The sequence below is a fragment of the Variovorax brevis genome (assembly GCF_030317105.1).
In the GTDB taxonomy this organism is placed as follows: domain Bacteria; phylum Pseudomonadota; class Gammaproteobacteria; order Burkholderiales; family Burkholderiaceae_C; genus Variovorax; species Variovorax brevis.
Map to the genome: position 1 here is coordinate 453,076 of NZ_JASZYG010000003.1, position 57,285 is coordinate 510,360.

The window sequence follows — 57,285 nt, forward strand, 5'->3', positions numbered from 1 at the left end:
ACACTGCCGGTGTTTCTTCAAGGGGATTGTTCAAGGCAATCTTTAGACCCGCCCCGTGCGGGTCTTTTTTTTGGGCGGGACCGGGTGACGTTTCGTACTAAGGTGTGCGTTTTTTCCTTGGCTCAAAAGCCAAAGATAAACACAATGGCTTATATGCAAACACCAACGAAAGCTCCCGAATTTCCGGTGCTTCGCATGTTTGAGTCGGTCCTCCCGATCTGAATACCATGCGCAGCTTTTTTCAAAGCCGTCAGCGCGAGCGGGTTGATCTACAGCCCTCAAGAGCGAGCCGGCCCGCAACCCAAACCACTGACCCGTACGCTCCGCACGACCCGGCTGACGGCATCACCGTCAGCGAACTGACGGAAACAGAAGCACGCGCCGTTTGCGCGCGCGAGGGCATTCCGCTTTTCTGGCCGCTTGGCGAGCACGACAACGGGCACGCAGCCAATGCCCTGCACGCGATCGCCTAGACGTTCATGCCCACAAAGCAAAAACGCCCCGTGAGGGGCGTTTTTACTTGGCTTTTGGCGGAACCGGAGGGATTCGAACCCTCGATGAGGCTCTACACCCCATACTCCCTTAGCAGGGGAGCACCTTCGGCCACTCGGTCACAGTTCCGTAGCCGTCGATTATGCCATGTTAAGCGCTGCCCTGATCGAGATCAAAGGCTTTGTGCAGGGCACGGACAGCCAGCTCCATGTACTTCTCGTCAATGACCACCGAGGTCTTGATTTCGCTGGTGGAGATCATCTGGATGTTGATGCCCTCTTCGCTCAGCACGCGGAACATCTTGCTGGCCACGCCCACATGGCTGCGCATGCCGATGCCCACGATGCTCACCTTGCAGATCTTGGCGTCGCCTTCGACGAAAGCCGCTTCGCCCAGCGTGGGCAGCACCTTGCTCTTGAGCAGGTCGACCGTCTTGGCGTAGTCGTTGCGATGCACCGTGAAGCTGAAGTCGGTCTTGCCGTCCTTGCTCAGGTTCTGGATGATCACGTCGACTTCGATGTTGGCGTCAGCCACGGCACCGAGGATGTGATACGCGATGCCGGGCTTGTCAGGCACGCTCAGCACCGAAATCTTGGCTTCGTCGCGGTTGAATGCGATGCCCGATACAACGGCTTGTTCCATGTTCTCGTCTTCCTCGAAAGTGATCAGCGTGCCGGATGCGGCCTCTTCTTTGATGTCGATGTCCCAAGGCGTGAAGCTGGACAGCACGCGCAGCGGCACCTTGTACTTGCCGGCGAATTCCACCGAGCGGATTTGCAGCACCTTGGAGCCCAGGCTCGCCATTTCGAGCATCTCCTCGAAGCTCACGGTCTTCAGGCGCCGTGCGTCGGGCTCCACGCGCGGGTCGGTGGTGTAGACGCCGTCCACATCGGTGTAGATCAGGCATTCGCTGGCCTTCATCGCAGCCGCCACGGCCACGGCCGAGGTGTCGCTGCCACCGCGGCCGAGCGTCGTGATGTTGCCGCCCTCGTCCACGCCCTGGAAGCCGGTGATGACCACCACCTTGCCAGCGTCGAGGTCGGCACGCACACGCTCGTCGTCAATGCTTTCGATGCGGGCCTTGGTGTAGCTGTTGTCGGTGCGAACCTGCACCTGCCAGCCGGCGTAGCTGACGGAGTCGACGCCTTCGGCCTGCAGCGCGATGGCCAGCAGCGCAGACGATGCCTGCTCGCCCGTCGACGCCAGCATGTCGAGCTCGCGCCCATAGCTGCCATCAGGGCGGCTGGGTGCCAGCTCTTTTGCCAGGCCCAGCAGGCGATTGGTTTCGCCGCTCATCGCACTGGGGACGACCACCATCTGGTGGCCCGCGCGCGCCCACTTGGCAACGCGTTTGGCGACGTTTTTGATGCGCTCGGTCGAGCCCATCGACGTACCGCCGTATTTATGAACGATCAATGCCATGGGTGATGCTCTGGAAATGAAAATGCCGCCAACCGGACCAATGCGATGGGCGGCGCGCCTGCGGCCGGATCAGCGCAAAGGCTTTGGCGAGGGCGCCACATTGTACCAATCGAGAACCGCACCGACACGATCGACAAAACCTGTGCCCACCTTGATGTGCACCCGGTGGCCGCGCGTGCGGCAGGCATCGACCTGGCCCAGCAGTTCGTCGAGCTGTGCTGTGCTGGGCGTGCAGCGGTGCATGCGCAGCAGCCAGTGGCGCAACACATTGGCCTGGCGCCCGCGCGACAGCCCCTGCAGCGCCGTGATGTCCGGTGGTGAACCGACGGTGCGCAAGTCCTGTTCCGCCAATTCAAGCAAAAGTCCCTGCGCCTGAGCGGCGTGGCTCGCACTGCGTGCAAATGTTGAGCGGAACTGCGGAAACACATGCTCGAGCGCAGGCAGGATGCCGGCGCGGATGCGATTGCGCGTGTAGCGCCCGTCGCCGTTGCTCGGATCGTCGATCCACCGCACGCTCTGCAAAGTCAACCAGGAACGGATCTCCGCAGCCGGCAGCGCCAGGAGCGGCCGGTGGTAGTTCAGCCCGTCGCGCCTGGCCATTGAAGGCATGGCCGAGATACCCGAGAGGCCAGCGCCGCGTGAGAGCGCCAGCAACACCGTTTCGACCTGATCGTCGGCATGGTGCGCGAGCGCAATGTCCTTCACCGGCGGTGCCTGGCCCTCCGCACGGGCGAGCGACACGAATGACGCATATCTGGCGCGGCGCGCCGCGTCCTCGGGGCTTTCGCCGCTCGCATGTCGCGCATCGACACGCTTGACGGACAAGGGAACAGAAAGCTCGCCGCAGATCGCCTTGCAGTGCCGCTCGAAATCGTCGGCCGCCGTCTGCAGGCCATGGTGGACGTGAAAGGCCCGCACCTGCCCTGGCCATCGGCGGGCGCACGCCAGCAGGAGCGCAGTCGAATCGGCACCGCCGCTGAACCCTACGGCCAATGGCAACTGGGGTTCGAAGGCCGCGACGGCGTGCTCCACCGGCGTCACGAAGTACCTCCAGGATGGAGGGGACAAGGCAACGGCGAAGCGCATGGACGAGCAGAATGCATAAGCGCATTGTGCGACCTGACGTTACAACTTGTCATTCGCGGTGTTGCACCCATATCCGATGCGAACAGCCGCGCAACTGCTGCGCTCCAATCAGGGAAAGGATCCGGACATGTGGAAATTCGGCAAGCTGTGGCTCGCCATGCGAAAAGAGCTGGCGCTCGCATGGGCCATGTTGCGAGACGCGCGGACGCCCGTCGCATCCAAGCTGGCAATTGTTGCTGCAGGGCTCTACCTGCTCAGCCCGGTGGACTTCGTTTCGGATTTCATCCCGGTCCTCGGCTGGATCGACGACGGCCTGATGGTGATGCTCTTCCTGCGCCTTGCTGCGCACTTGATGCCAGCCGAGCTCCACGAAGCATTGAAAGCGCAGATCGCGCAACGCCGATCGGGCGCCGCGCGCTGAGCATCAGCAGCACTTACTTGCTGTCGGCGCGCGTGTCCGCGAAGCGGCCGTAGCCCTGCAGACGTTCGTAGCGACGGTCCAGCAGTTCGCGCGGCTTGAGGTCGCTCACCTGACGGTATGCATCGCCCAGCGCACGCTTGAGGAAAGCCGCCATCTGGCGGTGATCGCGATGCGCACCGCCCACGGGCTCGTTCACGATCTTGTCGACCAGCCCGAGCGCCTTCAGCCGGTGCGCGGTGATGCCCAATGCATCGGCCGCTTCCTGCGCCTTGTCGCTCGTCTTCCAGAGAATCGACGCGCAGCCTTCGGGGCTGATGACCGAATAAATGGAGTACTGCAGCATCACGACCTGGTCACCGACCGAAATGGCCAATGCGCCGCCGGAGCCACCTTCACCGATGATCGTGACGATGATCGGCACCTCGAGCTGCGCCATCTCGTAGATGTTGCGGCCGATGGCTTCTGACTGGCCACGTTCTTCCGCGTCGATGCCGGGGTATGCGCCTGGCGTGTCGACAAAAGTAAACACCGGCAGCTTGAACTTCTCGGCCGTCTTCATGAGCCGCAATGCCTTGCGATAGCCCTCGGGCTTGCTCATGCCGAAGTTGCGCGCGGTGCGCTCCTTGGTGTCGCGGCCCTTCTGGTGTCCGATGACCATGCATGGCGTGCCGTTGAATCGCGCCAATCCGCCAACGATGGACAGGTCGTCTGAAAAATGGCGGTCGCCATGCAGTTCGACGAAGTCCGTGAAGATCTCGTTCACGTAGTCGAGCGTGTAAGGGCGCTCCGGGTGGCGCGCGATCTTGGTGATGCGCCACGGCGACAAGTCGCTGTAGATGTCCTTGGTGAGTTGCTGGCTCTTCTTGCTCAGCTGATCGATTTCTTCGGAGATGTCGACCGCGGATTCGGTCTGCACATAACGCAATTCTTCGATTTTGGATTCGAGCTCCGAGATGGGTTGCTCAAAGTCGAGGAAGGTTCGTTTCGCCAACGTCTTCTCCTGTTGTTCAGTATGCGACCGGGACCGGTTCGAGCGATCGCCAAATATACCAAGTTGCCACACTGCAAAATGGCGCCCAGGCGACGGCCACTTCGCGCGCATCGCTGCGGCTCACCGGGTCCCCCGAAAAATAGTTCTGACTGATGCCATTGATGAGCCCGGCATCATCCAACGGAAGTACGTTGGGCCGCATAAGGTGAAACATCAGGAACATCTCGGCCGTCCAGCGGCCGATGCCGCGGATGGCCACCAGTTCGGCGATGATCATCTCGTCGGCCATGTCCTTCCACGAGTCGACGTGCACGGTGCGATTGTCGAAATGCAGTGCAAGGTCAACCAGGTATTCAACCTTTCGCGCGGACAGTCCGGCCGCGCGCATGTCGTCCACCTTGAGCTTGAGCACGTTGGCCGGCGTCATGCGGCGCGGCAGCTTGGCAAAGCGGTCCCACACGGACTGCGCCGCCTTCACTGAAATCTGCTGGCCCACGATGCTGCGCGCCAAGGTGGTGAACGCATCGCCCCGCGATTCGAGGCAGGCATCGCCAAACTGGGGAATCAGCCGCTTCATCACACGGTCCTTTTTCGACAGGTGCTTGCAGGCTTCTTCCCAGTAGTCGGGCGTGAACACTTCGACGTCGGCCGGCTTGCTTCTGGCCACCGGCGCTTTCTCTCCTGCGCTCACTGTGCTGCCGCCCAGGTGGTGCCGGAGGCCGAGTCCTTGAGCACGATGCCCTGTGCGAGAAGCTCATTGCGAATGCGGTCCGCCTCGGCAAAGTTCTTCGCTGCCTTGGCTGCCGCGCGTTGCGCGATCAAAGATTGAATGGTCGCCTCGTCCAGCGTGGTGCCCGCCTGCAGGAAGGCCTCGGGCGAGGATTGCAGCAAACCGATCGTGCCACCGAGCGCACGCAGCAAGCCCGCCAATGGTGCAGCCGCCTCATTGGAAGGCGCACGATTGATCTCACCGGCCAACTCGAACAGAACGGCCACCGCCTCCGGCGTGCCGAAGTCTTCGTCCATTGCCGCCTTGAAGCGCGCAGCAAAGGGCTGCGTCCAATCGATGGTGACCTGCGCAGGCTCCACTCGCTGCAACGCGGTGTACAGGCGCTTGAGCGATGCACGCGCATCATTCAGATGCACGTCGCTGTAGTTGAGCGGGCTGCGATAGTGGGCACGCGCCACGAAGAAGCGGATGGTCTCTGCATCGAAGCTCTTGAGCACATCACGAATGAGAAAGAAGTTGCCCAGGCTCTTGGACATCTTCTCGTCGTCGATGTTGATGAAGCCGTTGTGCATCCAGTAGTTGGCATACGGCTTGCCGTTGGCGCCTTCGCTCTGGGCGATTTCGTTTTCGTGATGAGGAAACTGCAAGTCCGCGCCGCCACCGTGAATGTCGAAGCTTTCGCCAAGCAACTCGCAGGCCATGGCCGAGCACTCGATGTGCCAGCCCGGACGTCCGGGACCGAATTCGCTGGCCCACTTGACCTCTTCGGGCTCCGAGTCCTTGGCGCGCTTCCACAGCACGGGGTCGAGCGGGTCGTCCTTGCCGTCGAGCACGGCCACGCGCTCGCCCGCATGCAGTTCATCCAGCGACTTGCCGGACAGTTTCCCGTAGCCCGGAAACTTGCGCACGGCGTAGTTCACGTCGCCATTGGCTGAACGGTAGGCCAGGTCCTTTTTCTCGAGCGTGGCAATCATCGAGAGCATCTGCGGAACGTATTCGGTGGCGCGCGGCTCGTGTGTAGGCCGTTCGATGCCCAACGCGTCGGCGTCTTCGTGCAGCGCGCCGATCATGCGGTCGGTCAGGCTGCGAATGCTTTCACCGTTTTCCACGGCGCGGTTGATGATCTTGTCGTCCACATCGGTGATGTTGCGAACGTAGGTGACCTTGTAGCCGCTCACTTTCAGCCAGCGCTGCACGACGTCGAACGCAATCATCGAGCGCGCGTGGCCAAGATGGCAGTAGTCGTAGACCGTCATGCCGCACACGTACATGCGGACTTCGCCCGCCCGCAGTGGTGTAAATTCCTCCAGGTCACGCGCGAGCGTGTTGTAGATGCGCAAACTCATGGGATTCGAAAAGGCGTCGGTTCGCGACCGTGCAAGTGAGTCATTGCAGGCGAACGACGGCGTTATTTCAGGGAAAGGGGTGGCGTGGCCAAAGGGCGTCGCAAGTGACCCCTCGGCTACAATTCCTCCCAGTATAAACGGCCCCCGCCGTGTGCATTTCGGGTGTTTTCGAGCCCCCTCGAAACCCGCCCCCTATCACGAGGCTTCATGCAGCACGTCGAAAAATTTCGTATACCGACCCGTTTTAACGTTCTCGCGGCCCTCCTTGCTACCCTTGCCTTGTTCTGCACCGCCGCCGTGCGCGCCGACGAATACGCCGATGTCACGCAGATGGCCAAGCAAGGACGCCCGGCCGATGCATTGGCCAAGGCCGACGCCTACATTGCCAAGAAGCCACGCGATCCGCAGATGCGTTTTCTGCGCGGCGTCATCCTGACGGAACAGGGCAAGCAGGCCGACGCCACGGCCGCCTTCGTGCAGTTGACGCAAGAGTTCCCCGAACTGCCCGAGCCCTACAACAACCTCGCCGCCCTCTATGCGGCGCAGAGCCAGTTCGACAAGGCACGCGCCGCGCTCGAAATGGCGATCAAGCTCAACCCGAGCTATGCCACGGCGCACGAAAACCTCGGCGACGTCTATGTTCGCCTGGCCGCGCAGTCCTATGGCAAGGCCCAGCAACTCGACAAGAGCATCACCAGCGTTGCGCCCAAGCTGGTGTTGCTGCGCGAGGTGTTCCTGCCCAAAGCGGCCGTGAAGCCGGCCGCGGCCAGATCGGGCGATACTGCCGCTCCTGCAAAGCCATCCGACGCGGCGCCTGCCGCAGGGTCGGCTGCGGAATCTGCACCTGCGACCACGTCGCCGGTCAAATAATCGTTCCTCTCCGGGCCTGGCCTGCGGGCCGCGGCCATTTCGTTTTGAAAGTGAAGCTCCTTTGAACTCTCATTTCCTTACGCGCCGCCTGGCGCTGGCCGTCTCTTTCAGTGCCTTGCTGGCAACGACGAGCGCGTTGGCCCAGCAGCAGGCGGCACCGCGCGTCAAGCTGTCCACCTCCGCCGGCGACATCGTCGTGGAGCTGGACGCCGACAAGGCTCCCAAGACGGTGCAGAACTTCCTCGAGTACGTGAAGGACAAGCACTATGACGGCACCGTCTTCCATCGCGTCATCAACGGCTTCATGATCCAGGGCGGTGGCTTCACCGCCGACATGAAGCAGAAGTCCACGCGCGACCCGATCCCGCTCGAAGCCGGCAACGGCCTGAAGAACGACGCCTTCACCATTGCCATGGCGCGCACCGGCAACCCGAACTCCGCCACGTCGCAGTTCTTCATCAACGTCGTGGACAACCCCAAGCTCAACGCCCCCAACCCCGATGGCTACGGCTACACGGTGTTTGGCAAAGTCATTGCCGGCAAGGACGTCGTCGACAAAATCCGCGGCGTGCCCACGGGCAACAAGGGCGGCATGCAAGACGTGCCGCTCGAAACCGTCACCATCAAGTCCGCCACCGTCGTGGCGAAGTAAACAGGAGAACCCTCATGAGCAAACCCCAAGTCGAACTGCAGATCCGCAACTACGGCGTCATCACGCTGGAGCTGGACGGCGACAAGGCACCGAAGTCCGTCGAGAACTTCCTGAGCTACGTCAAGAAGGGCCACTACGACGGCACCATCTTCCATCGCGTGATCCCCGGCTTCATGGTGCAAGGCGGCGGCTTCGAAGTCGGCATGACGCAAAAGCCCACCGACGCGCAAATCGAGAACGAAGCCAACAACGGCCTGAAGAACGACAACTACACCGTGGCAATGGCGCGCACCAATGCGCCGCACTCGGCCACCGCGCAGTTCTTCATCAACGTGGCGAACAACGGCTTCCTGAACCACACGGCACCTTCCGCGCAAGGCTGGGGCTACGCGGTGTTCGGCAAGGTCATCAACGGAACCGACGTGGTCGACAAGATCAAGGCTGTGAAGACGGGCCGCAAGGGCTTCCACGACGACGTGCCGCTCGATGACGTGGTGATCGAAAAGGCTGTCGTCATCTCGGAATAACTGGCGACTTCGCCGCAACCCGCGAGCTTCTGCAACGGCCATGAACCACACCGCCTTCCAGGAGCTTGTGGCGCCACCCGAGTGGCGCTCGGTCGACATCATTTCCGACCTGCATCTTCAGCCGGGCGATGCGGCCACGTTCGAGGCATGGCGCGGCTACCTGCAGACCACGCCAGCCGACGCCCTCTTCATTCTTGGCGACCTGTTCGAAGTGTGGGTGGGTGACGATGCCGCCGCCGAGCCCGGCTTCGAGGCGCAATGCGCACAGCTGTTGCGCGAGGCTTCGGCGCGGCATGCGGTGTACTTCATGCACGGCAATCGCGACTTCCTGATCGGCTCGGCATTTGCCGCGCAAGCGGGCTTCACGCTGCTCGACGACCCAACGGTGCTGGCGTTCATGAACGAACGCTGGCTGCTCAGCCACGGCGACGCCCTGTGCCTCGAAGACACGGAGTACCTGCGCTTTCGTGAGCAGGTGCGCTCGCCTGCGTGGCAACAGGCCGTGCTCTCGCAACCGCTGGAGCAGCGCCGCTCGCTCGCGCGATCGGTGCGCGCCAAGAGCGAGGAACGCCAGCGTGACCCCACGGTGATCTGGGCAGACGTGGACACCGGCGCCGCCCGCGATTGGCTCGCCAAAGCCAAATCCCAGACGCTGATTCACGGCCACACGCATCGCCCCGCGCGGCACGATCTCGGCGACGGCATGCAACGCATCGTGTTGAGCGACTGGGACGCCGCTGCGCATCCGCCGCGTGCGCAGTTGCTCTGCATTTCCGCAGCCGGCGCGCAGCGCGTCGACTTGCGCTGAGCGGTCGCCCGATGCTGGGCTGGTTGCGCAAGCTGCGTTCCGTACCACCGATTCCCGAACGGGCGTGGCAGTCTGCGCTGCTGCGCTACCCATTTCTTTTCAGGCGCGCCGAAGGCTCCATGGATCGCCTGCGCGCGCTTGCCGCCGAGTTCTTGCGCGACAAGGAATTTCACGGCGCGCATGGCTTCGTCATCACCGACGAAGTCGCGCTGTGCATTGCGGCGCAGGCCGTGCTGCCGATCTTGCACCTGCCCGGCGGCTTGAACTGGTACGACGATTTCGTCGGTGTCGTCGTGCATCCCGCCGAGGCACTGGCGCGACGCAAGGTGACGGACGAAGTCGGTGTCGTTCATGAATACGACGAAGTCATTGCCGGCGAAGCCATGGACCGTGGCCCGGTCATGCTCAGCTGGCAGGCCGTGCTTGAAAGCGGCGTGACGAGCGAAGCGGGCTACAACGTGGTGATCCACGAGTTCGTCCACAAGATCGACATGCGCGACGGCCGCGCCGACGGTTGTCCGCCGCTGCCCATGAATTTCGCGGGCACGAACAGCGCGCGCGACGGCAAACTGAAATGGCTGACCGTGATGGAAGCGGCCTACGGCGAATTCCGCGAGAAGGCGATCATCGCCGAGCGTTTCGGCGGCGAGGCACCCTGGCTCGACCCGTATGGCGCGACCTCGATCACGGAGTTTTTCGCCGTGGCCTGCGAAACCTACTTCGTCAATCGCGAGCGATTCGCGCAGGAGGCGCCGGCGCTGCTGGCGCTGTTCGACGCCTTCTTTCTTTCAGGCCGGAAGTAAGGCAAGCAAGAGCGAACGCAAGCCTCTCTGGCCTGCGCCCCCGCTGCCCGACTATTGCTTACTTGCGCAGCAGCGCCTTCAATGCCGACTGCAGGCGACGCGCCGATGCCGCATCGTGCGCCGATGCCAACACCTTGCCCACGTCCTGCGCCCACGTCTGCGCTGGTGCGGGATCGCCACGGCGCGTGAGCAGCTTGAGTTGCAGCGCGCGACGTGCGTCCAGTTGCTCGGCAGGCGTCGGAACCTCGGCAGCCATTTCGAGGCGCAGCAGCGACTCCGACGCAGCGTCGGCACCCGCAGGCGCCGCGCCAACCGATTGCGACCACGTGCCGCGAACGGCAGGGCTCACGGCACGGCCGAGTTCCTGCACGCTGGGCAATTCGCCGGCATCGCGATGCTCCCATGCACCGATCAGTTGCGTGAGCGCCTCGCCATGCGCCTGGGCCTGCAGCTTGCGCAAGGCCAGTTGCGCATGTTCCAACGCTTCGCGCTGCGCGCGGAATGCGGCATCGCCGAGACGCGGACCACGGTCCTCGAAGGCAGGACGGTCGCCAAAGCGCCCGCCACGATCATTGCCACGCCCCTCCGGTCGCGGGCCGCGATCGTCCGGACGCGGGCCACGGCTGTCGCGCCGGTCGCCCGGACGTCCGCCACGTCCAGCGGGCATGGGCTCGGCTTTCTTCATGCCTGGCCGATCGTCGCCGCGAACGGCCACCACCGGCTTCTTGGGCGGGGCCTTCGGCGCCGGGGCAGCCTGCGCGTCGGTGCGCGCGGCGGCATCGGCACCGTCTGCGGGTGCTGTCAGATCGGCGGATTCGGCCGGAGCTGCTTCAGCGGGCGCGTCGCCGGCGCCTTCGGCCGGTGCGCTGCTCGGCTCCGCACTTTCTGCGAACTCCGCAGCCGCCTGACCGGGGGCCACGACTTCGGTCGCACCCACGTCGGGTCCGTCGGAGGCTGCCTTGGCGGGCGCGGGCGCCTCGACGGGCGGCTTGTATTCACCACGCATCGCTGCTTCGAGGTTGGCCACGGCGGTGCGAATCTTTTGGGCATCGCCCGTCGCGTTGGCTGCTTCGAGCGCCTTGGAGGCGGTCAGCACATTGCGATCGTGCTCGCTCATGGCGGAGGCGACCTTCTCGCGCTCGGCCGTCTTGCGGTTGAATGCTTCGTCGATGGGCGCACGGAAGGCGTCCCACAGCTTTTGCTCCTGACGGCGATCGAGCGGGACGCTCTGCGCCTCCGACTGCCAGCGCTGCTGCAAGGCCTTGACGGCATCGACGCGCAGGACCGGTGCGCTGCCCAGCTGAACGGCTTCAGCAATCAGCGCCTGGCGACGCTCGGTGCTGGCCTTTTGCGCGGCCTCGAAAGGCGCACGCGCGGCGCCAAAAGCCTCGGACCACTGGCCCTGGAGTTCTGCAAACACTTTTTCGCCCACATGGCCTGCATCGCGCCAGCGGTCGGCAAACTGATGCAGGGCGCGGTTGTGCGCCTTCAGGTCGCTCGCATCGGCGTGCTCGGCCGCCCATGCCTTGACTTCCTCGATGAGCGCCACGCGCTGGGCGCGATGTTCGGCGGCGTCCGCACGAACCTTTTCGAGCCACGCTTCGACCACCTTGTGCGCTTCGTTGCAGGCTTCGTCGAAACGCTTCCACAGGGCATGGTTGGGAACGCCGCCTTGGTCCGCCTTCTTCCATTGTTCGCGCAGGGCGCGCAGGCTTTCCTGCATCTTGCGGCCGCCGAGGGCCTGCCCGTCGGGGCGCTTGAGCAGGGCTTCGGCCTTGGCCACGAGATCTTCGCGGACCTTGTCGGCGCTCCAGCGCTGCCAGCCCTCGAGTTCACCTGCCGCCACCAGTGCGGCATGGACTTGGCCTTCCAGGGGCTGCTCGACCAGGCGGCCGTGTTCCTTCAACACAGCACGCAGGGCCGCGGCGGCGCCGGCGCTGCCCTTGCCATGGCCTTCCGCGGTTTCCTGCTCGAGCTTGGCGAGCGCAGCCTTGACGGCGTCGTTGGCCGCGGCCCGCACGGCCGGATCGACCTTGGGGCCCTTGGGTGCCGCAGCCGGCTTGGCGACGGGCGCACCTGCCGCTTCGACCGGGATTCCACGCGCAGCACGCAACTCGTCTGCCCACACGGGCACGGGCGGCAGCGGCGCGGCGGCATCCGCCGCGGCTGCGACGGCTTGCGCCAAGGCGGCCTTGAACGCGTCGGACACGACCAGCAACTGCGCTTTGGACGCTTCGAGCTGGGGCGCAAAACGGCCATCGAGGCTGGTCCAGTTGGGATCGGCGGCTATGGCGCTGGCCTGCTCCTTCCAGTTTTCAACGTCGGCCGCCAACGATTCGGCTACCGCCTGCGCGTCTTGCCAGCCCTTGGTGGAGAGCACTTCGAAGCGTTGCGCCAGCAACACAGCGGCCTCGCGATGGACCTGCGCGCGATGCTGCAGGTCTTCGATGCCCTTCACACGCTCGGCCAATTGCACCTTCAGCGCAGCCAGCGGCTCGCGCGACAGCGGTGCACCGGCCTTGGCCGCGTCGCGCTGCCATGCAAGTGCGTCCGCGATATTGAGCTTGGGTTGTTCCAGCAGGCCCTGCGCCTTTTGCGCCCATTCGGCGGCGATGGATTCCTGCCCGCGCGTGCGCTTGATCTCGTCGAGTTTTTCGCGCACCAGACGCGCAGCACCCTTGTCGCGACCGCTCAGCTCCTTGAACACGTCGTGCAGCTGCTCGGCGGCGGGGCCGGCTGCCAGCCAGTCGCGCACGCGCTGCGCGCGTTCGCCGGAGGTCGGCGCAGTGAAAGCGCCGCCCGTGAGCGCGTCGAGTGCGTGGATGTCGTGGGGCTTGGAAGTTGATGAGGTCACAGCGCGAAAAATTTTTGTCTTGGTAGAAATGCGAAGGCGCCGGCAATTCCGGCGCAGCCCTCCATTTTGACCCACGCGCCGCCTGCGCTCAACGCGTCTCCAATTTAAGCTCGGCGCCGGGCTTCCACTTCTCGTCCTTGGGCTTGGTTTCCACCGCGCCAAGGAACAGGCGTTCGGCGGGCAATTTCTGCTCCAGCAGATAGTCACGCACGACCACGCCGCGCTCCACGGCCAACTCGCGGATGGTTTCGTCGTTGACCGGAATGTTGGCCATCAGCAGGTTTTCCATCTCCGGCAGCGGCAGGTCCTTGGACAGGCCGACCATGTTGCGTGGCTTGTTGAAGTCGGCGCGCTTGTAGACCGCGGTGATCAGCGCGGGGTACTCGGCGTCCGTGACGGCCTCCACCTCCGAGGCCTCCTTGCCGCCGCGCACGGCGATCCGGCGCTTCTCGGCTCGGGCGAGTTCCCTCAGTTGCTCGCGTTGATACGCGGTTCGCTCCTGCTCCAAGCTGGCGGTGCCCACGACTGTCATGCGCAATGCGGGCCGATCGGTCAGCGCCTTGGCGACCTTGTCGAGGCTCTCCTTGGCGGAAGGCGACAGCGACGAACTCCCCGGATCGAAGACGATCGCGCTCGATTCACCTCCACCTCCGCCGGAGCCACCCGTCAACAGGTTCATCGGCGAGGTCACGGCCTTGACGATGAGGTTCACGATGCCCTTCCACACGAGGGGCCAGACGCTGAACTGTGGATCGTTGATGGAGCCTGACAGCGGCAGGTCGACGTCGATCACGCCATTGCGGTCCGCCAGCAGCGCAATGGCCAGTTTCACCGGCAGGGTGCGCTCGGCTCCGGGCACCTCCTCGCCGAACTGGAGCTGATTGAGCACGAGCTTGTTGGTGGCACTCAGCCGGCCGTCGGGTTCGACCTTGTAGTTGAGATCGACGCTCAGTTTGCCGCGCTCGATCCCGTGCCCGGCGTAGCGGATGGTGTAAGGCGACAAGGGCGCGAGTTCGAGGTCGCGCATCTTGGCCGTGATGTCCAGCTGGAGCGGCTGCACCAGCGGATTGAGCTTGCCCACGATTTCCAGCGCGGCCGTCTGCTGCGCCTTGCCGTTCAGTTCAAGGTCCGCCAGCACCGGCTTGCCATCCACGGGCCTGGAGGAAAACGCGCTCAGCTTGCCGGTCATCTGGCTCAGGTCTGCCGAATAGTTCGGCTTGATGAAACGGTCGGTGAAGTCGATGCGGGCGTTGACCAGCGTGATCGGTCCGAAATTGATGACCGGCTTGGGGCCGGTGTCCACTGGTGGCGCATCCGCCACGGCCGGCGGCGCTGGCGCGGCGGCAGCCTCCGGCGCATTCACCATCAGCTCCGCCGAAGGTGCGGCGCCCTGCGGCTTGGCTACAGGCTGGGCGGACTTGGTGACCGTTCCGCGTCCAAAGAACTTCTTGCGGGTCGTGGCAGCGGGCTTTCCGTCGGGCCCGACCGCAGGCGGTGCAGGCGCAGCGCCCGGCGCGGCCGGCGCAGACAAGTCGATCGGCGTCCTGCTGGCGAGATCCTGCAAATGAAGCTTGCCGTTCTCGTCGATCACCAGGCGGGCAAACAAGTCCGTCAGGGACGTTTCCCGCACGTCGAGGGCCAAGGGGGTCTTGGGGACCAGATTGAGCTTGACGCCACGCAGGCTCAGCGATTTCCAGCTGAGCAATTGGCTGGCACTGCGATCCAGGCTGGAGGCCGTGCCCGGCGCAATCAAGGCGCTGTTCACGCGTACGTCGTCAAAGGCCGTATCGCCGGCAAGACTGGCCTTCAGCCCCGCCGGGTCGCTTGCGTACTGAACAGAGCCCCGGTAGCTCAGGAAGAAGCGGCGCAAGTCGACGTTGGGCGCGTTCGACGCGAAATAGGCTTTGAACGCGTGGACTGGAAGAGACCCGAGTTCGAGCTTTCCTTCCGTCGACAGCGGCTTCAGGACGAACTTGCCGTTGTACGAAAAGCGCCCGGGATCGGCGCGCCGTCCCGATGTGAGCCGGCCGGAGACGTCGATCGGTGATGCCGTCGTGCTGTTGGGCGAGAGCTGCTGCGCCTTCAGGTTGAGCGCCGTGAATTCAACTTCGACGGGAATTTTCTCGTTGGCGCTGTCGGCGTAGGAAACGACACCGTTGTTGATCGCGAGCGTGCCGATCAGCAACTCCCACGGCTTGGTGTTTGCGCCGGGTGGCGGCGTTTCCGCCGCCGCCGGCTTGGGCGCAGCGACCTTGGCGTCTTCGGTGCCGCCGGCCTGCGGCGAGCCGGTTTTCAGCCAGCGCTCGAACATCCAGCGCTTCTCGCTGTCCCGCTCGATGCGGATCTTGGGGTTGGTCGCACTGAAATTGGCGATGGTCAGCTTGTGCTGCGTCATGTCGACCTGCGCGTCCGTCAGTTCGAAGCGGCCGACGCTGGCCAGCGCCGTCTTGCCCTGCGTGAGCGCCAGCCCATCTGCGGCCACGCGGCGGGCGATCAGCTTCAGGTCGGGCTTGTTCCAGGCCACGTCGATCTGGCCGCTGAGCTTGCCGTCGAGCGTCGGCTCCAGGCTCTGCGCGAGGTAGGGCGCGGCGAGCGACAGGGGCAACTGGTCAACCTCCGCCTCCACCTTGGCCACCTTGTCCGTCGCCTCGCCCTTGAACTTGAGCGCGGCGCCAGCCACCGACGTCGAGCCATGGAAGCTCGCGGGCTTCTCCATGGGCCAGGTCACGCCCTCGGCGACTACTTCCAGCTGGCTTACGTCGACCGCCGCGGCGGGACGGACCTTCGCGTCGCGCCAGGCCACCTTGCCGGCATGCAGGCCCACCTTGTCGACCTGGATCTGCCATGTCTTCTTCGCAATGGCGCCCTTGGTCGCCTCGGCCACCGGGCGCGACACTTCAGCGGGCTTTTCGACGTCTCCGCTCGCCGGATCGGTCGGCAGCAGGTTGAGCTTGCCCTGCGCGTCGCGCGCGACCGCCAACTGCGGCGCCGCAAGTTCGACCTCTCCTATATGCACGATGCCCTCCAGCGGGCGGACGTTGGCGAGCGCCACCTTGAGCGAATCGAAGGCCAGCAAGTCCCTGTCCTTCTGGTCAATGACCTTGGCGCCGTGGACCGCGACCGTGCCGCTGATGCGCAAGCCCTCGGACGCGCCCTGCTCGAAATCGACCTTCAGATTGGCGTCCAGCGTGCCCCCGGCCAGCTTGACCGGCTGGCCGGCAGGCGCATAGGCCAGAAAATGAGACAGGTCGAGCCCGGTGAACTGCAAGTTGCCATCGGCCACGCGCTTCTCGGCAAAAGGCGTGGCCTGCGCGCTCGAATCGAACTTGCTGCCGTTCAGCGAAAAAGCCAGCTTGGGCTCGATCTTGACTTCTCGCTGCGACGGGAAATTGCTCAGGAATGGAACGTTCAGCGCCAGTTCGCGCAACTCGTGCTTCGGCCCGATGGCCTGGTCGTCGAAATCGACCGAACCACCGGAGAGGCTGATGTTGTAGATGGCAAAGCGCGCCGGATCGGTCTTGGGTTTTTCGGGCTGGTTCGCAAAGCGCTGCAGGATGTCATCGAAATCGTAGCTGCCATCCTTCCGGCGAACGACCTTCACGCTCGGACGCTCGACCGACACCGCATCCACCACCGGGGCCAGGCGCAGGATCGACTGGAGTTCGCCGTCGGCATAAAGGCGCCCTACTTCGACCTGGGCGTGGCTGCCATCCGCGCTGGCGATGCGCAGGTCGTTCACCGTGAGCTCCAGCGTCCACGGTTTGAAGTCGATCTTGCCGATGGTGACCTGGCGCCCCAGCTTCTCGCTGGCGATCTTCTGGACCTGGCTCTTGAGGATGGGAGGGACCGCCAGCCACGCCACCAACCAGAGGGCCAAAAGGGCGAGCACGGCCACGACTGCGCGTCGCACCCATTTGTTGACTTTCATGGAGGCAGCGTTCATCAGCGGCGAGTGTGCCGTAAATGCCGTCGGCTTCCCACCCATGCGGCCCAGAAATGAGAAAGCCCGGTGGCATGACGCTAAGTCGTGCTACCGGGCTCGATGGCGAGCCCAAGGCTCATGCCATCTTTTCGCTCGGCCGGAAGTGAAATCGTTCCAACCGTGCTGGCAGCAAAGGATTGCCACCGTTGAGGCCTTGACCGCTGAGCCGTTGGATGGAACTCCGGTGGCTACTGGACCTTGGCGAAACACCTGAAATGCTCAGGCACCCCAAGGTTAGGCGTCTTGCGAGCCCTTTGCAAATCGGATTTTCAATGGACCCGGCCGAAGCGATTCAGACCCTTTTTTGGGGCGCATCGAAGCAACCTTTAGCGATAAAGATTAAATTCCTTATGCTTGACCCGATATGTAGCGCCTCCTAGAATGCCCCAAGCCCGAGCCACCTACAAGGTCTCGGGGCCTTCTTGACTCCGCCGCCTTGTGTACTTTTTACTCACAGGCTTAAATCAGAGTGCCGCGCTCCTACCCATTTCAATTGCGCGGACCTGATACGACCAATCAACGTCGCTCTCTTCATCCCGGTCCGTTCAACGTGCTGGCGTGCGTTGAGCGACGCACCGAAAGGAAGACGATGAAACAGGCGCTTGCAGCCACGGGACAGGGTCTGAAGACCATGCTCTCAGACGTGGCCGATGGCTTTTTTGAAATCACGCACAACGGTTTTGCCCTGCTCGGGCTGGCCTTGGTGTTCACGGCGATCACCTTGGTCGCCCGCCCTGACCTCCGCCAAACTGGCGAAGACGAACTGATGGGATGGCTGCAGTCGCGCCGTCCGGCGCCCGAAGTCGCATTTGTGCCTGATCTTGATCTCGAGCCGACCGCCATCGAGCGGACGACTGCCGCCAGCCCTGGCGACCTGCCCAAGCCGCAGGCCGCCGTGGCGTTCTGGCTCAGCAAGAAGTACCGCGTGGCTGCCGAGCCGCTGTCCGTGCTCGTTTCCGAAGCCTATGACATCGGCAAGCGCACCAAGCTCGACCCGACCCTCATCCTGGCCATCATGGCCGTCGAATCCAGCTTCAATCCCTTTGCGCAAAGCCACGTGGGCGCCCAGGGCCTGATGCAGGTCATGACCCGCATCCACGGCGACAAGTACGAAAGCGCGGGCGGCACGCTCACGGCCTTCGATCCCGTGACGAACATGCGCGTTGGCGTGAAGGTCCTGCAGGAATGCATCGCCCGCGCCGGTTCCCTGGAAGGCGGCTTGCGCTACTACGTGGGCGCCGCCAATCTGGCCGACGACGGCGGGTATGCCGGCAAGGTGATGGCCGAGCATGAGCGGCTGCGCCAAGTCGAAGGCGGCCGCTCGGTGCCCCTGACGACGCCGCAGCCTGCCCTGCGCGCCCAGCAACGTGAACCGGCCGCTGCCGCTTCCACGACCGCCGCCGCGCCCGTGGAGCCCAGGTCCGCGCCGGGCGACCGCGTCGCCTACTTGTCGGGTCTTTGATCCGGGGCATGTCACTGGACCGGCGCGCGAGCCGGCCGACCTCGGCTAAACTCGGCCTCGTACGCGACTGGCGATTAGGCGCTTCACCCTAATAAGTAGTGGGTGCATGCGCTGACGTGGGGAATACCACTGGGAAGCGTACCGCCCGGCTCTGTCACAAGAACGGGTGATCAGCCGTTCGCCTGGGCAGCCCTTGTTTGTCGTCAGAAGAACAAGGACCATCGTCTTCAAAGGACTGCCATGTACCAACGCAATATCCTGGTCGAACAGACCGATCCTGAAATCTGGGCTGCCATCCAGGCCGAGCACGCCCGCCAGGAACACCACATCGAGCTGATTGCCAGCGAAAACTACGCTTCGCCGGCCGTGCTGGCCGCGCAGGGCTCACAGCTCACCAACAAGTACGCCGAAGGCTATCCGGGCAAGCGCTATTACGGCGGCTGCGAGCACGTCGACGTGGTGGAGCAGTTGGCCATCGACCGCGTCAAGCAGATCTTCGGCGCGGACGCCGCCAACGTGCAGCCGCACTGCGGCGCCTCGGCCAACGAAGCCGTGATGCTCGCCTTCCTCAAGCCCGGCGACACCATCATGGGCATGAGCCTGGCCGAAGGCGGCCACCTCACGCACGGCATGCCGCTGAACATGAGCGGCAAGTGGTTCAACGTGGTGAGCTACGGCCTCGACAAGAACGAAGCCATCGACTACGACGCCATGGAGCGCAAGGCGCATGAACACATGCCCAAGCTCATCATCGCGGGTGCCTCGGCCTATTCGCTGCGCATCGACTTCGAGCGCTTCGCCAAGGTGGCCAAGGACGTGGGCGCGATCTTCATGGTCGACATCGCCCACTACGCCGGCCTCGTGGCCGCGGGCGTGTACCCCAACCCGGTGCCGCACGCCGACGTCGTCACCTCGACCACCCACAAGAGCCTGCGCGGACCGCGCGGCGGCATCATCCTGATGAAGTCGCAGCATGAAAAAGCCATCAACAGCGCCATCTTCCCCGGCCTGCAGGGCGGCCCGCTGATGCACGTCATCGCGGCCAAGGCCGTGGCCTTCAAGGAAGCGCTGGCGCCGGAGTTCAAGGCCTACCAGCAACAGGTGGTCAAGAACGCGCAGATCGTCGCCGACACGCTGACGGAACGCGGCCTGCGCATCGTCAGCGGCCGCACCGAAAGCCACGTCATGCTGGTGGACCTGCGTGCCAAGGGCATCACCGGCAAGGAAGCCGAGGCGGTCCTTGGCGCGGCGCACATGACGATCAACAAGAATGCGATTCCCAACGATCCGGAAAAGCCGATGGTCACCAGCGGCGTGCGCATCGGCACGCCGGCCCTGACGACGCGCGGCTTCAAGGATGAGGAAGCGCGCGCCACGGCGAACCTGATTGCCGACGTACTCGAGAATCCGCGCGACGCGGGCACCATCGAGACGGTCCGCGCCAAGGTCCACGCGCTGACCAGCCGGTTCCCGGTCTACCGCTGATTCGAGAGGGGTTGCCGCATGAAGTGTCCTTTTTGCGGCCACGTCGACACGCAAGTCGTCGAGACCCGCATTTCCGAGGACGGCGATTTTGTTCGCAGGCGCCGCCAGTGCGGTGGCTGCGAAAAGCGCTTCACCACCTATGAGCGCCCGGAAGTCGCCTTTCCCGCAGTCGTCAAGAAAGACGGCCGCCGCGCCGATTTCGACTCGGGCAAGGTGCGCGCCTCGATGGCGCTGGCGCTGCGCAAGCGTCCGGTGAGCATCGAGCAGATCGACAACGCGCTGCTGCGCATCGAGCAGAAGCTTCTTTCCAGCGGATTGCGCGAAATCGAGTCCACCAAGCTCGGGGAATTCGTCATGCGCGAACTCAAGCGCCTCGACAAGGTGGCGTACGTTCGCTTTGCCTCCGTCTATCGAAGCTTTGAAGACGTCGATGAGTTTCGGCAACTTCTGCGCGACATTTAGTACGCCTATTGGAAGCAATCTGCCTTTATCTGCTGGCAACTGCTTCCAAAATGTCTCATTTGCTTTTTCACTGCCGTTGATCGGATAGGCGCCACCGGCTGTCGGCTGGCGCCCGGGAGGCATGCGCGTCATGCCTAGCATCGCGCGCAGTGGGACAGGGAGAAGATTCAATATGGATGCCGCCGCAGGCGCTGGATGCTTGCGGCTTTGCGCTGCTCGAGGCATTGGTCGCGGTGGCAATCCTGGCCGTGCTGGCGGCGATCGCAATGCCAAGCTTTCGCGAGATCAGCGAAAAGCTCAAGGTGCGATCGACCGTCGATGCACTGACCACCAGCATCTATTTCGCCCGCGCCGAGGCCTTTCGGCGCGGCGGCCATGTGACGCTGGCGAGGGTGGTCAGCAACGAATGCATCGAACCCGAAAAGGGCTCAGGCGAATGGGGTTGCGGATGGATCGTCTTTGCGGATGACGACGACAACCGCGTGCGCGCCGCGTCCGAAGAAATTCTTCAGGCCACCCCGGCGCAATCCGGACTGCGCGTCAGGCAGACCCGCGGCAGTGCTGCATTGAATGGGAGCCCATTGGGTGTCTTCAGTTCGGGTGGCCTGGGCTTCATCGTCAGTTCGAGGACCGTCAAGGGCGTCACGACCGCCATTTGCATCTCGTCGGGCGGGCGCATACGCGCACTGCCCGGTCTCGACGATTGTCCCGATTGAACCCGTCGATGCGCAAACAACGTGGCATCACACTGTTGGAGTCCCTGGTCGCGATCGCAATCCTGGCCGTCGCCGTCCTGGGCGCCCTCGTGGTGCAGCTGCGAACCATGGCGGAGACGCAGACCACGGTCCGTCGCGCACAGGCGATCCGGCTGATCGACGATCTCTCCGAGCGAATGAAATCGAATCCCGACGGCTTCGGGCAACTCGCCGCATTTCACTCGGACTGGACCTCCACTGGCAGTGCAGATGCCGCTTGCGACCAGCAATGGTGCGAACCCAAGGCGCTGGCGCAATGGGACGTCGCCCGATGGAAGGAATCGGTCACGCAGGGATTGCCTTTGGGCCAAGCCACCGTGTTCGACGCAACCGCGCCCGACGCAGAAGGCGTGCGGCGCCAGTTGGCCGTGATGATCGGCTGGCGCGCCAACGAGCGCACGAATGCGGGCCCCGACACGCTGACCGAGGAAGTCAAGCCCTTCGACGTCGAGACCGGGGCGGCCAAGGTGCAATGTCCGGCGGGCCTGATCTGCCATCTGGCATATGTGCAGCCCTGACGCGGATCCCTTCCGGTTGATGGCTTCGCACCGCAACCCTCAACGTGGCGCGACCCTGCTCGAATTGCTGGTCGGCCTGACCATCGGCGCCTTGGTCATCGGCGCGGCCATGGCCTCCATGCTGATTGCGCGCGATGCCGCCACGTCGGTCAGCGACATGAGCCAGCTTCAGCAGCAAGGGGCTCACGCGATGCGAAACATCGGGATTCAGGTGCGGCAGGCCGGCTCGCTGGATCTTCAGTTGGCGACTGCCGGCGGATCGGCAACATCGACAACGGCGTCAACGGCGTCAGCGGCGTCCACGCCGACGGTCGTCGAATTCATCGACGGCTTCGTGGGGCTGGACGGTGGCGCCGCATTCGTCGACGGCGTCGATGGCGCTGGCACCAAGCCCGACTCGTTCAGGGTCGCGAACCTGCCGGCGCCGCTGCTTGCCGCTCAACGCTTCGACTGCCTCGGACAGGAGCCCGGCGAGACAGGAAGGATCGATGCCACGTTCGCAGTCGAAAAGGGCAACCTCCGCTGCAAGTCAAGCACGTCACAGAACCAACCACTGGTCGAGGGCGTGGCAGGGTTCCGCGTGCGATATCGCTTGCAGGACGAAGACAAGGTCCGCGCCATGCGCGCGAGCGAGATCGCAAAGGCGCAGTTCTGGCCGGGCGTGACAGCGGTGGAAGTCTGCCTCGACCTGCAAGGCCACGAGCGCAAGGACAGCGGCACCTACGTGAACTGCGACGGCCAGACAGTCACGCGCGACGGTCGATTGCATGTGGTGCTGCGCAACGTCTTTCACCTGCGCACGCAGTCGGGAGCCTGAGCGGTGAAGAAGACTGGCTTGAAACAACATCAACGCGGCATCGCGCTTTTCACCGTGATGGTCATGGTGCTCCTGACGACGCTGCTGGTCGTTGGCACCTCGCGCACCGCATGGTTCAACGAGATGATTACCGGCACCGATGCGGACCACCAGCGCGCCTTCGAAAATGCGCAAGCGATCCTGCGCGACGCCGAGTTCGACATCCAGGGCACGAAGCCTGATGGCAGTCCCTGCAAGACCGGGGCGGAATTCGAAGGGAGTTGCCGCACGCATGAGGTCGGCGCCCTGGCCGCCGGCAAGCCCTGGTTCCCGCAAGAAGGAAGCGAAGACTTCGAGGAACTCTTCGCGTCGCTCTCCGCCAAGTTGCCCTCTTGCGCGCAAGGCATCTGCGTGGCCACGAAAGTCGCGCCCGAGTTCTGGCAAACGGCCACCGGCGACCAGGGCCTCGACAGGATGAAGCAGGTCGCCGCGCACTACGGCGAGTTCACGGGCGCCGCAAGCTCCGCGTCGGACAACGAACTGCTGAAGTCCAACGCCTGGTACTGGGTCGAAGTGCTGCCCTTCAACGCCGCATCGCGAGCGCGCGGCGGCAAGAGCGATTCGATGGGCCCCGACGCCGCCAACCCCTATGTCTATCGCATCACCGCCATTGCCGAGGGCCGCAAGCCTTCGACGCGCGCCGTGCTGCAAACCGTTTTTGTCTGGAAGAAGGTCGATTCTTGAGTTTTCTTGTTCACGCGAAGCAGACGCCAAAGATCTGCGCCCTTCTTGCGACCTGCATTGCCCCTCTTGCCTCCACCGCGCAACCGGCGGCTACCGGGGCACTCGCCTTCAGTACGGCCCCCGCGGTCGTGGACGGAAAGTGGCCGGCGCCCAATGTGATCGTTTCCATCGACAACGCGATGGGCGATGCGGCGGCGCGGACGCGCTTGCGAGGCCTCCAAGCGGCGCTGCGAGAAGGCTTTGCTGCCGCCAACGCACCGCAGGACAGCATCCGGTTGGCGTGGCAAGCGAGCCGCGGCTGCAGCGCGTTGCCCGGCAGCGGAGCGCTTTGCGCCGGGCACAACGGCATGCGCACGCTGGACGATGCGCACCGGCGCAACTTCATGGCCTTCGTTGATCAACTCGACAGCGAGCTTGGCAACGACGTCGTGAGCACGCGCACAGCGCTGCTCAAGGCTGGCGATTACCTTGCACGCTCGGACCTCGGTCCCAACAGCCCGTGGGCCGCATTGCCCGGCTCGCAACTGACACCCGCCCTCGCCTGCCGCAAGACCTACATGCTGCTCGCGGCGTCCGGCGCCGGCCTCGGCGAGTTGGCAGGCGCGTCCGCCGCCCGATTCAACACTCCGCTGCGTTCGATGACCTTGCCCGATGGAACGCCCTATGACGCCACGAGCGCCGTCACCGCGATCTACCGCGAAGGGGCCGGGAGCAACGCCGGCGCCGAATCTCCCAGCGCTGCCGAACTCGCGTTCCACTACTGGGCCACAGATCTGCAATCCGCACTCAAGAACGAGGTGCAGCCAACCATTGCAAGCCCCTCGCAATACTGGAATCCGCAATACGACCCGGCGCCTTGGCAGCACCTGTCCATCCACGCGATCGGGCCCACCGCCGAAGATCCCGCCTTGGCGCAGATCGCCATCAACAGCCGCGGCAGCTACCACGCCACGTCCAACGCAAGCGAACAGACGCAAGCCGTCAAGTCCATCCTGCAAAGCATCGCCGCGGATCGGCGGGGCAGGACGATTGCCGCCAGTTCGATGGTCGCCAGCGCATCGACAACGCGCAATGACACCTCGGTCTTTGCGGCGCGGTACGACGTTGGATCCTGGAGCGGCGACATCACGTCTTTCACTGTGGCGCGTGGCGCGTCAACGGCGTCTGCGGGCCCATGGGGCGCTGGTGCAACCGGGCAGGCGACCACCACCGCGACCCTGCTCGACGCGATGTCGCCAGACGCTCGCGTGATCGTCACCAGCCAAAGCCAAGGCGCGGAGCTGAAGGGCGTCGGCTGGCGCTGGGACCATTTGACGACCGCGCAGCAGGCTGCGCTCGGCTTCGACGGATCGGGTCATGACGCAAGTGGCGCGAGGCGCCTGCTCTACCTGCGCGGCGATCGTTCCGGAGAAACGGCGCAAGGTGGCAGCTTCCGCGACCGCGCCTCGCGCCAGGGCGACTCCGTCAATTCAAGGCTCTGGTACGCGCCGGGCAAGCCTTCCAGCGGCTATTTCACGGACGGCTACGACAAGTTCCGCGCGGCCAACGCATCGCGTGCCTCGATGCTCTATGTCGGCGCGAACGACGGCATGCTGCACGGCTTCGACGCCGCCACAGGCGCGGAGAAGATCGCCTACGTGCCCCAAGGCGTCTACGCCGGCATGAGCCAGCTGACGAACCCCGCGTACCTCCATCGGTACTTCGTCGACGGCTCGCCCTTCACCGGCGACCTGCTCGACGGCAAGGAGTGGCGCACATGGCTGACAGGCACGCTCGGCGCGGGCGGCAAGGGCTACTTCGTCCTCGATGTCACCGATCCGGGCGCCTTCGCCGAAGCCAACGCCGCGCGCCTCGTCAAGCTCGACACCACCGGCAGCAGCGATCCGGACATCGGCCACATCTTTGGCGAACCCACGCGCGATCAGGCCAATTCGCAGGTCGCGCAGCAGATCACGCGAATGAACAATGGTCGCTGGGCGCTTGTCATGGGCAATGGCTACAACAGCACCAACGGCAATGCGGTGCTGCTGATCCAGTACCTCGATGCCAACAGGGAACTGCAGAAGATCGCCGCTGGTGGGCTCAATGGCAATGGCTTGGCGACACCGCGGCTTGTCGACTTCGATGGCGATCGCATTCCGGACGTCGCCTACGCAGGAGACTTGCGCGGGCAACTCTGGAAGTTTGACCTCGGCTCTGCAAAGAGCAACGAATGGAGCGCCGCCGGAGGCCGGCCGCTCTATGCGGCCACGGATGCAAGCGGCAAGCCGCAGCCCATCACGGCTGCACCGGTCTGGTTCGCACATCCGGACGGCGGCGTCATGGTCGTTTTTGGAACAGGCCGCCTTCTCACCGATGCCGATCGCAGCGACACCTCGGTCCAATCGGTCTACGGCATCTACGACAGCGCACCGACTTCGCGCACCAGCCGGGATGCAGCGCGGGGAAGCGGCAGCAGCGGCGCTCCCGTACCCGCTGGCCGGGGTTCGCTGGTGCAGCAGGCTATCAGCGGATCGGCGGCGGGGTCCGTCGGCGACCAGTCTTTGTGGAGTTCCTCCACCAACACCGTCCCGTATTCCGGCACGGGCGCCAGGAAGGGCTGGTACCTCGACCTGCCTGTGCCGGGTGAGCGCGTCGTCAGCAATCTGGAATGGTTCGAGGGCAAGTTGATCGACGTGCCCAGCATGGTTCCCCTGTCGCAGGATGCGCAAGGCGCATCGGCACATGGCGAATCGTGCGAACCACCGCGGGGCCGGAGCTTCCTGACCACGCTCCACGCCGTGGAGGGCGCACGGCCGAAATCCCGAATTTATGGCGCGTCGGAAAGTAGCTTCAACGCCTCCCGGATCGACTTGGGCGGAAAGCCGGGCGTGCGCCTGCGCAGCTTCGGCAAGGAGCACACCGTCACCTCTACCGGCGCCAGCGAAGCGGATCGCCAGCGGCTTGGCCATGTCCCCAAAACGCCGTCATGGCACCAACTCCAATGAAGGCCGTGTGTGACCGGCGCCCACGGACCCCGTGGGGATTCACGCTGATCGAGATGGTGATCGTGCTGGCCATCGTCAGCATCGTGACCGCCATTGCCCTTCCAACGTTCAATGAATACGTAAGGCGCAGCCATCGCGCCGAAGCCCGGACCGGCCTGCTGCAGGCTGCCCATTGGCTGGAGCGCGCGGCAACTGCCAATGGCATCTACCCGGACGGTGACCTGCCAGACACGCTGGCCAAGGTGCCGGGCGGGCGATACCTCATCGAACGCACCAAGCCGTCCGACGCCAAGGACGCCGCCACGCGCTTTGAACTGACCGCGACGCCGCAGGCCGCTCAATCCAGCGACCGCTGCGGCATCTTCACGCTGACCCAAGCCGGCGAACGTGGCCTTCGCGCCAACACCGCGTCGGTGGCCGATTGCTGGAACCGATGACAGTCAACATGCACGGGCAGCGCAAGATATGCTGCGCGCCATGCCCATGATGCAACTCGCCCTCCAGGCCGCACGCGACGCGCAACGCGCGGTGCCGCCCAACCCGGCCGTCGGCTGCGTGCTCGTCGCGCCGGACGGCACCGTCATCGGCGTCGGCCACACGCAACGCACCGGCGGTCCGCACGCGGAAGTGATGGCGCTGCGCGATGCCGAGGCCCACGGCCGCTCGACCGAAGGCGCCACGGCCTATGTCACGCTGGAACCGTGCTCGCACCACGGGCGCACCGGCCCCTGCTGCGATGCACTGATTGCCGCGCGCATCGGCAAGGTGGTGGCCGCCATCGCGGACCCCAATCCGCTCGTCGCGGGCCAGGGTCTCGAGCGACTTCGCGCTGCGGGCGTGCAGGTTGAGATCGGCGCGGGCGGCGAAGAGTCGCGTGAACTCAACATCGGTTTTTTCAGCCGCATGATTCGCAAGACGCCCTGGGTGCGCATGAAAGTCGCCGCGTCGCTGGACGGCAAGACCGCCCTGGAGAACGGCGTGAGCCAGTGGATCACCGGCGCCGCCGCCCGCGCCGACGGCCAGGCATGGCGCGCCCGCGCCAGCGCCGTGCTGACGGGCGTCGGCACGGTGATGGAAGACGATCCGCGGCTGGACGTGCGCGAAGTCGAAACGCCCCGGCAGCCCCATCTGGTGATTGTGGACAGCCAATTGCAGACGCCGCCGGACGCGCGCCTTTTCGAAGTGCAGGAACGCGAGGTCTGGATCTACGCCGCCTCGCCCAACGCGGAAAAAGCCAGGGCGCTCGAAGCCCGCGGCGTTTCCGTGCGCTATGCGTCCAACCCGCAAGGCAAGGTCGATCTCGCTGCCATGCTGGCCGACCTGGCCGCCCGCGAAGTGAACGAACTGCACGTGGAGGCCGGCCACAAGCTCAACGGCTCGCTGATGCGCGAAGGCCTGGTCGATGAGTTGCTCGTCTACCTCGCCCCCAAGCTCATCGGGGAAGGCCTGGACATCGCCAGCCGCATCCACGGCCCCGGCTCCCTGACCACCCTCGCCGGCGCCTTGCCCCTCGAATTTCGCTCTGTGGAAACGGTCGGCTCCGACCTGAGGATCATCGCCCGAGTCGCCGGCCGGGACGCTTTTTAGCGCTACAGCCCCAAATTCGCCCCGAACAGTACCGGCGCTTCGGATTTGCTCCCTCTCCCCGTGGGGAGAGGGCCGGGGTGAGGGATGTGGGCGATGGATGCGTAGCGGCGGTTTGACCGCTCGCGGCCCTCACCCCAACCCTCTCCCCACGGGGAGAGGGAGACGGGAAACACCGCGGAACCGGCTTTGCCGGGCCGCTGGTGTTGCCCCCGGCAGGGGGTTGGAGGAGCGACACGAAGTGCGCGGAGCCTGGGGGGAGCTCAATACCTGCGAAAATGCGGAAATGTTCACCGGAATCATCACCGGCGTGGGGCGCATCGCCGCCGTCCACGACCTCGGAAGCTCTTCATCGCACGGCAAGCGCCTGCACATCGCGGCGCCAGCCGGTTACCTCGACGATGTCGGACTCGGTGACAGCATCGCCCTCAACGGCGCTTGCATGACGGTGACGACGCTCGACGTCGCCCGCCAGCAGTTCACCATCGACATCTCGGCCGAATCGCTCGACAAGACCGCGGGCCTGGCCGACACCGATACGCAGGTCAACCTCGAAAAGGCCCTGCGCGCGCACGACCGCCTTGGCGGGCACATCGTGTCGGGCCACGTCGACGGCATCGGCACGGTCACCCGCTTCGCCCCCGTCGGCGAAAGCTGGGAGCTGCGCGTACTGGCGCCCCAAGCCCTCGCGCGCTTCCTGGCCTACAAGGGCTCGATCACCATCAACGGCGTGAGCCTCACGGTCAACAGCGTCGAAGACATCGCTGAAGGCAGCGAGATCAGCATCAACCTCATCCCCCACACAGTGGAAAACACATCACTGGGCCAGCTGCGCGAAGGCAGCCCGGTGAACCTCGAAATCGACACGGTCGCACGTTACGTGGAGCGCATGCTGCAAGCCGGCGCGCTCGCCTCTCCCCAGAAAGAACTGAAATCATGAATGCATCCGTGACCCCGATCGCCTCCGGATCGGCCGCAGGAGCGCGCCCCGTCGCCCCCATCTCGCCCGTCGAGGACATCGTTGAAGACCTGCGCGCCGGTCGCATGGTCATCCTCGTGGACGAGGAAGACCGCGAGAACGAAGGCGACATCGTCATTGCGGCCGACCACGTCACCGCCGAATCCATCAATTTCATGGCCCGCCATGCGCGTGGCCTGATCTGCCTGACGCTCTCGCGCGAGATGTGCGAGCGCCTGAACCTGCCGCCGATGGTGGCGCGCAACGGGGCCAAGCATTCGACAGCTTTCACCGTGTCCATTGAAGCGGCTGAAGGCGTGACCACCGGAATTTCGGCAGCCGACCGTGCCCGCACGGTGCAGGCCGCGGTTGCGCCCAACGCCGTCGCGGCCGACCTCGTGCAACCCGGACACATCTTCCCGCTGCAAGCCGTTGACGGCGGCGTGCTCATGCGCGCCGGCCACACCGAAGCCGGCTGCGACCTGGCCGCGATGGCGGGTTGCTCGCCCGCCTCGGTCATCTGCGAAGTCATGAACGAAGACGGCACGATGGCGCGCCTGCCCGACCTGCAACTCTTCGCTGCCGAGCACGGCATCAAGATCGGCACCATTGCCGCGCTCATCGAGCATCGCAGCCACACCGAAACGCTGGTCGAGAAAGTGGGCACCCGCGAAATCCAGACCGCCTGGGGCTGGTTCACCGCCCACGCCTTCCGCGACACGCCCAGCCGCGGCGTGCATCTGGCGCTGGTGCGCGGCCAATGGGGCGCGGACGACACCGTCTCGGTCCGCGTGCACGAACCGCTCTCGGTGTTCGACGCGCTGGAAGTCAACCGCTCGATGCACTCGTGGAGCCTCGATTCCGCCCTCTCGCACATTGCCACCGAAGGCAAGGGCGTCGCGGTATTCCTCAACTGCGGCGAATCTGCCGACGACCTGCTCGCCCAATTCGACGGCACCGCCCGCCCCGCGCAAGCGCCCGAGCGCGGACGCATGGACCTGCGCAGCTACGGCATCGGCGCACAGATCCTGCGCGAATGCGGCGTGCGCAAGATGAACCTCATGGGCGCGCCGCGGCGCATGCCCAGCATGGCGGCGGGCTACGGCCTCGAAATCGCCGGCTACATCACGAAAGACTGAAAAACCATGCAAGGTTCAAACAAGGGAGCGGTCGCGCTCAGCGGCAAGGGACTGCGCATCGGCATCGTGCAGGCGCGCTTCAACGAAGAGATCACCGATGCGCTGGCCGCGGCTTGCCTGGGCGAACTCGAAGCGCTGGGTGTCGCCTCTGCCGACATCCACCACATCAGCGTGCCGGGCGCGCTCGAAGTGCCGCTGGGCCTTCAGGCGCTGGCCGAACGCGGTGGCTTCCATGCGCTCATCGCGCTGGGCTGCATCATCCGCGGTGAGACCTATCACTTCGAACTGGTGGCCAACGAATCGGGCGCGAGCGTGAGCCGCGTCGCGCTCGACTACCGCATTCCCATCGCCAACGCGATCCTCACGACCGAAAACCTCGAACAAGCCATCGCCCGCCAGACCGACAAGGGCCGCGATGCGGCGCGCGTTGCTGTCGAAATGGCACAACTGCTCGCCAGCCTGCAATGACCGAACAAAGCACCAAACCATCGAGCCGTCCGCCACGGCAGCCCAAGGGCGGCCTGACCAGCACCGGCGCGCGAAAGGCTTCTGCCAAATCCGAGCGCAGCCGTGCCCGCGAGTTTGCGTTGCAGGCGCTCTACCAGTTCATCGTGGGCGGCAACGAGGCCGAGGCCATCGACGCCTTCACGCGCGACCTGGCCGGCTTTCACAAGGCCGACTCGGCGCACTACGACGCGCTGCTGCATGGCTCGATCCAGGAAGCCGCCGAACTCGACGCATTGATCGCGCCGCTGCTCGACCGCAAGTGGAACGAGATCTCGCCCATCGAGCACGCCGTGATGTGGATCGGCGTCTATGAATTCCGCCATTGCCCCGACGTGCCATGGCGCGTGGTGCTCAACGAGTGCATCGAACTGACCAAGGAATTCGGCGGCACCGACGGCCACAAGTACGTGAACGCGGTGCTCAACGGCCTGGCGCCCACCCTGCGCACCGCCGAGGTCGAAGCCGACCGCGTGACCGGAAAGGCCCGCAGTTGAGGGCCGCCGCATGAGAATTTCCAGGCGCGCCGAACGCATCGAGCCCTTCTATGTCATGGAGGTGGCCAAGGCCGCTTCCCAACTGGCCCGCGAGGTGGCCCACACCGACCGGCCGATGATCTTCCTGAATATCGGCGAGCCGGACTTCACCGCGCCGCCTCTGGTGCAGGAAGCCGCCGCACGTGCGGTGCGCGCCGGCGCCACGCAGTACACCCACGCCACTGGCCTCGATTCGCTGCGCGAGCGCATCAGCGGCTGGTATGCCGAGCGCTTCGGCGTTGATGTTCCTGCGCGTCGCATCGTTGTGACGGCCGGCGCATCGGCCGCCTTGCAGCTCGCCTGCCTTGCGCTGATCGAAAGCGGCGACGAGATCCTGTTGCCCGACCCGAGCTATCCCTGCAATCGCCATTTCGTGAGCGCGGCGGATGGCAAGGCCGTGCTGGTGCCAACGACGGCGGAAGAACGCTTCCAGCTCAGCGCCGCCAAGGTCGAGGCGGCGTGGACCGACAAGACGCGCGGCGTATTGCTGGCCTCACCGTCGAACCCGACCGGCACCTCGATCGCGCCAGACGAACTGCGCCGCATCCACGAAGTCGTGAAAAGCCGCGGCGGCATCACGCTGATCGACGAGATCTACCTGGGACTTTCCTACGACGATGCCTTTGGCCAGACGGCCTTGGCCATCGACGACCAGGTCATCAGCATCAACAGCTTCAGCAAGTACTTCAACATGACGGGCTGGCGCCTGGGCTGGCTGGTCGTGCCCGAAGCGCTGGTGCCCGTGATCGAGCGCCTCGCGCAGAACCTCTTCATCTGCGCGAGCACGGTGTCGCAACATGCGGCCCTCGCCTGCTTCGAGAAAGTAAGCATTGCCGAGTACGAACGCCGCCGCGGCGAATTCAAGGCGCGGCGCGACTGGTTCATTCCGCAGCTCAACGCCCTCGGCCTCACCGTGCCCGTGGTGCCGGACGGTGCCTTCTATGCATGGGCCGATTGCTCCACCCTGTGCCAGCAGATGGGCATCGAAGGCAGCTGGGACTTCAGTTTCGAGGTGATGAAACGCGCGCATGTGGCCGTCACGCCAGGCCGCGACTTCGGGTCCGCCGAGACCAGCCGCTTCGTGCGCTTTTCGACCGCCAGTTCGATGGCGCATCTCGAGGAATCGATCGCGCGTTTGCGTGCACTCACTGCATGAGCGGGGCGTTGATGAGCTTCGCCTTTCCGATCCGCGTGTACTGGGAGGACACCGACGCCGGCGGCATCGTGTTCTATGCCAACTACCTCAAGTTCATGGAGCGCGCGCGCACCGAATGGCTGCGCTCGCTCGGCATCGCGCAGCAAAAGTTGCGCGAGGAAACGGGCGGCATCTTCGTCGTGAGCGAGACGCAGCTCAAGTACCATCGCCCGGCGCGGCTGGATGACGAACTGCTCGTCACCGCCGATTTGCGCCAGATCGGATCGGCGTCGCTGATAATCGGTCAATGCGTGCTATCAAATTCAGAGCAGGCACCCTCCCCGGATGAAGTGCCGGCCCGGGCCTTGCTTTGCGAAGGCACCATTCGTATCGGCTGGGTCGATGCCGCCACCTTGCGGCCGGCGCGCATCCCGGCCCGTGTAATAGCAACGCTAGAGCGCTATCGCGGAACTCCACGCGCGGGCGCCTCTCAACTGTGAAGCCATGAATCAAGATCTATCGATCGTCTCCCTCATCCTCCACGCCAGCTTCGTGGTGCAGCTTGTCGTGCTGTTGCTGGTGGTGGTGTCGGTCGCGAGTTGGGCGGCCATCATCCGCAAGTACTTTGCGCTCAAGCGCACGCGCGCGCTCAACGACGACTTCGAGCGCGAGTTCTGGTCGGGCACCAGCCTGAACGAGCTCTTTTCATCCGCCGCGCAGAACGCCAAGTTTGCCGGCCCGATGGAGCGCATCTTCGCCAGCGGCATGCGTGAATACCACAAGCTGCGCGAGCGCCAGATCGGCGATGCCGTCACGTTGCTCGACGGCGCCCGCCGCGCGATGCGTGCAAGCTTCCAGCGCGAACTGGATGCAGTGGAATCGAACCTGTCGTTCCTCGCCACCGTCGGCTCCGTGTCGCCCTACGTGGGGCTGTTCGGCACGGTGTGGGGCATCATGCATGCCTTCACGGGGCTGGCCAGCCTCGCGCAGGTCACGCTCTCGACTGTGGCCCCCGGCATCGCCGAGGCGCTGGTCGCCACCGCCATCGGCCTGTTCGCGGCCATCCCGGCTGTGGTCGCGTACAACCGCTTCGCCCGCGAGATCGACAAGATCGCCATTGCGCTGGAGACCTACATCGAAGAGTTCTCCAACATCCTGCAACGCAACCTGTCGGCGCAGCCTTCGGTCGCGGCGAGCGGTCGCTGAAGGGAGCACAGCATGCCCGCCGTTTCCTCCCGCGGTGGTCGCGGCCGCCGTACGATCAACGAGATCAACATGGTCCCGTTCATCGACGTGATGCTGGTGCTGCTGATCATCTTCATGGTCACGGCCCCGCTCATCACGCCGAGCGTGATCAACCTGCCCAGCGTCGACAAGGCCAACAAGCAGCCGGACAAGCCGGTCGAGATCGTCATCAAGAGCGATGATGAGGTGCAGATCAAGAAGGACCCGTCCACGGGCTCTGGCGGCACCTCGGTTCCGTTCTCGCAGATCGGCACGGCCGTGAAGGCGGCGCAGGGCGGCGACGACGCACGGCCTGTCGTCATCAGCGCCGACAAGTCCGTCAAATACGAGACCGTGGTCAAGGCCATGAACCAGCTCAAGCGCAGCGGCGTGGAGCGCGTGGGTCTTTCCGTCACCACCACGGGCGCCAAGTAAACATTCGATGTCACTCGCCGCCGACCGCCCCGAATTCGCACCGCCGCCGCAGCGGGGAACGATTCGCGCGCTCATCCTTGCGCTCATCGCCCACGCCTTGCTCATCGCCGCCCTCACATGGGGCGTGCACTGGCGGCGTGACAGCGAGAACGAGGCGGTCGAAGCCGAGTTGTGGTCGGCCACCGTGCAGCAGGCCGCGCCGCGCGCGGTAACGCCTCCGCCGGCGCCCACACCCGCACCGGCCCCTGTGCCCGTGCCGCCGCCACCTCCCCCGCCACCACCGCCTCCGCAGGCCGTGACGCCGCCTCCGCCGCCCGTGCCCGTGCCGCGCACGCCGGACATCGCGCTCGAACAGCAGAAGAAGCTCAAGGAGCAGCAAGAGCAGCGCGAGCGCGAACTGGATCGCCAGGAGCAGCAGCGCAAGCGTCAGGAAGCCGCCGCTCAGAAGGCCGCGCAGGAGCGCAAGGAACAGGAAGCGCAGAAGCGCGCCGAGGACGAAGCCGAGCGCAAGAAGGCGGAACAGCAGAAGCTCGCGGACCAGAAGAAGGCCGAGCAGCAAAAGCTCGCCGATCAGAAGAAGAAGGAAGAGGCTGCCAAGAAGGAAGCCGATGCGAAGCAGGCCTCCGCAGCGGCCGCGAAGGACCGCGCCGAGGCCATCAAGCGCATGCAGGCGATGGCGGGTACGGGCGGCGAGACGTCGACCGGCACGGCAGCGCGTGCGTCCGGCCCCTCGGGCAACTATGCCGGCCGCATCGCCGCGGCCGTGCGGCCCAACGTGACTTACCCGGACGTGGACACCGTCAGCGGAAACCCCACGGCTGAATTCGACGTGAACCTCGCGCCGGACGGCACCATCGTCGGCGTGAAGCTGCGCAAGTCGAGCGGCATTCCCGGATGGGACGACGCGGCGGAACGCGCATTGCGCAAGACGGAGAAGCTGCCGCGCGACATCGACGGGCGCGTGTTTCCTTCGCTCACCGTGGCGCTGCGGCCGAAAGGCTGACAGGCCAGCGCGCGAGACGGCGCCGAGGCGCCGCCATCGCTTGCGCCGCCGCCCTGCTTCTTACTCGTAGATCACCGCCGCGTTGCCCGCTTCGGCCTGCGCCGTCCAGCTGGCCAGCGCCGCATCGGTCGGGAAGAACTTGGCCGCTTCGCCGAGTTGCAGTTCCACCTGCGCCCCGGCCCGCGCCAGCGAGAGCCGAACACCCAGGCCCTGCCGCAAGTCGCCCTGCTCGCTCGACTCGGTGCGTGGCGGAAACTCGCGCGCCAGGCGGGCGATGTCCGGCGCCTTGCCGTTGACCACCACGCGCAGGAACTTTCCAAAGCGGCAACGCGCCGCCGCAAGATCCCAGATCTGCTGAACCACAAAGCGCGCCTCGAAGCCGCCGCGTCCGGGCTGCAGCCGGCCGCTGACGATGATCAGTTCGTCGTCCTTCAACGTGTTGCGGCTCGAATTGAGCAGTGCCTCGTCCGCCGTCGCCTCGATCGAGCCTGACTTGTCGTCGAGCTTGAAAATGCCGAGCTTGCCGCGGTTGCCGTTGATCACGCGCAGGTCGCTCACGATGCCGGCGAGCACCTGCTGGTCGCGGCTGTCGATCAGGTCGTCGATCTGCCGCTTGCAGAAGCGCCGCACCTCGTGCGCCACTTCGTCGAACAAATGGCCTGAGAGGAAGAAGCCGACGGCGGTCTTCTCGTACGTGAGGCGCTCCTTCACGCCCCAAGGCGTGGCCGGGACCAGCTCGGGCTCCTGCGTGGCCGAGCCGTGCTCGCTGTCGCCGAAGATGTCGACCTGCGCCGCGTTGGCGGACGTCGCATTCGCAAAATCGAAAGCACGGTCCACCGACGCGACCAGCGATGCGCGGTTCATCTGGATCGCGTCGAAGGCGCCCGCCTTGATGAGCGCCTCGACGGTGCGCTTGTTGATGCGCTGGCGGTCCACGCGCACGCAGAAGTCGAACAGGCTCTTGAAAGGGCCGCCCTCTTCGCGCGCTTTCACGATGGCCTCGATGGCGAGTTGGCCCGTGCCCTTGACGGCGCCGAGGCCGTAGCGGATCACCTTGTCCGTGACGGGCTCGAAGCGGTAGTTGCCGCGGTTCACGTCCGGTGGCTCGAAGTCGAGGCCGAAGTTCTTTTTCGCGTCCTCGAACAACACCTTGAGCTTGTCGGTGTCGTCCATTTCCACCGTCATGTTGGCGCAGAAGAACTCGGCGCAATAGTGCACCTTGAGCCAACCGGTGTGATACGCCAGCAGCGAGTAAGCGGCAGCGTGGGACTTGTTGAAGCCGTAGCCTGCGAACTTCTCCATCAAGTCGAAGATCTCGTCGGCCTTTTCCTGCACGATGCCGTGCGTCGCGAGCGCGCCCGCGCGGAACTTCTCGCGGTGCTCGGCCATTTCCTCGAGCTTCTTCTTGCCCATCGCACGGCGCAGCAAGTCGGCGCCGCCGAGCGAGTAGCCGCCCAGGATCTGCGCGGTCTGCATCACCTGTTCCTGGTAGACCATGATACCGTAGGTCTCGGACAGCATCTCGCCCACGGCCGGATGTGGATACTCCACCGGCTCACGTCCGTGCTTGCGCGCGACGAAGCTGGGGATCAGGTCCATCGGGCCCGGACGGTACAAGGCGTTGAGCGCGATGAGGTCTTCAAGACGCGTCGGCCGTGCGTCCTTCAACATGCCCTGCATGCCGCGCGATTCAAACTGGAACACGGCTTCGGTCTTGCCGTCGGAGAACAGGCGATAGGTCGGCGCGTCGTTGAGCGGGATGTTCTCGTACTGGAAGTTCTCCTGCCCCTTGTGGCGCTTCATGATGAACTCGCGCGCGATCTCCAGGATCGTCAGCGTCGCCAAGCCCAGGAAGTCGAACTTCACCAGGCCGATGGCTTCGACGTCGTCTTTGTCGTACTGGCTCACGGCCGAGTCGCTGCCCGGCTGTTGATACAGCGGACAGAAGTCGGTGAGCTTGCCCGGCGCAATCAACACACCCCCGGCGTGCATGCCGATGTTGCGCGTCATGCCTTCGAGCTTTTGCGCCAGCTCGACCAGCATCCTCACTTCTTCCTCACGCTCGATGCGGGCGGCGAGTACCGGCTCCATCTCGATGGCGTAGTTGTTCTTGTCGCCTTCCACCTTCGGGCTCGGCGGATATTGCAGCGTGACCGACATGCCCGGCTTGTTCGGGATCAGCTTGCTGATGCCGTCGCAGAACATGTAGCTCATGTCGAGCACACGGCCCACGTCGCGGATGGCGGCACGCGCGGCCATCGTTCCGAAGGTCGCGATCTGGCTCACGGCATCGCGGCCGTACTTGTCCTTCACGTAGTCGATGACGCGGTCGCGGTTTCCCTGGCAGAAGTCGATGTCGAAGTCAGGCATCGACACGCGCTCCGGGTTCAGGAAGCGCTCGAACAGCAGGTTGTATTGCAGCGGGTCGAGGTCGGTGATCTTGAGCGCGTACGCGACCAGCGAGCCTGCGCCTGAACCCCGGCCCGGACCGACCGGACAGCCGTTGTTCTTCGCCCAGTTGATGAAGTCGCCCACGATCAGGAAGTAGCCGGGGAAGCCCATCTTCAGGATCGTGCCGATCTCGAATTCGAGACGCTCGACGTATCGCGGGCGTTCCTTGTCGCGCAGCGCCACGTCGGGGTACAGGTGCGCGAGGCGCTCCTCCAGCCCCTCGAAGGACGCCACCCGAAAGTATTCGTCCATCGGCATGCCGCCCGGCGTCGGGAAGTTTGGCAACTGCGGCTTGCCAAGCACCAGCGTCAGGTTGCAGCGCTTGGCGATTTCGACCGTATTGGCAATCGCGCTCGGCACGTCGGCAAAGAGCGCCTCCATCTCGGCCGCCGACTTGAAGTACTGCTCGGTCGTGAACTTGCGAACACGGCGCGGGTTGCCGAGGATCTCGCCCTCGGAAATGCACACGCGCGCTTCGTGCGCCTCGTAGTCTTCTTGCGACGCGAACTGCACCGGATGCGTCGCGACCACCGGCAGGTTCAGGCGCGCCGCCAGTTGCACGGCGGCAATCACGTGCGGCTCGTCCTGCGGTCGCCCGGCACGCTGCAGTTCGATGTAGAAGCGGTGCGGGAAGATGCCCGCCAATTGCAATGCAAGTTCCGCCGCCCGTGCGTCGCCGTGCTCGCCGCCCTGCAGCAAGGGCTGGCCCAGCGGACCGGCTTGCGCGCCGGAAAGCAGGATCAGTCCCGCGTTGAGCTCCTGCAGCCATTCCAGCTTGCAGGCGGCTTGCGACTGCCCGCGGCCTACGTTCTGCGTCCATGCGCGCGCCAGCAGTTCGGACAGGTTGAGGTAGCCCTGTGTGTCCTGCACCAGCAGGATCATGCGGGTGAGCGTGGCCGCGTCCTTGCCCAGCCCCTCGACGAAAATTTCAGCGCCCAGGACGGGCTTGACGCCCTTGCCCCGCGCTTCCTTGTAAAACTTGACGGCTCCGAAGAGGTTGTTGAGGTCGGAGATGGCCAACGCGGGTTGCTTGTCGCGGGCCGCGGCCTTGACGACTTCGTCGATCCGGTTGGTGCCGTCGACGACGGAAAATTCGGTGTGCAGGCGCAGGTGAACAAACATCGGGTGATTGTAGAAAGTACGGCGCGGGCCGATTCCGCGGGTCGTTACGGGGATGACCTGAAATGTTCTGGCGCTGTAAATTACGCGCAGCCCGGGCAGCGTCGACTGCCGGGGAACAAATAAATCTTCAGGGAGAAAATTACATGTCGAAATCCATCGGCGACCGGGAAGCACGCCTGGTCAAGCGCTTTCCTGCGCTTCGGGCCGTGCCGGAAGGCCAACGCCATGCATTGGCAATGCGTGCGGCGCGTCAACGTTCGGTCTGGTGGCCTTTGATGGCGATGTTTTTCGTGGTGCTGCCTGCGCTCGCCATGGGGATCATCTTCCTTCAGGCGCATCTGGATCGCACGACGCTCGCCATTGTCGGCGGGCTGATCGGCGGCATCGCCATCGCCACGGTCGTGCAGGTCATCCACTACGTCCACGGCAAAGCCATCCATCGGCTGGTCTCCCAATAGGCCCGCTGCCGCACCTAGAATCGCGCCCCGTGATCGAAATTCTCAACATCGCTGCCTACAAGTTCGTGCCCATCGACGATGGCCACGAACTGCGTGAGCGGTTGCTCACCCGCGCACGCGCACTGGACCTGCGTGGCACGGTGCTGATTGCCACGGAAGGCATCAATCTCTTCATTGCGGGCGCGCCGGAAGCCATCGGCGAGTTCCTGGGCACCCTGCGTGCCGATCCGCGCTTTGCCGACCTGGAAACCAAGGAAAGCTGGTCGCTGACCCAGCCCTTCCGCCGGATGCTCGTGAAACTCAAGCGCGAGATCATCCGCATGGACCATCCGGCCATTCAGCCCGCTTCCGGGCGCGCGCCGGGCGTGGAACCCAAGACCCTCAAGCGCTGGCTCGACCAGGGCCACGACGACGTGGGCAAGCCCATCGTCATGCTCGACACGCGCAATGCCTTCGAAGTGGACTACGGCACCTTCGACGGCGCGATTGACTGGCGCATCGGCAAGTTCACCGAGTTCCCGCAAGCCGTGGCAGCGCATCGCGAAGAGCTGGCCGGCAAGACGGTCGTCAGCTTTTGCACCGGCGGCATCCGCTGCGAAAAAGCGGCGATCCTCATGCACGAAGTCGGCCTGCCCAATGTGCTGCAACTGGAAGGCGGCATCCTCAAGTACTTCGAGGAAGTGGGCGGCGCGCACTACTCGGGCGATTGCTTCGTGTTCGACGGTCGCGAATCGCTGGCGCCCGACCTGAGTGCCCGCCGCAACGGCATCAGCGCACGGGCGAGCGAAGACCCGGACATCTCGATCAAGAACTGAGTTGCTGGAATCGCGAAGCGCGGCCGTCGCTGGAGTTTGCCCAGCGATGCCCCGCTCAAACCGGCGTCGTCGTGACGTCCGGCCCCTTCGCTTCAAAGCCACGCTCGGGCAACGGGATGAATTCCGTTTCGCCCGGCACCTGGCCCATGCGCTGCGCTTTCCAGTCGGCGCCCGCTTCGAGGATGCGCTCGCGCCGGCTCGACACGAAGTTCCACACCATGACGCGCGGACCACCATCGAGCGGGTCGCCGCCGATGACGACGGCACGCACCGGCTTGTCGCCGGTCGCTTGCAACTTCGCGCCTTGTCCGTCGGGGAACAATGCCATCGCAAAGGGCGGCACGGGCGCGCCGTCCATGTCGATCGAGCCTTCCACAACATAGAGCGCAAGCTCCGGCGCCATCGCCGGCAGCGTGAGGCTCGCACCGGCTGGCAGCGCGATGTCGAGGTAGATCGTTGGCGCAAAGGTCTTCACGGGTGAGCGCTTGCCAAACGCCTCGCCAATGAGCACACGCACCCGCGCGCCTTGCTCATCGACCTCGGGAATATCGCTCGCGGCCGTGTGCGAAAAACTCGGCTCGACTTCCTCAAAAGCGACCGGCAAGGCTGCCCACAGTTGCAGGCCGTGGTTGACGTATTCCGCTTCGAGCAGTTGATCGGGCTTGCGCTCCGAATGCACGATTCCTCGGCCCGCCGTCATCCAGTTGATGGCGCCGGGTCGAATCTCCTGCGTCGTGCCGAGGCTGTCGCGATGCATCATCGCGCCCTCGAAAAGATAGGTGACGGTGGCCAGGCCAATGTGGGGATGCGGACGAACGTCGTGCTCGCGACCTGCATGCTCCGTGGCCGGACCGAAATGGTCGAAGAAGACGAAGGGGCCAACGGAGCGTTTGGTGGCGGCCGGCAGCAGCCGTCGCACCATGAAGCCGCCACCGAGATCCTTGTCGTGTGCTTTGAGCAGGTTCATGCGCGAGGCTCCTGGAAGTGATGTTCAGCGTTTGATCATGGCGGCGACGGCGGCAACGCGCTCGCCCAGGGCGCGCGCCGTCTCCAGATCGCCTTTCGACATTTCGGACGAACTCGCATCCGTTGGCGACGTGGCCAGCGCGCCGCCGTAGCCGCCCATGTAGTTGGGCGAATGCCGCGTCGACGCCTTGTCGTTGGCAGGCAGCATGCCCAAGCCCACCCATAGCCCGCCATGCTGCATCGCCAGCGTCCAGAGGTAGTTGATGGTGGAGAGCTTGTCGCCGTTCATGGCCGCGCTGTTGGTGAAGCCTGCAAAGAGCTTGTCCTTCCAGGCCTGCGTGAACCACGGCTTGGAAGACGCGTCCGCGAACTTCTTGAACTGCCAGCTCGGCCCGCCCATGTAGGTCGGCGCACCGAATATCACGGCATCGGCGGCGCCGATGGCTTCCCAGCCGCCAGACGGCAAATTGCCATCGGCATCGATGGCAATGAGATGGGCGCCAGCGCCATCGGCCACCGCCTGCGCCATGCGCTGCGTGTGGCCGTAGCCGGAATGGAAAACAACGACGATGTCAGACATGCGCCGAGTTTCCCATGGGCTGCTTACTTCTTGTCGATGGAGAAGCGACCGGGGCCGAAGGCAGCCAGGGCCAGCAGGCCGCCGACGATGGCGATGTTCTTGGTGAACAGCAGGGTCGTGACCATCTTCGCCGCTTCAGGCGCAGCCCAGAATGCGTGGAAGAAGATCGATGCAGCGAGCGTGAACACGGCCAGGATCAGCGCAGCCAGGCGCGTCTTGTAGCCGAGCAGGAAGGCAATGCCGACGCCCAGTTCCACGACGATCGCGATGACGGCGCCCACGGCCGGCAGGGGCAAGCCCACGGAGGCGATGTAGCCGACCGTGCCGGCAAAGCCCGTCAGCTTGGCGAAGCCCGCCGGGATGAACATGGCAGCGACCAGGATCCGGCCGAGTAGCGCGAGAAAGTCGCGGCCTGGCAGTTCATTGGCGGTGTTGTTGGCAGTAATCGAGTTGGACATGGAATAACTCCTGGGTTGGGAAAAACAAAAAATTTCGGCTTCAAGCCGCGAGGTCGAAAACCAGCACTTCAGCGTCCTTGCCGGCCGCGAGCGCCAATTGCGATTCACCTTCCAGCTTGGCCGCGTCGCCGCCCACGAGCTTTTGCCCGTTGACGTCGAGTTCGCCACGCACGAGGTGCACGTAGGTCTTGCGCTTCGGATCAAGCGAAAGCTCTGCACTTTCCGCGCCGTCGATGAGCCCTGCGTACAGCCGCGCATCGGCGTTCACGCTGACGGAACCATCGGCGCCATCGGGCGAAGCGACCAGGCGCAGGTGGCCGCGCTTCTCGGCTTGCGCAAAACTCTTCTGTTCGTAGCCGGGCGCAACGCCCTTCACCTTCGGCTCGATCCAGATCTGCAGGAAGTGCGTCGTCTCGTCGGCCTTGTGGTTGAACTCGCTGTGCATCACGCCCCGTCCGGCGCTCATGCGCTGCACGTCGCCGGGTGGGATCGATTCGATGTTGCCCATGCTGTCCTTGTGTGCCAGTTCGCCCGACAGCACGTAGCTGATGATTTCCATGTCGCGGTGGCCGTGCGTGCCGAAGCCCGCGCCCGCCGCGACGCGGTCTTCATTGATGACGCGCAGGTTGCCGAATCCCATGTGCGCCGGGTCGTAGTAGCCCGCGAAAGAAAAACTGTGAAAGGAGCGAAGCCAGCCGTGGTCGGCATAGCCGCGTTCTTGTGATCTGCGAATTTGAAGCATCTTTGCACTCCTGCCTCGCCGGCCTTTGGCCTTGGAGGTCTCTCGTATGCCGCGCCGGATGCGCAGCGGATGTGTGGAACTTTAGGCCTGCGCAACCCCCTCGCAATCCGCCAGATTTGAAGGCATCATTCAAATCTTTTGAACAATCGACCTCATGACGACTGCGCGAGACGCCCTCACTCCGGATGCCCTGTCGATGCTGCAGGCGGTTGCAGTGACGGGCAGCTTTGCCGGCGCCGCGCGCTCCCTCAACCTCGTGCCCAGCGCCCTGAGCTACCGGGTGCGGCAGATCGAGGACGCGCTGGACGTGCTGCTGTTTGACCGCAGTGCGCGCCAGGCGCGGCTGACGCAGGCCGGCGCCGAGTTGCTGCGCGAAGGCGCGCGCCTGCTCAACGAAATCGATGCCGTCGCCAATCGCGTCAAGCGCGTGGCCACCGGATGGGAGGCGCAACTCACCATCGCCCTGGACACCGTCATCGCGCGCGACCCGGTGCTGGAGCTCGTGAGCGCCTTCTACGCGCTGAACCCGCCCACACGCCTCAGGCTGCTGGACGAAACGCTGATGGGCACGATCCAGACCCTGACCTCCGGCCACGCCGACCTCGCGATTGGCGCGGTGGTCGATGCCGCGGGCCTGTCGTTCACGGCCTCGGGCATTCGCAGTTGCGCGCTGGGCGAACTGAGGTTCGTCTATTGCGTGGCGCCGCACCATCCGCTGGCGAAGATCGACGTTCCCCTGAGCGACGAGGTGCTGCGTCAACACCGGGCCGTCGCCGCGGCAGACTCGACCCGGACGGGCGAGAGCATGACGGTCAACCTGATCGAAGGGCAGGACGTGCTGACGGTGGCAAGCATGCACGCCAAGCTCGCCGCCCAACTGCACGGGTTGGGCGGCGGCTTTCTGCCCGAGCCGATGGCACGCGCCTACATCGAGGCCGGGCACCTGGTGGCCTGCAGGACCGAACGCCGCGCACCGCTGGGCCAGATGCATTGCGCTTGGCGCGTGCCCGCGGGTGGTCCGGGCCATGCGCTCGAATGGTGGCTCGCGCGCTTCGAACACGAAGGTACGCGACGTGCGCTTCTTGAGAATCATCGGGGAAGATGAGGCTGCCAATCCGGCGCGCGTGCTGTTGAAATACGCTTCCGCCGCCGCGACCCCGAAGCGCAGTTCACCAGCCTGCTAGAGTGTCTCGGCCCGTCACACTCCACAAAAATGATCATGACAAAACCAGGCTCTCCCAAACGCTCCAAACCCAAATTGCCGCGCCACTTCGCCATCGTCGGCGCCGGCATGGCGGGCGTCGCGTGCGCCCGTACGCTGGTGCAGGCAGGTCATCGCGTGACCATGTTCGAGTGGGCCGACTTGCCCGGCGGGCGCATGACCAGCGAGTCGTCTCCCTTCGGCAACTTCGACAGCGGGGCGCAGTACTTCACCGTGCGCGACCAGCGCTTCGTGCAGGCGCTGCAGGCCACGCCCGGCGTGTGCCGGCCGTGGAGCGCGAATGCGGTGCGCGTGCTCGATGCGCACGGACTGGTCGCGGAAGCCGCCTTGCCGACGCACGAAGCGCATTGGGTGGCGCAGCCGGGCATGCGTGCTCTCGTCGCGCATTGGGCCAAGCCGCTGGGCGAATCCCTCATGACCGGCGTGCAGGTGACCGGCATCGAACGCGACGCGCTCGACGCCACGCGCTGGCAGCTGCGCACTCAGGGCGCCGACGAATCGACGCACGTGTATTCGGGCTTCGACGCCGTGCTGCTGGCCACGCCGCCATCGCAGGCGCGGCGCCTGATCGGCAAGCATTCCCCGTCGCTCACCAAGACGCTGGCCCCGGTCAAGGTCGCGCCCTGCTGGACCTTGATGATCGCCTTTCCCAACGCCAACCAGCCCACGATGTCGCATCTGGGTCCGCAGTGGAACGCGGCGCGCAGCACGCACCACCGGGTGGCCTGGCTGGCGCGCGAGTCGTCCAAGCCCGGACGCGAGACCGTGGAACGCTGGACACTGCAGGCCAGCCCCGCGTGGTCGCAGGAACATCTCGCCGACGACGGCGCGCGCGTGCAGGCCAAGCTGCTGCGTGCTTTTTCGGAGATCACGGGCATCCGCGCCGAGCCCGCGCATGCCAGGACCCGCTGCTGGCCCGAAGCGCAAACGACTGTTCCCGCGGGCGTGCCGCACCTGTGGGATGAAAGCGCGCAAATCGGCGCCGCCGGCGACTGGTGCACGGGTCACCGCGTCGAGGAAGCCTTTCTCTCGGGCCTGTCGCTGGCGTTGGCGGTGCACTGAACGCCCACTGAACCCCCTTTTCCGCGTTGAGACCCACCGGCCGATTCGCACCCTCGCCCACCGGCCCGTTGCACGCGGGTTCGCTCGTCGCTGCGCTGGCGAGTTGGCTCGACGTGCGCGCGCGCGGCCCGAACGCGCGCTGGCTGGTGCGCATCGAGGACGCCGACACCGAGCGTTGCCTGCCGGGCATGGGCGAACACATCCTCGGCCAACTGGCAGCCTGCGGACTGACGCCTGACGAAGCACCGGTGTGGCAGACGCGCCGCACCGATCTCTACGACGCTGCGCTGTCGCGCCTGCGCGACGCAGCGCTCGCCTACCCCTGCGGCTGTTCACGCAAGGACATCGACGAAGCGCTGGCGCGCCAGGGCGTCGTTCATGCGCGCAATGCCGAGCGTGTGTATCCCGGCACCTGTCGCGACGGCCTTCACGGCAAGCCGGCAAGGGCATGGCGCTTTGCAGCCGAAAAATTCCAGGCCGACAAGGGCAAGCTTCATTGGCTGGACCGCCGCCTTGGACACCAGTCGCAGGACGTGGCGCACGCCGTGGGCGACTTCGTCCTGAAGCGGGCCGACGGCCCGTGGGCCTATCAGTTGGCAGTCGTCATCGACGATGCGCAGCAAGGCGTGACCGACGTGGTGCGCGGCGAGGACCTGGCGGACAACACGGCACGCCAGATCCTGTTGCAGCGGGCGCTCGGCCTGCCGACGCCCAGCTATCTGCACACGCCGCTGGTGCTTGGCGAAGACGGTCAAAAGCTCTCCAAGCAGAACGGCGCGACGCCGCTGGACACGGCGAGCCCCGAGGCTGCCCGCGCGGCATTGCTGGCTGCGGCGCGGGTCCTGCGCATGGAGGGGCATGAACCGGACGCGTGGGTTGCCCAGTGGCGCGATCTCTACAATCCCGGGGCTGATGACCCCCTCTGACACCGCTCCGCCGCCGTCCGGAAACGACGTACCCGGCACTCCCCTCCCCGGGGCCGATGCGCCCGACGCGCCGCATCCGCTCCATCGCCGCCTCAAGAGCTTTGTCAAGCGCGGTGGCCGTACGACCGACGGCCAGGCGCGCGCCTATGAAGAATTCGGACCGCAGTACCTGCTGCCTTACCGCGAAGCAACGCTCGACCTGAGCGACGCATTCGCCCGTGCCGCACCCACCGTGCTCGAAATCGGCTTCGGCATGGGCGAAGCCACGGCGCACATCGCCGCGCTCATGCCGGAAAAGAACTTCCTGTGCTGCGAAGTGCACGAACCCGGCGTCGGCGCCCTGCTCAAACGCATCGGCGAGCGCGAGTTGACCAACATCCGCATCTGCGCACATGACGCGGTCGACGTGATCGACAACATGCTCGCGCCGGAAGTGCTCGCCGGCGTCCATATCTTTTTTCCGGATCCGTGGCACAAGAAGCGCCACAACAAGCGCCGGCTGATCCAGCCGCCGCTGGTCAAGAAGCTGGCTGACCGCCTCATGCCCGGCGGATACCTGCACTGCGCGACCGACTGGCAGCCTTACGCCGCGCAGATGCTGGAAGTGCTGTCACAGGAACCGTTGCTGCGCAACGCCGCTGCCGGCTCCGCCGACGGCTACGCCCCCAAGCCCGACTACCGCCCTCTGACCAAGTTCGAGAACCGCGGTTTGAAACTCGGACATGGCGTTTACGACGTTTTATTCACGAAAACCTGATCTCGTTGCGCTGACCTGGCACTGACGTTGCGTACGATCCAATCGTTACAAAATGTCATGGATTCGTCGAATGGATACAACGCGCAGGAAATGGCTGGTCAGTGCCGGTGTCGGGCTCGCCGTCGGCGGCCTGACCGGAGCCTCGAGCCTGGCGCAGGCAGCGCAACCCGGCGCCCGCAAGGTCGTCCTGGGCCAATCGGTGCCGCTGACAGGCGCCGCCAGCGAGATCGGCCTGGCCTTTGCCGCCGGCGCCAAGCTCTACGTCGACGCGTTCAACAGCAAGCCTGACAGCCCCTGGCAACTCGAGTTGCGGCAATTGGACGACGGCTACGATGCGGCCCGCGCAAGCGCGAATGCCAAGAAACTGGCCGCCGACGGTGCGGACCTGCTCTTCGGCTTCGTGGGCACCGCGAGCAGCAGTGCAGGTGCGGCCGTGGCCAAGCAGGAGGGACTCGTGCTCCTGGCGCCCTTCGCCGCGGCGGATTCGTTGCGCGATGGCTCCAACCCGCAGGTCTTTCACGTGCGCCCCAGCATGGCCGACGAAGCCTTCAAGATGGTCCAGCAGTGCTCGACCATCGGGCAGACCCGCGTCGCGGTGCTGGCCGAAGACGACGCCATGGGCCGCGCCGGCCTGGCGGCCGTCGAACAGGCCCTGCGCGAACTCAAGATGCCGCCGCCCGTCGCCAGCGCCTTCGTGCCCGTCAACAGCGACAAGGTCGACGCGGCAGTGGCGACGATTGGTGCGCAGCGGCCGCAGGTCGTGATCCAGGTGTCGCTGTTCAACACCACCGCCGCCTTCATCCGCAAGATGAAGAAGGCGGGATACACCGGGGCGTTCATGAACTTCTCGGTGGTCGGCATCGATCCTCTCTTCGTGGCCCTGGGCAAGGACATCCGCGGCGTCGTCATCTCGCAGGTGGTGCCGTCGCCGCGCAGTTCGGCATTGCCGATCGTGCGCGAATACCTCGCGGCCATCGACAACTCCGATCAGGCGCCCAGCTACGAAAGCCTCGAAGGCTTCATCGCCGCCAAGGCCTTGGGTGAAGCGGCCCGCCGTGCCGGTCCTGGTTCGCCCAAAACGACATTGCCGCGCGCCCTCTCGAGCATGACCGACGTCGACGTGGGCGGCTTTCGGTTGCATCTGCGCGCCGGCGTTCGCGATTCGGCGTGGGCGATCGACCTCGTGACCGTCACCGCGGACGGACGCGTGATTCGCTGAGCTGAGGGCCGCGGGGCTTTCGGGTTTTCCGACGCCCATCTGTCGTGTTCTGGACAGACGCCGGGAGCACGCGCGTCTACAGTCTCCGTCTGACAAGATTTCAATGACGGAGACATCCACGATGAACGAAAGAGCAAGCTTCGTGCGCATGCAGGACAGCACGCGCGAAGACTGGCAACTGATCGGCGGCGAGTTCATGCGCTTTGCCAGCGATTTGCCCAGCCGCGTGATCAAGCATCTGCAGATCCTCGAAGGCGACTACGGCGGCTTTCCGGTCGACCGCTACACCCATTCGCTGCAGACGGCCACGCGCGCGCTGCGCGACGGGCGTGACGAGGAATACGTTGTCTGCGCACTGCTGCACGACATCGGCGACACACTGGGCAGCTTCAACCACCCGGACATCGCCGCTGCCATCCTCAAGCCCTTCGTGACTGAGGAGAACCACTGGATGGTGCAGCACCACGGCATCTTCCAGGGCCACTACTTCTTCCACCACATCGGCCTGGACCGCGACCTGCGTGAGAACTTCCGCCAGCATCCGCACTTCGAGCGAACCGCGGAGTTCTGCGAGCTCTACGACAACCCCGCGTTCGATGCCAGGGCCGAGACCTTGCCCATCACCAAATTCGAGCCCATGCTGCGGCGCGTGATGGCGCAGCCCCGCCAAAGCATCTACAAGGACGCCGTCAAACAACCGTCCGCCACCGACTGAGACACGCAAGGAGACCCATGATGAATGCCACCACACCCACCGAAATGAGCGAAGTCCGCAAACTCGTCAGCGACGAGGAATGGCAGCTGCGCGTGGACCTTGCAGCCTGCTATCGGCTCGTCGCGCTGTACGGCTGGAGCGACCTCGTGTTCACGCACATCAGCGCCCGCATTCCGGGGCCCGAGCATCACTTCCTGATCAATCCCTACGGACTGATGTTTGACGAAATCACCGCGTCGAGCCTGGTCAAGGTCGACCAGCAGTGCAACAAGCTGATCGATTCGCCCTACCCCGTGAACCCGGCCGGTTTTGTGATTCACAGCGCCGTGCATGCGGCGCGCGAAGACGTCCAGTGCGTGCTGCACACCCACACGCGAGCCGGCGTCGCGGTGAGCGCACAGAAGAATGGGGTGCTGCCCATCAGCCAGCAATCGACCTTCGTGCTGGGCTCGCTGGCCTATCACGACTACGAAGGCGTCGCCTTCCGCGACGACGAGAAGCCGCGCCTGCAGGCCGACATGGGCGAAGCCAACTACCTGATGCTTCGTAACCATGGCTTGCTCACCGTGGGAAAGACCATTGCCGATGCGTTTCTTGCGATGTACGTCTTCGAGACCACCTGCCAGATCCAGATCGCGGCACAATCGGGCGGCACCGAACTCACGCAAGTCGATCCGCGCATCATCGAAGGGGTCGGGCACGCGATGAAGGTGCAGACCGGCGGCGGTTTGGGGGGTCAGTTTGTCTGGCCCTCGTTGATCCGGAAGCTCGATCGCACCGACCCGGGCTACCGGCAATAGCGCATCCACGCCGGGCACCTGCAACGCCCCCTGCAAGCGCGCGCAAGGAGCGCGATCTGCTCAGGGCTGCGCAAACAATCCGCGAGCGCAACTCTCCGTCGCCCGCGGTTGCGCTCTTTACGCTGCCTAACCAGATAAATGTCACAGCCCGACAACATATATGGTAGGCATGTGAAAGGTGACGGCAGCTATACTCTCCCTGAAGTAATACCAACTAATTAAAAGCGCCCTACCTGCGCCGCAGGTTGAAGCACACAGGGAGTTAGCAATGCACGCCGTTAATAGACAGCCCGGTTCTCTTGCAGGAACCGGGTTGATGGGTTTTTTTTCGTCTAGAGAATCGGCACTTTTCGTACGCGCCTTTGGGAATCCGGCGAATTTCCCCATCGGCTATTGCCCAATTCGGGGGCGCTGATGGCAAAGCGCATTGTCGTCATTGGCGCAGGCATTGCAGGCCTCGCAACGGCTGAACTTCTGCAAAGATATCCGGGCAACAGCGTCATCCTCGTTGAAGCGACGGAGCAGGTCGGCTCAGGTTCCAGCATGGACCAACACGGGTGGTTTCACGCGGGAAGCCTTTACTCCCTGCGCTCCAACCACCTGACGATGAGTTCGGCGCTGAGCAACCTCTCGGTGCTCATCGATCACTACGCGAATTTTTTTGGCGCCAAGCCCGAGGACGATGGACCGCCCCTTCCATCGACGTGGTTCGAAGCCCGATCCATCCAGTATCTTTTTCCGGGCGACCATGGCGCCCTGGTCGAATCATTTTTGGCCGATCCGCGAGGCTACAAAGACAGGGCGTTGCGTAATTTCACCGAGCATGCCGGAGCCATTGCAACAGCCGAGGCGCGCATGGGGCGAATGCTCGGCTTCGACCGGGTACTCAATGGCATCAAGCTGGTCGGCGCAGACTCCCCGATGCGCACGCCGACCATTGTTCGCGACCTGGCCGAAAGCTTTCTCACCAATGGCGGTGCGATTCGATTTGGCGCCGTCTGCCTGGGCTATGAACGCCAAGCCGCCGGCGATATCAAGGTTTCGCTGGCCGGTGGCGAGTCGGTCACGGCCAATGAATTGATTTTCTGCACGGGCGGCCAGTCCCAGGGCGCGCATCATATGCACACCAAGGCGTCGGTTCGCAAAAGCCCGGTTCTGGTGTCGTCGCCGAAATTGTGGCCCGATAACCTCGTGGTCGTCGAGGACGAGAATTACCCTTCGCTTTCCCATATCCTGCATAGATTCCACGGCATTGAATATTCCGTCATATCGGGCGGCTATTCCGCCGACGCCGAGGATATTGAAGGTCAGAAAAGAATTGCAGAGGAATTACGTCAGGTTGTGTTGCGCTATTTCCCGACGCGCGCCCAAGACGCAAAAATGCAGGTCTTCTTTGGCACCAAAGTGGATCTGGAAGGCGATGGCAACGCCCGCGACTACTCCCCGCAAATTGCGGAACTCGACGCCAATGTGCTGTCGATTTTTCCGGGCAAGTTTTCGTTTTCCTTTCTTCTTGCCAAGGATGTTGCAAGGCGGATCATGAATTGTTCGGCCGTGCCGGAAGCGCCTGCTGTTCGCAGCAGCATCGACGCCCGCCGCGTGGCTCGCCCACGCCATGAACTCATCGCCGGGGAGCTCATCGATCAGGAACTGCACCGCCATCTTCAGGCCGACTTTCTGGCCAAGCTGGTGTGTCCCAAGCCGCTGGTCACCTGAACGTTGAACCAGCCCGCCGAGCGCAATGCGCGCTGGTTGGAGGAAGCACGGCAGCTTGCAAGCAAAATGCTGCAACCATGACCCATCCCTCCATCTCCCCCGCTGTCGTCGCGGCGTTCTGTCCGACGGGCAAGCTGCGCGCCTCCATCAATCTCGGCAATCCGATCCTCGCCAATCGCGATCCGGCCACGGGCGAGCCGGTCGGCATTTCGATCGACCTCGCGCGGGCTTTTGGCGAACGCCTGGGCGTCGAGACCGAGTGGCTCGTGTTTGACAAGGCAGTCCAGTCAGTGACCGCGGTGCGAAACGAGCAGGCGGACATCGGCTTCTTCGCCATCGACCCCGCGCGCAGTGAAGGCTTGCGCTTCACCGCGCCCTACGTGCTGATCGAAGGCAGTTATCTCGTACCGCAGCCATCGGCCCTGCAGGACAACGAAGCGGTCGACCACGCGGGCGTGCGGATCGGCGTGGCTTCGGGCAGCGCCTACGACCTTTTCCTCACGCGCGAGATCAAGAGTGCCGCCATCGAACGGTTGCTGAAGGCGGAAGACGTCGTTGAAGCGCTCCTCGGGGGCCGGGTCGAGGTGGCCGCCGGCATCCGCCAGATGCTCGAATCCGTCGCAGCCGGCAGCCAGGGCGCGCTGCGCCTGCTGCCTGGCCGCTTCATGGTCATTCAGCAGGCAATGGGCACACCGGCCAGCCGTGGCGATGAGGCCGCGGCGCTGCTTTCGAGCTTTGTCGAGGAGATGAAAGCCAGTGGCTTCGTTGCCGACTCGATGAAACGCCACGGCATCCAGGGCGCGACCGTCGCGCCGGCCGGCGCCGTCGCCTGAGGGGTCGGTTCAGAGCTTCAGGGCGGCGAGCATCTGCCGGGAGGCCAGGCGCTGCGGCTCGGCGGGCCATACGTCCAGCAGTTCGACCATCTTGGCATTGCGCGGTGCGTCCATGCCCAAGCTGCGTGCAAGGCGCACCACCTCACCGCACAACGCGTCCACTTCGGTCCGTCGACCGAGCGCCAAATCGTCGGCCATGCTCGATCGCGCCTTGGCATCTACGCGCAGCATGCGGGCGGCGATGATCCGAAAGAGTGGCGTGGGAAGGCGAAGAATCGCTGGCAAGCGCTGCGCCGGCACTGCCGCCACCTTGGCCGGCTCGATGCCCGCACGCGCGAGCACCTGCAAGGCTTCCTCGATGAGCGCGGCAAAACATCGCCTGAAGCCGCGCTCCATCAACTGCGCACGCAGCGGCAGGCCGGAGAGCGCGTTCACGGGATTGTTGAGGTTGAGCATCAGCTTGCCCCACTGGATCGGGAGGGCGTTGTCCACCAGATCCAGCGGAATGCCCGCGCGTTCGAACACCGCCGTCCAGCCCTGCAGCGCGGGATCGCGCTGCGCGACCAGCCGGCCCGCGGTTCCCCGGTGATAAACGCCCGGGCCCAACTCGGCAACGTTGTACGGCACCATCCCCGGCAAGACCTTCAGCCCCTCGCCGGCCTGTGCCGCAATGGCGGCATTGGAGATTCCGTTCTGCATGGACACCAAAGGCGTGCCGCGGGGCAATGCCGCCGCCAACTGGGCGGCCGCCTCGGCCGTCGCGCCACTCTTGACGCACAGCAGGACCAGCGTCGGGCGGCTCCCCTGAGGAACATCCAGCGCCAACTTCAGCGACGACGACGCAAGAACATGCCTGCCGCCTTCCAGGTCCGTCAACGTGAGACCCTTTTGCGACAACGCATCGATGGTGCGCTGTCGGCCCACGAACGTCACCGGCACACCCGCGGCCGCGAGACTTCCGCCGAGGAAGCAGCCGATGGCGCCCGCGCCCATGACCAGCACTTCGCCGGGCGAGTTGCTGCCTGTGGTGTCTTGCGGAGTCACTGAGTTTCGACGCGTGCGAATCAGGCGCGCTGCGCAACCCAGTCGCGCACGGACTGCAACGCCGCCGGCAGGGCTGCCGCATCGGTGCCGCCGGCCATCGCCATGTCGGGCTTGCCACCGCCCTTGCCACCGACCTGCTGCGCGACGAAGTTGACCAGCTCACCCGCCTTGACCCGGCCCATGGCATCGGCCGTGACGCCCGCGGCCAGTTGCACCTTGCCGCCATCCACGGCGGCCAGCACGATGGCCGCGCTCTTCAGCTTGTCCTTGAGCTTGTCCATGGTGTCGCGCAAGGTCTTCGCGTCCGCGCCGTCGAGCTTGGCGGCCAGCACCTTGATGCCGTTGACGTCGACGGCTTGCGCCACCAGTTCGTCGCCCTTCGAGGAAGCCAGCTTGCCCTTGAGCGCACCGATTTCGCGCTCCAGCGCGCGCACCTGCTCGAGCACCTGCGCCAAGCGTCCCTGCACCTCGGCGCTCGGCGCCTTGAGGGTCGCGGCCACGCTGTGCACCGTCGACTCCAGGTCCTGCAGATAGCTCAGCGCGTTGGCGCCCGTCACCGCTTCGATGCGGCGGATACCGGCCGCGACGCCACCTTCGCTCACGATCTTGAAAAGGCCGATGTCGCCGGTGCGGCTGACGTGCGTGCCGCCGCACAGTTCGCGGCTGCTGCCGATGTCGAGCACGCGCACGGTGTCGCCGTACTTCTCGCCGAACAGCATCACGGCGCCCGTCTTCTGGGCAGACTCCAGGTCCATCACGCGCGCTTGCGTCGCCTCGTTGGCAACGATCTCGACGTTGACGCGCTTTTCGATCTCGATGATCTGCTCGCGCGTGACCGGTGCGTTGTGCGTGAAGTCGAAGCGCGTCTTGTCGGCGTCGACCAGCGAGCCCTTTTGCTGCACGTGATCGCCCAGCACTTCGCGCAGGGCCTTGTGCATCAGGTGGGTCACGCTGTGGTTGCGCATGGTCGCGGCGCGGCGTGCGCCATCGACTGCGGCCTTGACCGTGTCGCCGACCTTCAACGTGCCTTGCGTTTGCGTGCCGTGGTGGCCGAACACGTCGGCCTTGATCTTCTGCGTGTCCTCGACACCGAACTGCACGCCTTCGGCGGTGATGACGCCCTGGTCGCCCACTTGGCCGCCGCTCTCGGAATAGAAGGGCGTGGTGTCGAGCACGACGATGCCGGGCTGGCCTTCCTTCAGTTCATTGACCGCGGCGCCTTCGAAGTACAGCGCGACGACCTTGGCGCTTTCTTCGAGATGCTCGTAGCCGGTGAACACGTTGCCCGAGCCGCCGTATTCGACGGCACGTTCCATCTTGAACTTGCCGGCAGCACGGCCCGCGGCCTTCTGCTTTTCCATGGCCGCATGGAAGCCGGCTTCGTCCACGGCGACGCCGCGTTCACGGCACACGTCGGCCGATAGATCGAGCGGAAAACCGTAGGTGTCGTGCAGCTTGAAGGCGACTTCGCCCGGCAGCACCTTGGCATCGCCGGCCAGCGCCGCGTCGAGGATTTCCATGCCGTTGGCCAGCGTTTCGAAGAAGCGCTCTTCCTCGGCCTTCAGCGTGTCGGTGATGCGCTTTTCGTCGGCGACCAGCTTGGGATAGGCGTCGCCCATCAGCGCCACCAGATCGGGCACGAGCTTGTGGAAGAAAGGCTTCTTCTGCCCCAGCTTGTAGCCGTGGCGAATCGCGCGGCGAACGATGCGCCGCTGCACGTAGCCGCGGCCTTCGTTGCTCGGGATGACGCCATCGGCCACGAGGAAGGCGGTCGCGCGAATGTGGTCGGCAATGACGCGCAGGCTGTTGTTGCCCAGGTCCTTCTCGCCCGTTTCGCGCGAGGCCGCCTTGATGAGCCGATCGAAGATGTCGATTTCGTAGTTGCTGTGCACGTGCTGCAAGATGGCAGCCAGGCGCTCCAGTCCCATGCCGGTGTCGACGCAGGGTGCGGGCAGCTTCTTCACGCTGCCGTCGGGCTGCATGTCGAACTGCATGAACACGTGGTTCCAGATCTCGATGAAGCGGTCGCCGTCTTCGTCCGGGCTGCCCGGGGGGCCGCCGGGAATGTGCGGACCGTGGTCGTAGAAAATCTCGGAGCACGGGCCGCAGGGGCCGGTGTCGGCCATCATCCAGAAGTTGTCGGAGGCGTACTTGGCGCCCTTGTTGTCGCCGATGCGGATCACGCGCTCGGGCGGCAGCCCGATTTCCTTGGTCCAGATGTCGTAGGCCTCTTCGTCCTCGTGGTAGACCGTCGCCAGCAGGCGCTCGGCCGGCAGCTTGTAGACCTGCGTGAGCAGTTCCCAGCCCCACTTGAGCGAGTCGCGCTTGAAGTAGTCGCCAAAGCTCCAGTTGCCCAGCATCTCGAAGAAGGTGTGGTGCCGCGCGGTGTAGCCGACGTTCTCCAGATCGTTGTGCTTGCCGCCGGCGCGCAGGCAGGCCTGCACCGAGGCGGCGCGCACATACGAGCGCTTGTCGGTGCCCAGGAACACGTCCTTGAACTGGACCATGCCCGAGTTGGTGAACATCAGGGTCGGGTCGTTGCCCGGCACGAGCGGGCTCGACGCCACCACCGTGTGGCCCTTCGAGGCAAAGAAGTCGAGAAAAGTCTTGCGAATGTCGGCGACGGTGAACGTGGGCTGGCTCATGGGATGGAAGGGTTACGTCTCCCGGCGCGCAAACGCGGGACGCACCCCTCTAACTGCTTGATTTGAATGAACTTTCCATTATAGGTTTGGACCCTTTCCCCCACCGTTCCCGGGACGGCCGCGCCCGGGCAACGAAACGTGTCAACGTTTCGCATTCTTGAGCAGCGTGCCGGGTTCGCTGGTCAAGAAGCCGGTCGTGCACGCTGAAATCCATTTCTGGACGTCGTCATTAGAATCCGCAGCCATCGCGGCCCTTTTGGGGTCGCACCCCTCGGCTCGCTGCTGGTGTGAGAAGGCGTCTGTATGCGGATCCTGCTGGTCGAAGACGAAGCCGAACTCGCGGCGTGGCTCGCCCGCGCCTTGAAGCAAAGCGGCTTCGTGCCCGACCATGCACCTGACGCGCGCACAGCCAAGGCCCTGATGGCCGGCAACGAATACGACGCCGTACTGCTCGACCTGCGGCTGCCCGACAGGCATGGCCTGAGCTTGCTCAGCGAAATGCGCGACGCCGGCAACCGTACGCCGGTGCTGGTGCTGACGGCCGAAGGCTCCTTGCAGGACCGGGTCCGCGGCCTGAACCTCGGCGCCGATGACTTCCTGAGCAAGCCGTTCGCCATCGAGGAGGTGGAAGCACGCCTGACGGCCCTCGTGCGCCGCAGCAGTGGCGTGCAGCACCCGAAGATGCAATGCGGCTCCCTGACCCACGACTCGGCCAGCGGCGCCTTCATGCTCAAAGGCGAGTTGCTCGCCCTCACGCCCCGCGAACACGCGGCCCTGATGGCGCTGATGCTGCGAAGCGGCAAGCCGGTCGGCAAGCAGCGGCTGTCCGGCAAGGTCTTTCCGCATGACAGCGAGGTGAGCCCGGCGGCCATCGAACTCGTCCTGCACCGCTTGCGCCGCAAGCTCGCGGACAGCGACGTGCGCATCACCACTGTGCGTGGCCTCGGCTACATGCTCGAAGCCGGTGCGCGCATGGCCGACCATGGCTGAGCCGCGCCGCATCGGCATTCGCACGCTGCTGCTCGCGCTCCTGCTCCCCGGCATTGTCCTGCTCCTGGCGGTCGATTCGTGGAACGACTACCGCGACATTTCCCGCGTCGTCGGCGACGCCTATGACCAGGTGCTGGTCGAGCCGGTGCAGGCGCTCAACGACAGCGTTGTCCTGGGCGCCGATGGCAAGCCACGAATGGAGGCGGCCTTCTCCGTGGAGGCGATGTTCGAATCCAGACGCTCGCGCCGCAGGTACCTGCACGTTGGCCATGTGCCGGTGTCCAGGGCTGCCGATGGCGCCGTGCAGACTTCGGCTACCGCACAAGAAACAACGCTGACGGGCGTGCCCGACTTCCCGAAGCCGCCGCCAGGCCCCGACGGCCAACCGTACTTCCACGACGCAACGTACCGCGACGACCCGGTGCGCATCGCGACTTTGCGTCGCACGATCTGGGTCACGCCGAGCGCGGGATACCTCATCGTGTGCCAGGCCGCGGAAAGCATCGGCGCCCGCCAGCAGGCACTGGACGCGTCGTGGCACCAGGCGCTGTGGAACGACCTCCGCCTCGTGATCCTGATGGTCGTGCTGGTGTGGCTGGGCGTGTGGCTCTCGCTGCGCCCGCTCGAGCGCCTGCGCCGCGCCGTGGCCATTCGCCGGCCCGGCGCGCTCGAACCACTGGACGCCAGCGGCGTGCCCTACGAAGTGGTGCCACTGGTCGATGCCGTAAACCACCACATCGGCAGCCAGAGCCGCTTGCTGGCTGCCCAGACGCGCTTCCTGGCCGACGCCTCGCATCAGTTGCGAACCCCGCTGGCCATCATGCTGGCGCAGGCCGGCTATGCGCTGCGCGAGCGCGACGCAGAACCCATGCGCGACACCCTTCGCGCCATCGTCGTCCAGCTCACCCGCGCGCGAAGGCTGAGCGAGCAACTGTTGTCACTGGCGCATGCCAATGAAACCGCGCCACCAGCGGGAGGGGCGACAGCCGACCTCAACGCCGTGGCGCGCGAGGTGGTCTTGCAGCACCTGCCGCTGGCCCACGAAAAGCAGCA

General features: G+C 64.9%; 53 protein-coding genes, 1 tRNA gene and 1 riboswitch (1 of these 55 only partly in view). Of the genes, 39 read left to right on the forward strand and 15 right to left on the reverse strand.

Annotated features, from left to right (window positions below; all coding sequences use genetic code 11):
* The first annotated feature begins 227 nt into the window (after nt 1-227).
* Nucleotides 228-473, forward strand: coding sequence for a hypothetical protein (locus QTI66_RS10905; protein ID WP_286559526.1), 246 nt, complete (start codon nt 228-230; stop codon nt 471-473).
* Nucleotides 474-528: 55 nt separating this feature from the next.
* On the opposite strand, the gene QTI66_RS10910 is transcribed toward QTI66_RS10905, so the two are convergent.
* The 3 genes from QTI66_RS10910 to tilS all read right to left on the reverse strand — a co-directional run bounded on the left by QTI66_RS10910 (nt 529) and on the right by tilS (nt 2,946).
* Nucleotides 529-621 (reverse strand) — tRNA-Ser (locus QTI66_RS10910).
* A 21-nt stretch (nt 622-642) separates the two neighbouring features.
* Nucleotides 643-1,914 (reverse strand): aspartate kinase, encoded by a 1,272-nt coding sequence (locus tag QTI66_RS10915; RefSeq protein WP_286559527.1) that lies wholly within the window; start codon nt 1,912-1,914, stop codon nt 643-645.
* Nucleotides 1,915-1,983: 69 nt separating this feature from the next.
* Nucleotides 1,984-2,946 carry a tRNA lysidine(34) synthetase TilS gene (gene tilS / locus QTI66_RS10920; RefSeq protein WP_286559968.1) on the reverse strand — a complete coding sequence of 321 codons (963 nt, stop codon included), beginning with the start codon at nt 2,944-2,946 and terminating at the stop codon, nt 1,984-1,986.
* Between the two features lie 181 nt (nt 2,947-3,127).
* Here tilS and QTI66_RS10925 point away from each other — a divergent pair, with 181 nt between their 5' ends.
* Nucleotides 3,128-3,421, forward strand: a complete 294-nt coding sequence (locus QTI66_RS10925; protein WP_286559528.1) for a YkvA family protein — start codon at nt 3,128-3,130, stop codon at nt 3,419-3,421.
* Between the two features lie 13 nt (nt 3,422-3,434).
* On the opposite strand, the gene QTI66_RS10930 is transcribed toward QTI66_RS10925, so the two are convergent.
* From QTI66_RS10930 to cysS, 3 genes are read right to left on the reverse strand one after another with little or no spacing between them, the layout of a single operon-like run.
* Complete coding sequence (locus tag QTI66_RS10930) at nt 3,435-4,412, reverse strand: acetyl-CoA carboxylase carboxyltransferase subunit alpha (RefSeq protein ID WP_286559529.1); 978 nt, start codon at nt 4,410-4,412, stop codon at nt 3,435-3,437.
* Between the two features lie 16 nt (nt 4,413-4,428).
* A complete protein-coding gene (locus tag QTI66_RS10935) occupies nt 4,429-5,079 on the reverse strand; it encodes a DNA-3-methyladenine glycosylase family protein (protein ID WP_286559530.1) in 651 nt (216 codons plus the stop codon).
* Between the two features lie 20 nt (nt 5,080-5,099).
* Nucleotides 5,100-6,488 carry a cysteine--tRNA ligase gene (cysS, locus tag QTI66_RS10940; RefSeq protein ID WP_286559531.1) on the reverse strand — a complete coding sequence of 463 codons (1,389 nt, stop codon included), beginning with the start codon at nt 6,486-6,488 and terminating at the stop codon, nt 5,100-5,102.
* A gap of 279 nt (nt 6,489-6,767) precedes the next feature.
* On the opposite strand from cysS, the gene QTI66_RS10945 reads away from it, so the two are divergent.
* The 5 genes from QTI66_RS10945 to QTI66_RS10965 all read left to right on the forward strand — a co-directional run bounded on the left by QTI66_RS10945 (nt 6,768) and on the right by QTI66_RS10965 (nt 10,148).
* Entirely contained in the window at nt 6,768-7,358 is a 591-nt protein-coding gene (locus QTI66_RS10945) for a tetratricopeptide repeat protein (RefSeq protein WP_286559532.1), read from the forward strand.
* Nucleotides 7,359-7,452: 94 nt separating this feature from the next.
* Entirely contained in the window at nt 7,453-8,010 is a 558-nt protein-coding gene (locus tag QTI66_RS10950; protein WP_286559969.1) for a peptidylprolyl isomerase, read from the forward strand.
* Between the two features lie 14 nt (nt 8,011-8,024).
* The gene (locus QTI66_RS10955) at nt 8,025-8,537 is read left to right on the forward strand and encodes a peptidylprolyl isomerase (protein WP_286559533.1); all 513 of its coding nucleotides are present in this window, start codon (nt 8,025-8,027) and stop codon (nt 8,535-8,537) included.
* A gap of 40 nt (nt 8,538-8,577) precedes the next feature.
* The gene (locus tag QTI66_RS10960) at nt 8,578-9,345 is read left to right on the forward strand and encodes a UDP-2,3-diacylglucosamine diphosphatase (protein WP_286559534.1); all 768 of its coding nucleotides are present in this window, start codon (nt 8,578-8,580) and stop codon (nt 9,343-9,345) included.
* 11 nt (nt 9,346-9,356) lie between these two features.
* Nucleotides 9,357-10,148 carry a M90 family metallopeptidase gene (locus QTI66_RS10965; RefSeq protein ID WP_286559535.1) on the forward strand — a complete coding sequence of 264 codons (792 nt, stop codon included), beginning with the start codon at nt 9,357-9,359 and terminating at the stop codon, nt 10,146-10,148.
* A 58-nt stretch (nt 10,149-10,206) separates the two neighbouring features.
* On the opposite strand, the gene QTI66_RS10970 is transcribed toward QTI66_RS10965, so the two are convergent.
* Nucleotides 10,207-13,002, reverse strand: coding sequence for a DUF349 domain-containing protein (locus QTI66_RS10970; RefSeq protein WP_286559536.1), 2,796 nt, complete (start codon nt 13,000-13,002; stop codon nt 10,207-10,209).
* Nucleotides 13,003-13,090: 88 nt separating this feature from the next.
* A complete protein-coding gene (locus tag QTI66_RS10975) occupies nt 13,091-16,930 on the reverse strand; it encodes a DUF748 domain-containing protein (protein WP_286559537.1) in 3,840 nt (1,279 codons plus the stop codon).
* Between the two features lie 643 nt (nt 16,931-17,573).
* Here QTI66_RS10975 and QTI66_RS10980 point away from each other — a divergent pair.
* From QTI66_RS10980 to tolA, 19 genes are all read left to right on the forward strand, one after another.
* Entirely contained in the window at nt 17,574-18,446 is an 873-nt protein-coding gene (locus QTI66_RS10980) for a lytic transglycosylase domain-containing protein (protein WP_286559538.1), read from the forward strand.
* Nucleotides 18,447-18,499: 53 nt separating this feature from the next.
* Nucleotides 18,500-18,641, forward strand: a riboswitch (ZMP/ZTP riboswitch).
* A 45-nt stretch (nt 18,642-18,686) separates the two neighbouring features.
* Complete coding sequence (gene glyA / locus QTI66_RS10985) at nt 18,687-19,931, forward strand: serine hydroxymethyltransferase (protein WP_286559539.1); 1,245 nt, start codon at nt 18,687-18,689, stop codon at nt 19,929-19,931.
* Nucleotides 19,932-19,949: 18 nt separating this feature from the next.
* The gene (gene nrdR / locus QTI66_RS10990; RefSeq protein ID WP_286559540.1) at nt 19,950-20,393 is read left to right on the forward strand and encodes a transcriptional regulator NrdR; all 444 of its coding nucleotides are present in this window, start codon (nt 19,950-19,952) and stop codon (nt 20,391-20,393) included.
* A 176-nt stretch (nt 20,394-20,569) separates the two neighbouring features.
* A complete protein-coding gene (locus tag QTI66_RS10995; protein WP_286559541.1) occupies nt 20,570-21,109 on the forward strand; it encodes a GspH/FimT family protein in 540 nt (179 codons plus the stop codon).
* Nucleotides 21,110-21,117: 8 nt separating this feature from the next.
* The gene (gene pilV, locus QTI66_RS11000; protein ID WP_286559542.1) at nt 21,118-21,666 is read left to right on the forward strand and encodes a type IV pilus modification protein PilV; all 549 of its coding nucleotides are present in this window, start codon (nt 21,118-21,120) and stop codon (nt 21,664-21,666) included.
* A 19-nt stretch (nt 21,667-21,685) separates the two neighbouring features.
* Entirely contained in the window at nt 21,686-22,483 is a 798-nt protein-coding gene (locus tag QTI66_RS11005) for a PilW family protein (protein ID WP_286559543.1), read from the forward strand.
* An 18-nt stretch (nt 22,484-22,501) separates the two neighbouring features.
* A complete protein-coding gene (locus tag QTI66_RS11010; protein WP_286559544.1) occupies nt 22,502-23,206 on the forward strand; it encodes a pilus assembly PilX family protein in 705 nt (234 codons plus the stop codon).
* Nucleotides 23,203-26,193: a pilus assembly protein gene (locus QTI66_RS11015; RefSeq protein WP_286559545.1), complete on the forward strand. Its 2,991-nt coding sequence runs from the start codon at nt 23,203-23,205 to the stop codon at nt 26,191-26,193. Before QTI66_RS11010 ends, QTI66_RS11015 begins: the two co-directional genes overlap by 4 nt.
* A complete protein-coding gene (locus QTI66_RS11020; protein WP_286559546.1) occupies nt 26,175-26,630 on the forward strand; it encodes a type IV pilin protein in 456 nt (151 codons plus the stop codon). Before QTI66_RS11015 ends, QTI66_RS11020 begins: the two co-directional genes overlap by 19 nt.
* A 40-nt stretch (nt 26,631-26,670) precedes the next feature.
* The gene (ribD, locus tag QTI66_RS11025; protein ID WP_286559547.1) at nt 26,671-27,780 is read left to right on the forward strand and encodes a bifunctional diaminohydroxyphosphoribosylaminopyrimidine deaminase/5-amino-6-(5-phosphoribosylamino)uracil reductase RibD; all 1,110 of its coding nucleotides are present in this window, start codon (nt 26,671-26,673) and stop codon (nt 27,778-27,780) included.
* A 283-nt stretch (nt 27,781-28,063) separates the two neighbouring features.
* The gene (locus QTI66_RS11030) at nt 28,064-28,717 is read left to right on the forward strand and encodes a riboflavin synthase (protein ID WP_286559548.1); all 654 of its coding nucleotides are present in this window, start codon (nt 28,064-28,066) and stop codon (nt 28,715-28,717) included.
* A complete protein-coding gene (gene ribBA / locus QTI66_RS11035; RefSeq protein WP_286559549.1) occupies nt 28,714-29,874 on the forward strand; it encodes a bifunctional 3,4-dihydroxy-2-butanone-4-phosphate synthase/GTP cyclohydrolase II in 1,161 nt (386 codons plus the stop codon). Before QTI66_RS11030 ends, ribBA begins: the two co-directional genes overlap by 4 nt.
* A 6-nt stretch (nt 29,875-29,880) precedes the next feature.
* Nucleotides 29,881-30,342, forward strand: a complete 462-nt coding sequence (gene ribH / locus QTI66_RS11040) for a 6,7-dimethyl-8-ribityllumazine synthase (RefSeq protein ID WP_286559550.1) — start codon at nt 29,881-29,883, stop codon at nt 30,340-30,342.
* On the forward strand, nt 30,339-30,875 hold the full coding sequence (nusB, locus tag QTI66_RS11045; protein ID WP_286559551.1) for a transcription antitermination factor NusB: 537 nt from the start codon (nt 30,339-30,341) through the stop codon (nt 30,873-30,875). The genes ribH and nusB overlap by 4 nt, the downstream gene beginning before the upstream one ends.
* A gap of 10 nt (nt 30,876-30,885) precedes the next feature.
* Nucleotides 30,886-32,070, forward strand: a complete 1,185-nt coding sequence (locus tag QTI66_RS11050) for a pyridoxal phosphate-dependent aminotransferase (protein ID WP_286559552.1) — start codon at nt 30,886-30,888, stop codon at nt 32,068-32,070.
* Between the two features lie 11 nt (nt 32,071-32,081).
* Complete coding sequence (locus tag QTI66_RS11055) at nt 32,082-32,549, forward strand: YbgC/FadM family acyl-CoA thioesterase (RefSeq protein ID WP_286559553.1); 468 nt, start codon at nt 32,082-32,084, stop codon at nt 32,547-32,549.
* A gap of 4 nt (nt 32,550-32,553) precedes the next feature.
* Nucleotides 32,554-33,255, forward strand: a complete 702-nt coding sequence (gene tolQ, locus QTI66_RS11060) for a protein TolQ (protein WP_286559554.1) — start codon at nt 32,554-32,556, stop codon at nt 33,253-33,255.
* A 12-nt stretch (nt 33,256-33,267) separates the two neighbouring features.
* Complete coding sequence (locus QTI66_RS11065; RefSeq protein WP_286559555.1) at nt 33,268-33,708, forward strand: ExbD/TolR family protein; 441 nt, start codon at nt 33,268-33,270, stop codon at nt 33,706-33,708.
* A gap of 7 nt (nt 33,709-33,715) precedes the next feature.
* Entirely contained in the window at nt 33,716-34,711 is a 996-nt protein-coding gene (tolA, locus tag QTI66_RS11070) for a cell envelope integrity protein TolA (RefSeq protein WP_286559556.1), read from the forward strand.
* Between the two features lie 60 nt (nt 34,712-34,771).
* Here tolA and dnaE read toward each other — a convergent pair whose 3' ends face one another.
* On the reverse strand, nt 34,772-38,284 hold the full coding sequence (dnaE, locus tag QTI66_RS11075; protein WP_286559557.1) for a DNA polymerase III subunit alpha: 3,513 nt from the start codon (nt 38,282-38,284) through the stop codon (nt 34,772-34,774).
* A gap of 143 nt (nt 38,285-38,427) precedes the next feature.
* Between dnaE and QTI66_RS11080 the strand changes: the two genes are divergently transcribed.
* Both QTI66_RS11080 and QTI66_RS11085 read left to right on the forward strand, forming a co-directional pair.
* The gene (locus QTI66_RS11080; protein ID WP_286559558.1) at nt 38,428-38,742 is read left to right on the forward strand and encodes a hypothetical protein; all 315 of its coding nucleotides are present in this window, start codon (nt 38,428-38,430) and stop codon (nt 38,740-38,742) included.
* A 29-nt stretch (nt 38,743-38,771) separates the two neighbouring features.
* On the forward strand, nt 38,772-39,557 hold the full coding sequence (locus QTI66_RS11085; protein ID WP_286559559.1) for a sulfurtransferase: 786 nt from the start codon (nt 38,772-38,774) through the stop codon (nt 39,555-39,557).
* Nucleotides 39,558-39,612: 55 nt separating this feature from the next.
* Here QTI66_RS11085 and QTI66_RS11090 read toward each other — a convergent pair whose 3' ends face one another.
* Genes QTI66_RS11090 through QTI66_RS11105 form a run of 4 tightly spaced genes read right to left on the reverse strand, consistent with a single transcriptional unit; the run spans nt 39,613 to nt 42,303 of the window.
* Entirely contained in the window at nt 39,613-40,524 is a 912-nt protein-coding gene (locus QTI66_RS11090) for a pirin family protein (protein ID WP_286559560.1), read from the reverse strand.
* Between the two features lie 24 nt (nt 40,525-40,548).
* Complete coding sequence (locus QTI66_RS11095; protein WP_286559561.1) at nt 40,549-41,103, reverse strand: flavodoxin family protein; 555 nt, start codon at nt 41,101-41,103, stop codon at nt 40,549-40,551.
* 23 nt (nt 41,104-41,126) lie between these two features.
* Nucleotides 41,127-41,561, reverse strand: a complete 435-nt coding sequence (locus QTI66_RS11100; RefSeq protein ID WP_286559562.1) for a DoxX family protein — start codon at nt 41,559-41,561, stop codon at nt 41,127-41,129.
* 40 nt (nt 41,562-41,601) lie between these two features.
* On the reverse strand, nt 41,602-42,303 hold the full coding sequence (locus QTI66_RS11105; RefSeq protein ID WP_286559563.1) for a pirin family protein: 702 nt from the start codon (nt 42,301-42,303) through the stop codon (nt 41,602-41,604).
* 154 nt (nt 42,304-42,457) lie between these two features.
* Here QTI66_RS11105 and QTI66_RS11110 point away from each other — a divergent pair, with 154 nt between their 5' ends.
* From QTI66_RS11110 to QTI66_RS11150, 9 genes are all read left to right on the forward strand, one after another.
* Nucleotides 42,458-43,408, forward strand: a complete 951-nt coding sequence (locus QTI66_RS11110; protein WP_286559564.1) for a LysR family transcriptional regulator — start codon at nt 42,458-42,460, stop codon at nt 43,406-43,408.
* 114 nt (nt 43,409-43,522) lie between these two features.
* On the forward strand, nt 43,523-44,587 hold the full coding sequence (locus QTI66_RS11115; protein WP_286559565.1) for an NAD(P)/FAD-dependent oxidoreductase: 1,065 nt from the start codon (nt 43,523-43,525) through the stop codon (nt 44,585-44,587).
* A gap of 26 nt (nt 44,588-44,613) precedes the next feature.
* Nucleotides 44,614-45,513, forward strand: a complete 900-nt coding sequence (gene gluQRS / locus QTI66_RS11120; RefSeq protein WP_286559566.1) for a tRNA glutamyl-Q(34) synthetase GluQRS — start codon at nt 44,614-44,616, stop codon at nt 45,511-45,513.
* Nucleotides 45,500-46,270, forward strand: a complete 771-nt coding sequence (trmB, locus tag QTI66_RS11125) for a tRNA (guanosine(46)-N7)-methyltransferase TrmB (RefSeq protein WP_286559567.1) — start codon at nt 45,500-45,502, stop codon at nt 46,268-46,270. The genes gluQRS and trmB overlap by 14 nt, the downstream gene beginning before the upstream one ends.
* A 70-nt stretch (nt 46,271-46,340) precedes the next feature.
* Complete coding sequence (locus tag QTI66_RS11130; RefSeq protein WP_286559568.1) at nt 46,341-47,489, forward strand: ABC transporter substrate-binding protein; 1,149 nt, start codon at nt 46,341-46,343, stop codon at nt 47,487-47,489.
* A 121-nt stretch (nt 47,490-47,610) separates the two neighbouring features.
* Nucleotides 47,611-48,204: an HD domain-containing protein gene (locus tag QTI66_RS11135; RefSeq protein WP_286559569.1), complete on the forward strand. Its 594-nt coding sequence runs from the start codon at nt 47,611-47,613 to the stop codon at nt 48,202-48,204.
* Between the two features lie 20 nt (nt 48,205-48,224).
* On the forward strand, nt 48,225-49,004 hold the full coding sequence (locus QTI66_RS11140; RefSeq protein ID WP_286559971.1) for a class II aldolase/adducin family protein: 780 nt from the start codon (nt 48,225-48,227) through the stop codon (nt 49,002-49,004).
* Nucleotides 49,005-49,418: 414 nt separating this feature from the next.
* Nucleotides 49,419-50,720, forward strand: a complete 1,302-nt coding sequence (locus QTI66_RS11145) for an FAD-dependent oxidoreductase (RefSeq protein WP_286559570.1) — start codon at nt 49,419-49,421, stop codon at nt 50,718-50,720.
* Between the two features lie 77 nt (nt 50,721-50,797).
* On the forward strand, nt 50,798-51,553 hold the full coding sequence (locus QTI66_RS11150) for a transporter substrate-binding domain-containing protein (RefSeq protein WP_286559571.1): 756 nt from the start codon (nt 50,798-50,800) through the stop codon (nt 51,551-51,553).
* A gap of 9 nt (nt 51,554-51,562) precedes the next feature.
* Here QTI66_RS11150 and QTI66_RS11155 read toward each other — a convergent pair whose 3' ends face one another.
* Complete coding sequence (locus tag QTI66_RS11155; protein WP_286559973.1) at nt 51,563-52,546, reverse strand: 2-dehydropantoate 2-reductase; 984 nt, start codon at nt 52,544-52,546, stop codon at nt 51,563-51,565.
* 71 nt (nt 52,547-52,617) lie between these two features.
* On the reverse strand, nt 52,618-55,242 hold the full coding sequence (gene alaS / locus QTI66_RS11160) for an alanine--tRNA ligase (RefSeq protein WP_286559572.1): 2,625 nt from the start codon (nt 55,240-55,242) through the stop codon (nt 52,618-52,620).
* 303 nt (nt 55,243-55,545) lie between these two features.
* On the opposite strand from alaS, the gene QTI66_RS11165 reads away from it, so the two are divergent.
* Together QTI66_RS11165 and QTI66_RS11170 are read left to right on the forward strand one after the other, a co-directional pair.
* Nucleotides 55,546-56,232 (forward strand): response regulator, encoded by a 687-nt coding sequence (locus tag QTI66_RS11165; protein WP_286559573.1) that lies wholly within the window; start codon nt 55,546-55,548, stop codon nt 56,230-56,232.
* Nucleotides 56,225-57,285, forward strand: partial view of a sensor histidine kinase gene (locus tag QTI66_RS11170; RefSeq protein ID WP_286559574.1) — the 5' portion only. It continues 475 nt past the right edge of the window; the window shows 1,061 of its 1,536 coding nt (coding positions 1-1,061); it begins with the start codon at nt 56,225-56,227; the stop codon falls past the right edge of the window. The genes QTI66_RS11165 and QTI66_RS11170 overlap by 8 nt, the downstream gene beginning before the upstream one ends.

Coding starts and splice junctions, on each gene's coding strand:
- QTI66_RS10905 (WP_286559526.1), top strand. CDS start 228: ATGCGCAGCTTTTTTCAAAGCCGTCAGCGCGAGCGGGTTGATCTACAG.
- nrdR (WP_286559540.1), top strand. CDS start 19,950: ATGAAGTGTCCTTTTTGCGGCCACGTCGACACGCAAGTCGTCGAGACC.
- nusB (WP_286559551.1), top strand. CDS start 30,339: ATGACCGAACAAAGCACCAAACCATCGAGCCGTCCGCCACGGCAGCCC.
- alaS (WP_286559572.1), bottom strand. CDS start 55,242: ATGAGCCAGCCCACGTTCACCGTCGCCGACATTCGCAAGACTTTTCTC.
- QTI66_RS11115 (WP_286559565.1), top strand. CDS start 43,523: ATGACAAAACCAGGCTCTCCCAAACGCTCCAAACCCAAATTGCCGCGC.
- QTI66_RS11140 (WP_286559971.1), top strand. CDS start 48,225: ATGAATGCCACCACACCCACCGAAATGAGCGAAGTCCGCAAACTCGTC.
- QTI66_RS11005 (WP_286559543.1), top strand. CDS start 21,686: ATGGCTTCGCACCGCAACCCTCAACGTGGCGCGACCCTGCTCGAATTG.
- ribBA (WP_286559549.1), top strand. CDS start 28,714: ATGAATGCATCCGTGACCCCGATCGCCTCCGGATCGGCCGCAGGAGCG.
- tolA (WP_286559556.1), top strand. CDS start 33,716: ATGTCACTCGCCGCCGACCGCCCCGAATTCGCACCGCCGCCGCAGCGG.
- QTI66_RS10960 (WP_286559534.1), top strand. CDS start 8,578: ATGAACCACACCGCCTTCCAGGAGCTTGTGGCGCCACCCGAGTGGCGC.
- QTI66_RS10975 (WP_286559537.1), bottom strand. CDS start 16,930: ATGAAAGTCAACAAATGGGTGCGACGCGCAGTCGTGGCCGTGCTCGCC.
- QTI66_RS11030 (WP_286559548.1), top strand. CDS start 28,064: ATGTTCACCGGAATCATCACCGGCGTGGGGCGCATCGCCGCCGTCCAC.
- tolQ (WP_286559554.1), top strand. CDS start 32,554: ATGAATCAAGATCTATCGATCGTCTCCCTCATCCTCCACGCCAGCTTC.
- QTI66_RS11095 (WP_286559561.1), bottom strand. CDS start 41,103: ATGTCTGACATCGTCGTTGTTTTCCATTCCGGCTACGGCCACACGCAG.
- QTI66_RS11080 (WP_286559558.1), top strand. CDS start 38,428: ATGTCGAAATCCATCGGCGACCGGGAAGCACGCCTGGTCAAGCGCTTT.
- pilV (WP_286559542.1), top strand. CDS start 21,118: ATGCGCAAACAACGTGGCATCACACTGTTGGAGTCCCTGGTCGCGATC.
- ribH (WP_286559550.1), top strand. CDS start 29,881: ATGCAAGGTTCAAACAAGGGAGCGGTCGCGCTCAGCGGCAAGGGACTG.
- QTI66_RS11090 (WP_286559560.1), bottom strand. CDS start 40,524: ATGAACCTGCTCAAAGCACACGACAAGGATCTCGGTGGCGGCTTCATG.
- cysS (WP_286559531.1), bottom strand. CDS start 6,488: ATGAGTTTGCGCATCTACAACACGCTCGCGCGTGACCTGGAGGAATTT.
- QTI66_RS11135 (WP_286559569.1), top strand. CDS start 47,611: ATGAACGAAAGAGCAAGCTTCGTGCGCATGCAGGACAGCACGCGCGAA.
- QTI66_RS11130 (WP_286559568.1), top strand. CDS start 46,341: ATGGATACAACGCGCAGGAAATGGCTGGTCAGTGCCGGTGTCGGGCTC.
- QTI66_RS11050 (WP_286559552.1), top strand. CDS start 30,886: ATGAGAATTTCCAGGCGCGCCGAACGCATCGAGCCCTTCTATGTCATG.
- QTI66_RS11055 (WP_286559553.1), top strand. CDS start 32,082: ATGAGCTTCGCCTTTCCGATCCGCGTGTACTGGGAGGACACCGACGCC.
- QTI66_RS11110 (WP_286559564.1), top strand. CDS start 42,458: ATGACGACTGCGCGAGACGCCCTCACTCCGGATGCCCTGTCGATGCTG.
- QTI66_RS11065 (WP_286559555.1), top strand. CDS start 33,268: ATGCCCGCCGTTTCCTCCCGCGGTGGTCGCGGCCGCCGTACGATCAAC.
- QTI66_RS10925 (WP_286559528.1), top strand. CDS start 3,128: ATGTGGAAATTCGGCAAGCTGTGGCTCGCCATGCGAAAAGAGCTGGCG.
- ribD (WP_286559547.1), top strand. CDS start 26,671: ATGCCCATGATGCAACTCGCCCTCCAGGCCGCACGCGACGCGCAACGC.
- QTI66_RS10915 (WP_286559527.1), bottom strand. CDS start 1,914: ATGGCATTGATCGTTCATAAATACGGCGGTACGTCGATGGGCTCGACC.
- QTI66_RS11150 (WP_286559571.1), top strand. CDS start 50,798: ATGACCCATCCCTCCATCTCCCCCGCTGTCGTCGCGGCGTTCTGTCCG.
- QTI66_RS10995 (WP_286559541.1), top strand. CDS start 20,570: ATGCCGCCGCAGGCGCTGGATGCTTGCGGCTTTGCGCTGCTCGAGGCA.
- trmB (WP_286559567.1), top strand. CDS start 45,500: ATGACCCCCTCTGACACCGCTCCGCCGCCGTCCGGAAACGACGTACCC.
- QTI66_RS11105 (WP_286559563.1), bottom strand. CDS start 42,303: ATGCTTCAAATTCGCAGATCACAAGAACGCGGCTATGCCGACCACGGC.
- QTI66_RS10980 (WP_286559538.1), top strand. CDS start 17,574: ATGAAACAGGCGCTTGCAGCCACGGGACAGGGTCTGAAGACCATGCTC.
- QTI66_RS10955 (WP_286559533.1), top strand. CDS start 8,025: ATGAGCAAACCCCAAGTCGAACTGCAGATCCGCAACTACGGCGTCATC.
- QTI66_RS10965 (WP_286559535.1), top strand. CDS start 9,357: ATGCTGGGCTGGTTGCGCAAGCTGCGTTCCGTACCACCGATTCCCGAA.
- QTI66_RS11145 (WP_286559570.1), top strand. CDS start 49,419: ATGGCAAAGCGCATTGTCGTCATTGGCGCAGGCATTGCAGGCCTCGCA.
- dnaE (WP_286559557.1), bottom strand. CDS start 38,284: ATGTTTGTTCACCTGCGCCTGCACACCGAATTTTCCGTCGTCGACGGC.
- QTI66_RS11155 (WP_286559973.1), bottom strand. CDS start 52,546: ATGGGCGCGGGCGCCATCGGCTGCTTCCTCGGCGGAAGTCTCGCGGCC.
- QTI66_RS11165 (WP_286559573.1), top strand. CDS start 55,546: ATGCGGATCCTGCTGGTCGAAGACGAAGCCGAACTCGCGGCGTGGCTC.
- QTI66_RS11020 (WP_286559546.1), top strand. CDS start 26,175: ATGGCACCAACTCCAATGAAGGCCGTGTGTGACCGGCGCCCACGGACC.
- QTI66_RS11100 (WP_286559562.1), bottom strand. CDS start 41,561: ATGTCCAACTCGATTACTGCCAACAACACCGCCAATGAACTGCCAGGC.
- glyA (WP_286559539.1), top strand. CDS start 18,687: ATGTACCAACGCAATATCCTGGTCGAACAGACCGATCCTGAAATCTGG.